General features: G+C 73.0%; 51 protein-coding genes and 1 pseudogene (1 of these 52 running past the window's edge). 29 read left to right on the plus strand and 23 right to left on the minus strand.

From position 1 onward, the window contains the following. The 3 genes from ACZ46W_RS22165 to ACZ46W_RS22175 form a co-directional block, all read left to right on the plus strand. A partial coding sequence (locus ACZ46W_RS22165) for an RICIN domain-containing protein (protein ID WP_468341121.1) occupies positions 1–99 on the plus strand: 99 nt, incomplete at its 5' end. A 22-nt stretch (positions 100–121) separates the two neighbouring features. After that, positions 122–1,855 (plus strand): ThuA domain-containing protein, encoded by a 1,734-nt coding sequence (locus ACZ46W_RS22170; RefSeq protein ID WP_468341124.1) that lies wholly within the window; start codon positions 122–124, stop codon positions 1,853–1,855. 52 nt (positions 1,856–1,907) lie between these two features. Then, positions 1,908–2,264 (plus strand): hypothetical protein, encoded by a 357-nt coding sequence (locus ACZ46W_RS22175; protein WP_468340049.1) that lies wholly within the window; start codon positions 1,908–1,910, stop codon positions 2,262–2,264. A 35-nt stretch (positions 2,265–2,299) separates the two neighbouring features. On the opposite strand, the gene ACZ46W_RS22180 is transcribed toward ACZ46W_RS22175, so the two are convergent. Then, positions 2,300–2,491: a hypothetical protein gene (locus ACZ46W_RS22180; protein ID WP_468340051.1), complete on the minus strand. Its 192-nt coding sequence runs from the start codon at positions 2,489–2,491 to the stop codon at positions 2,300–2,302. A 450-nt stretch (positions 2,492–2,941) separates the two neighbouring features. Here ACZ46W_RS22180 and ACZ46W_RS22185 point away from each other — a divergent pair. Both ACZ46W_RS22185 and ACZ46W_RS22190 read left to right on the plus strand, forming a co-directional pair. Then, positions 2,942–3,706 (plus strand): annotated as a pseudogene (locus ACZ46W_RS22185) (extracellular catalytic domain type 1 short-chain-length polyhydroxyalkanoate depolymerase); the annotation flags it as partial. 456 nt (positions 3,707–4,162) lie between these two features. Then, the gene (locus ACZ46W_RS22190) at positions 4,163–5,503 is read left to right on the plus strand and encodes a 3-hydroxybutyrate oligomer hydrolase family protein (protein WP_468341127.1); all 1,341 of its coding nucleotides are present in this window, start codon (positions 4,163–4,165) and stop codon (positions 5,501–5,503) included. 4 nt (positions 5,504–5,507) lie between these two features. Here ACZ46W_RS22190 and ACZ46W_RS22195 read toward each other — a convergent pair whose 3' ends face one another. After that, on the minus strand, positions 5,508–6,407 hold the full coding sequence (locus ACZ46W_RS22195; protein ID WP_468340053.1) for a DUF2867 domain-containing protein: 900 nt from the start codon (positions 6,405–6,407) through the stop codon (positions 5,508–5,510). 51 nt (positions 6,408–6,458) lie between these two features. Between ACZ46W_RS22195 and ACZ46W_RS22200 the strand changes: the two genes are divergently transcribed. Further along, positions 6,459–7,034: a TetR/AcrR family transcriptional regulator gene (locus tag ACZ46W_RS22200; protein WP_468340055.1), complete on the plus strand. Its 576-nt coding sequence runs from the start codon at positions 6,459–6,461 to the stop codon at positions 7,032–7,034. A gap of 2 nt (positions 7,035–7,036) precedes the next feature. Here the strand turns inward: ACZ46W_RS22200 and ACZ46W_RS22205 are convergent, their stop codons facing one another. Further along, entirely contained in the window at positions 7,037–7,984 is a 948-nt protein-coding gene (locus ACZ46W_RS22205) for a GNAT family N-acetyltransferase (protein WP_468340057.1), read from the minus strand. Between the two features lie 196 nt (positions 7,985–8,180). Here ACZ46W_RS22205 and ACZ46W_RS22210 point away from each other — a divergent pair, with 196 nt between their 5' ends. The 4 genes from ACZ46W_RS22210 to ACZ46W_RS22225 all read left to right on the plus strand — a co-directional run bounded on the left by ACZ46W_RS22210 (position 8,181) and on the right by ACZ46W_RS22225 (position 11,974). Beyond that, a complete protein-coding gene (locus tag ACZ46W_RS22210) occupies positions 8,181–8,843 on the plus strand; it encodes an HAD family acid phosphatase (RefSeq protein ID WP_468340059.1) in 663 nt (220 codons plus the stop codon). A 96-nt stretch (positions 8,844–8,939) separates the two neighbouring features. Further along, positions 8,940–9,821: a ribonuclease BN gene (locus ACZ46W_RS22215; protein ID WP_468340061.1), complete on the plus strand. Its 882-nt coding sequence runs from the start codon at positions 8,940–8,942 to the stop codon at positions 9,819–9,821. Positions 9,822–9,899: 78 nt separating this feature from the next. After that, on the plus strand, positions 9,900–10,706 hold the full coding sequence (locus ACZ46W_RS22220) for a VOC family protein (protein ID WP_468340063.1): 807 nt from the start codon (positions 9,900–9,902) through the stop codon (positions 10,704–10,706). Beyond that, the gene (locus ACZ46W_RS22225) at positions 10,703–11,974 is read left to right on the plus strand and encodes a cation:proton antiporter (RefSeq protein WP_468340065.1); all 1,272 of its coding nucleotides are present in this window, start codon (positions 10,703–10,705) and stop codon (positions 11,972–11,974) included. The genes ACZ46W_RS22220 and ACZ46W_RS22225 overlap by 4 nt, the downstream gene beginning before the upstream one ends. Here the strand turns inward: ACZ46W_RS22225 and ACZ46W_RS22230 are convergent. Together ACZ46W_RS22230 and ACZ46W_RS22235 are read right to left on the minus strand one after the other, a co-directional pair. Further along, the gene (locus ACZ46W_RS22230) at positions 11,919–12,854 is read right to left on the minus strand and encodes a hypothetical protein (protein WP_468340067.1); all 936 of its coding nucleotides are present in this window, start codon (positions 12,852–12,854) and stop codon (positions 11,919–11,921) included. The genes ACZ46W_RS22225 and ACZ46W_RS22230 overlap by 56 nt on opposite strands. A 172-nt stretch (positions 12,855–13,026) precedes the next feature. Then, complete coding sequence (locus ACZ46W_RS22235) at positions 13,027–14,046, minus strand: SDR family oxidoreductase (protein WP_468340069.1); 1,020 nt, start codon at positions 14,044–14,046, stop codon at positions 13,027–13,029. A gap of 176 nt (positions 14,047–14,222) precedes the next feature. On the opposite strand from ACZ46W_RS22235, the gene ACZ46W_RS22240 reads away from it, so the two are divergent. After that, positions 14,223–15,017: an SDR family NAD(P)-dependent oxidoreductase gene (locus ACZ46W_RS22240; protein ID WP_468340071.1), complete on the plus strand. Its 795-nt coding sequence runs from the start codon at positions 14,223–14,225 to the stop codon at positions 15,015–15,017. 161 nt (positions 15,018–15,178) lie between these two features. Beyond that, positions 15,179–16,621, plus strand: a complete 1,443-nt coding sequence (locus tag ACZ46W_RS22245; RefSeq protein ID WP_468340073.1) for a PP2C family protein-serine/threonine phosphatase — start codon at positions 15,179–15,181, stop codon at positions 16,619–16,621. A 455-nt stretch (positions 16,622–17,076) separates the two neighbouring features. On the opposite strand, the gene ACZ46W_RS22250 is transcribed toward ACZ46W_RS22245, so the two are convergent. Then, positions 17,077–18,570: a DNA-binding protein NsdB gene (locus ACZ46W_RS22250; RefSeq protein ID WP_468340075.1), complete on the minus strand. Its 1,494-nt coding sequence runs from the start codon at positions 18,568–18,570 to the stop codon at positions 17,077–17,079. Between the two features lie 234 nt (positions 18,571–18,804). Here ACZ46W_RS22250 and ACZ46W_RS22255 point away from each other — a divergent pair, with 234 nt between their 5' ends. Beyond that, on the plus strand, positions 18,805–19,923 hold the full coding sequence (locus ACZ46W_RS22255) for an aminoglycoside phosphotransferase family protein (protein ID WP_366127105.1): 1,119 nt from the start codon (positions 18,805–18,807) through the stop codon (positions 19,921–19,923). An 89-nt stretch (positions 19,924–20,012) separates the two neighbouring features. Here the strand turns inward: ACZ46W_RS22255 and ACZ46W_RS22260 are convergent, their stop codons facing one another. Together ACZ46W_RS22260 and ACZ46W_RS22265 are read right to left on the minus strand one after the other, a co-directional pair. After that, positions 20,013–20,324, minus strand: a complete 312-nt coding sequence (locus ACZ46W_RS22260; RefSeq protein WP_468340077.1) for an ANTAR domain-containing protein — start codon at positions 20,322–20,324, stop codon at positions 20,013–20,015. 86 nt (positions 20,325–20,410) lie between these two features. Then, positions 20,411–20,794: a hypothetical protein gene (locus ACZ46W_RS22265; RefSeq protein WP_468340079.1), complete on the minus strand. Its 384-nt coding sequence runs from the start codon at positions 20,792–20,794 to the stop codon at positions 20,411–20,413. A 252-nt stretch (positions 20,795–21,046) separates the two neighbouring features. Here ACZ46W_RS22265 and ACZ46W_RS22270 point away from each other — a divergent pair, with 252 nt between their 5' ends. The 5 genes from ACZ46W_RS22270 to ACZ46W_RS22290 all read left to right on the plus strand — a co-directional run bounded on the left by ACZ46W_RS22270 (position 21,047) and on the right by ACZ46W_RS22290 (position 28,535). Then, the gene (locus ACZ46W_RS22270; RefSeq protein WP_468340081.1) at positions 21,047–21,331 is read left to right on the plus strand and encodes a GlsB/YeaQ/YmgE family stress response membrane protein; all 285 of its coding nucleotides are present in this window, start codon (positions 21,047–21,049) and stop codon (positions 21,329–21,331) included. Between the two features lie 210 nt (positions 21,332–21,541). Continuing rightward, positions 21,542–23,317, plus strand: coding sequence for a PP2C family protein-serine/threonine phosphatase (locus tag ACZ46W_RS22275; RefSeq protein WP_468340083.1), 1,776 nt, complete (start codon positions 21,542–21,544; stop codon positions 23,315–23,317). Between the two features lie 179 nt (positions 23,318–23,496). After that, positions 23,497–25,410 (plus strand): N-acetylmuramoyl-L-alanine amidase, encoded by a 1,914-nt coding sequence (locus ACZ46W_RS22280; protein WP_468340085.1) that lies wholly within the window; start codon positions 23,497–23,499, stop codon positions 25,408–25,410. 200 nt (positions 25,411–25,610) lie between these two features. Further along, positions 25,611–26,030: a hypothetical protein gene (locus tag ACZ46W_RS22285; RefSeq protein ID WP_468340087.1), complete on the plus strand. Its 420-nt coding sequence runs from the start codon at positions 25,611–25,613 to the stop codon at positions 26,028–26,030. 117 nt (positions 26,031–26,147) lie between these two features. Beyond that, entirely contained in the window at positions 26,148–28,535 is a 2,388-nt protein-coding gene (locus ACZ46W_RS22290; RefSeq protein ID WP_468340089.1) for a terpene synthase family protein, read from the plus strand. A 199-nt stretch (positions 28,536–28,734) separates the two neighbouring features. Here ACZ46W_RS22290 and ACZ46W_RS22295 read toward each other — a convergent pair whose 3' ends face one another. From ACZ46W_RS22295 to ACZ46W_RS22310, 4 genes are all read right to left on the minus strand, one after another. Then, entirely contained in the window at positions 28,735–29,130 is a 396-nt protein-coding gene (locus ACZ46W_RS22295) for an RNA-binding S4 domain-containing protein (RefSeq protein ID WP_366127097.1), read from the minus strand. 33 nt (positions 29,131–29,163) lie between these two features. Continuing rightward, positions 29,164–29,664, minus strand: a complete 501-nt coding sequence (locus tag ACZ46W_RS22300) for a hypothetical protein (RefSeq protein ID WP_064070633.1) — start codon at positions 29,662–29,664, stop codon at positions 29,164–29,166. Positions 29,665–29,789: 125 nt separating this feature from the next. Beyond that, positions 29,790–30,191 carry an ACT domain-containing protein gene (locus ACZ46W_RS22305; RefSeq protein WP_468340091.1) on the minus strand — a complete coding sequence of 134 codons (402 nt, stop codon included), beginning with the start codon at positions 30,189–30,191 and terminating at the stop codon, positions 29,790–29,792. Positions 30,192–30,291: 100 nt separating this feature from the next. Next, a complete protein-coding gene (locus ACZ46W_RS22310) occupies positions 30,292–30,891 on the minus strand; it encodes a CGNR zinc finger domain-containing protein (RefSeq protein ID WP_468340093.1) in 600 nt (199 codons plus the stop codon). Between the two features lie 135 nt (positions 30,892–31,026). On the opposite strand from ACZ46W_RS22310, the gene ACZ46W_RS22315 reads away from it, so the two are divergent. Together ACZ46W_RS22315 and ACZ46W_RS22320 are read left to right on the plus strand one after the other, a co-directional pair. Then, a complete protein-coding gene (locus ACZ46W_RS22315) occupies positions 31,027–31,404 on the plus strand; it encodes a PadR family transcriptional regulator (RefSeq protein WP_366127094.1) in 378 nt (125 codons plus the stop codon). After that, positions 31,401–31,964: a hypothetical protein gene (locus tag ACZ46W_RS22320; protein WP_468340096.1), complete on the plus strand. Its 564-nt coding sequence runs from the start codon at positions 31,401–31,403 to the stop codon at positions 31,962–31,964. Before ACZ46W_RS22315 ends, ACZ46W_RS22320 begins: the two co-directional genes overlap by 4 nt. A 14-nt stretch (positions 31,965–31,978) precedes the next feature. Here ACZ46W_RS22320 and ACZ46W_RS22325 read toward each other — a convergent pair whose 3' ends face one another. The 5 genes from ACZ46W_RS22325 to ACZ46W_RS22345 all read right to left on the minus strand — a co-directional run bounded on the left by ACZ46W_RS22325 (position 31,979) and on the right by ACZ46W_RS22345 (position 36,772). Continuing rightward, positions 31,979–32,221 (minus strand): DUF397 domain-containing protein, encoded by a 243-nt coding sequence (locus tag ACZ46W_RS22325; protein ID WP_468340098.1) that lies wholly within the window; start codon positions 32,219–32,221, stop codon positions 31,979–31,981. Positions 32,222–32,323: 102 nt separating this feature from the next. Beyond that, positions 32,324–33,493, minus strand: a complete 1,170-nt coding sequence (locus ACZ46W_RS22330) for a thiolase domain-containing protein (protein WP_468340100.1) — start codon at positions 33,491–33,493, stop codon at positions 32,324–32,326. Next, positions 33,483–34,538, minus strand: coding sequence for a thiolase domain-containing protein (locus ACZ46W_RS22335; protein ID WP_468340102.1), 1,056 nt, complete (start codon positions 34,536–34,538; stop codon positions 33,483–33,485). Before ACZ46W_RS22335 ends, ACZ46W_RS22330 begins: the two co-directional genes overlap by 11 nt. Then, complete coding sequence (locus ACZ46W_RS22340) at positions 34,538–35,506, minus strand: Zn-ribbon domain-containing OB-fold protein (RefSeq protein WP_468340104.1); 969 nt, start codon at positions 35,504–35,506, stop codon at positions 34,538–34,540. Before ACZ46W_RS22340 ends, ACZ46W_RS22335 begins: the two co-directional genes overlap by 1 nt. A gap of 465 nt (positions 35,507–35,971) precedes the next feature. Further along, positions 35,972–36,772, minus strand: a complete 801-nt coding sequence (locus tag ACZ46W_RS22345) for a crotonase/enoyl-CoA hydratase family protein (RefSeq protein ID WP_468340106.1) — start codon at positions 36,770–36,772, stop codon at positions 35,972–35,974. A gap of 166 nt (positions 36,773–36,938) precedes the next feature. Here ACZ46W_RS22345 and ACZ46W_RS22350 point away from each other — a divergent pair, with 166 nt between their 5' ends. From ACZ46W_RS22350 to ACZ46W_RS22365, 4 genes are all read left to right on the plus strand, one after another. After that, the gene (locus tag ACZ46W_RS22350) at positions 36,939–38,564 is read left to right on the plus strand and encodes an acyl-CoA synthetase (RefSeq protein ID WP_468340108.1); all 1,626 of its coding nucleotides are present in this window, start codon (positions 36,939–36,941) and stop codon (positions 38,562–38,564) included. A gap of 57 nt (positions 38,565–38,621) precedes the next feature. Beyond that, positions 38,622–39,089: a GNAT family N-acetyltransferase gene (locus tag ACZ46W_RS22355; RefSeq protein WP_468340110.1), complete on the plus strand. Its 468-nt coding sequence runs from the start codon at positions 38,622–38,624 to the stop codon at positions 39,087–39,089. A gap of 143 nt (positions 39,090–39,232) precedes the next feature. Then, positions 39,233–40,540 carry a phenylacetate--CoA ligase PaaK gene (gene paaK, locus ACZ46W_RS22360; RefSeq protein ID WP_468341130.1) on the plus strand — a complete coding sequence of 436 codons (1,308 nt, stop codon included), beginning with the start codon at positions 39,233–39,235 and terminating at the stop codon, positions 40,538–40,540. Between the two features lie 38 nt (positions 40,541–40,578). Next, positions 40,579–41,118, plus strand: coding sequence for a DinB family protein (locus tag ACZ46W_RS22365; RefSeq protein ID WP_468340112.1), 540 nt, complete (start codon positions 40,579–40,581; stop codon positions 41,116–41,118). A gap of 24 nt (positions 41,119–41,142) precedes the next feature. On the opposite strand, the gene ACZ46W_RS22370 is transcribed toward ACZ46W_RS22365, so the two are convergent. Then, positions 41,143–41,835 carry a restriction endonuclease gene (locus ACZ46W_RS22370; RefSeq protein WP_468340114.1) on the minus strand — a complete coding sequence of 231 codons (693 nt, stop codon included), beginning with the start codon at positions 41,833–41,835 and terminating at the stop codon, positions 41,143–41,145. Positions 41,836–41,960: 125 nt separating this feature from the next. Between ACZ46W_RS22370 and ACZ46W_RS22375 the strand changes: the two genes are divergently transcribed. Both ACZ46W_RS22375 and ACZ46W_RS22380 read left to right on the plus strand, forming a co-directional pair. Continuing rightward, positions 41,961–43,067, plus strand: coding sequence for a glutamate--cysteine ligase 2 (locus ACZ46W_RS22375; RefSeq protein ID WP_468340116.1), 1,107 nt, complete (start codon positions 41,961–41,963; stop codon positions 43,065–43,067). A 144-nt stretch (positions 43,068–43,211) separates the two neighbouring features. Further along, positions 43,212–45,560: a penicillin acylase family protein gene (locus tag ACZ46W_RS22380; RefSeq protein WP_468340118.1), complete on the plus strand. Its 2,349-nt coding sequence runs from the start codon at positions 43,212–43,214 to the stop codon at positions 45,558–45,560. Here the strand turns inward: ACZ46W_RS22380 and ACZ46W_RS22385 are convergent. From ACZ46W_RS22385 to ACZ46W_RS22395, 3 genes are all read right to left on the minus strand, one after another. Then, positions 45,550–46,710, minus strand: a complete 1,161-nt coding sequence (locus ACZ46W_RS22385) for a calcium:cation antiporter (protein WP_468340120.1) — start codon at positions 46,708–46,710, stop codon at positions 45,550–45,552. The two genes, ACZ46W_RS22380 and ACZ46W_RS22385, sit on opposite strands and share 11 nt — an antisense overlap. A 69-nt stretch (positions 46,711–46,779) precedes the next feature. After that, positions 46,780–48,330 (minus strand): acyl-CoA synthetase, encoded by a 1,551-nt coding sequence (locus ACZ46W_RS22390; RefSeq protein ID WP_468340122.1) that lies wholly within the window; start codon positions 48,328–48,330, stop codon positions 46,780–46,782. Further along, a complete protein-coding gene (locus ACZ46W_RS22395; RefSeq protein ID WP_468340124.1) occupies positions 48,327–49,436 on the minus strand; it encodes an NAD(P)H-dependent flavin oxidoreductase in 1,110 nt (369 codons plus the stop codon). The genes ACZ46W_RS22390 and ACZ46W_RS22395 overlap by 4 nt, the downstream gene beginning before the upstream one ends. Before the next feature lie 191 nt (positions 49,437–49,627). Between ACZ46W_RS22395 and ACZ46W_RS22400 the strand changes: the two genes are divergently transcribed. The 3 genes from ACZ46W_RS22400 (at position 49,628) to ACZ46W_RS22410 (ending at position 52,111) form a co-directional block, all read left to right on the plus strand. Next, complete coding sequence (locus tag ACZ46W_RS22400; protein WP_468340126.1) at positions 49,628–51,427, plus strand: serine hydrolase domain-containing protein; 1,800 nt, start codon at positions 49,628–49,630, stop codon at positions 51,425–51,427. 84 nt (positions 51,428–51,511) lie between these two features. After that, positions 51,512–51,706: an antitoxin gene (locus ACZ46W_RS22405; RefSeq protein WP_468340128.1), complete on the plus strand. Its 195-nt coding sequence runs from the start codon at positions 51,512–51,514 to the stop codon at positions 51,704–51,706. Positions 51,707–51,934: 228 nt separating this feature from the next. Beyond that, a complete protein-coding gene (locus tag ACZ46W_RS22410) occupies positions 51,935–52,111 on the plus strand; it encodes a hypothetical protein (protein WP_468340130.1) in 177 nt (58 codons plus the stop codon). 82 nt (positions 52,112–52,193) lie between these two features. On the opposite strand, the gene ACZ46W_RS22415 is transcribed toward ACZ46W_RS22410, so the two are convergent. Together ACZ46W_RS22415 and ACZ46W_RS22420 are read right to left on the minus strand one after the other, a co-directional pair. Continuing rightward, positions 52,194–53,747 carry a phytoene desaturase family protein gene (locus ACZ46W_RS22415; protein WP_468340132.1) on the minus strand — a complete coding sequence of 518 codons (1,554 nt, stop codon included), beginning with the start codon at positions 53,745–53,747 and terminating at the stop codon, positions 52,194–52,196. After that, positions 53,744–55,223, minus strand: the 3' portion of a protein-coding gene (locus ACZ46W_RS22420; protein WP_468340134.1) for a serine/threonine-protein kinase. It continues 797 nt past the right edge of the window; only the last 1,480 of its 2,277 coding nucleotides appear in the window; its start codon lies beyond the right edge, outside the window; the stop codon is at positions 53,744–53,746. Before ACZ46W_RS22420 ends, ACZ46W_RS22415 begins: the two co-directional genes overlap by 4 nt.

The following is a 55,223-nucleotide window of genomic DNA, read 5'->3' on the forward strand; positions in this document are numbered from 1 at the left end:
AAATGCCTCGACGCCGAGGGCGCCACCTGGAACGACGGCACCCGCCTGCACCTGTGGACCTGCCACACCGGACCCAACCAGAAATGGACCCTGCCGTAGCAGGAGAGGAGGCGTAACCATGATGCGTACCACTCTCACCAGGGTCGGCTGCTGGCTCGCGGGCGCGCTGCTGTGCGCGTCGGCCGGCCCGGCGGTGGCCCTCACCGAGCAGGGCCGGGCCGCCGCCGACCCGGCGTACCGGATCCTCGCGTTCTCCAAGACGGCGGGCTTCCGCCACTCGTCCATCGACGACGGTCTGGCCGCGCTGCGCGCACTGGGCGGCGGCAACAACTTCACCGTGGACGCCACGGAGGACGCCCAGGCCTTCACGGCCGGCAACCTCGCGCGGTACCGGGCCGTCGTCTTCCTCTCCACCACCGGTGACGTGCTGAACGCGGCGCAGCAGACCGCGTTCGAGCAGTACATCCAGGGCGGTGGCGGCTACGTCGGCATCCACGCGGCCGCCGACACCGAGTACGACTGGCCCTTCTACGCCGGGCTCGCCGGGGCCCTGTTCCACTCCCACCCGCACAACCAGACGGCGACCGTGAAGGTGGAGGACCGCGCGCACGACGCCACGGCGCACCTGGGCGCGACCTGGCAGCGGTTCGACGAGTGGTACAACTACCGCTCCAATCCGCGTGCCACCGCGCACGTCCTCGCCTCGCTCGACGAGTCCACCTACACGGGCGGGAACATGTCCGGCGACCATCCGATCTCCTGGTGCAAGGACTACCGGGGCGGCCGGGCGTTCTACACGGGCGGCGGCCACACGGACGAGTCGTACACGGAGGCCGCCTTCCGGCGGCACCTGCTCGGCGGCATCCGGTGGGCGGCGGGCATGACGGAGGCCGACTGCCGTCCGGAGACGGGGTACGTCCCGCTGTTCGACGGCTCCGGCACGGCGGGCTGGAAGCAGGCCGGCCCGGGTCCGTTCACGCTGAGCGACGGCACCCTCACGTCACAGGGCGGGCTGGGGATGCTGTGGTACTCCGCCAGGGAGCTGACCGGCGACTACTCGGTGAAGCTGGACTGGCGCGTGGAGGGGGACGACAACTCGGGTGTCCTCATCGGTTTCCCCGCCTCCGACGATCCCTGGTCGGCGGTGAACAACGGGTACGAGGTGCAGATCGACGCGACGGACAGCGCGGACCGTACGACGGGCGCGGTGTACGGCTTCAAGGCGGCCGACACGGCGGCCCGTGACGCGGCGCTGAACCCGCCCGGCGAGTGGAACACGTACGAGCTCCGGGTGACCGGTGAGCGGCTGGAGGTCTTCCTCAACGGCCGCAAGATCAACGACTTCACCAACACCGATCCGGCGCGGAGCCTCGCGCAGGGGCACATCGGCCTCCAGAACCACGGTGACGGCGACCGGGTGTCCTTCCGCAACGTCCGCGTCAAGACGTCCGGCGGCACCCAGCCGCCGGGCCCCCGGACGGGGCCGGTCAGGGGCGTGAACGGCAAGTGCGCGGACGTTGCGAACGGCGCGAGCGCCGACGGCACCCAGATCCAGCTCTGGACCTGCAACAACACCGCCGCCCAAACCTGGACCCTCCCCGGCGACGGCACCCTCCGGGCCCTCGGCAAGTGCCTCGACGTCAGCGCCGGAGCCACCACCGACGGCACCAGGATCCAGCTCTGGACCTGCAACAACACCGGCGCCCAGCAATGGCAGCCCCACACCGACGGCACCCTGCGCAACCCACGGTCCGGCAAATGCCTCGACGCCGAGGGCGCCACCTGGAACGACGGCACCCGCCTGCACCTGTGGACCTGCCACACCGGACCCAACCAGAAATGGACCCTGCCCTGAAATTTCGCGATTCGGGGGCATCGCATCGGCCGCTGCGGTGAGACGTACACGTATGGCAGTGGATTCCGAACGCAATCAGGACGCGATGATCGGCACCAGGCCCCGTGCGCAGGTCGAGGCGGCCTACCAGCGGCTGGAGCACAAGACGGCCTCGCCCGGGCTGCGGACGCCGTTCTCGCTGGGCGCCGTGGCGGCCTACGAGTGGGCGCTCGGGCAGGCCGCCGAGGCGCCGGTGACGGGCGCCACCGTGCTCGGTGGCGTTCCGTCCAGCCACCTGCTCACGGCCGAGCTGGACGCGGCCGTGGTGCAGCTCGGCGATCCGACGGAGAGCGCCGAGCGCGCGGCCCAGGTCCGTGGCGTGCACGACGTGCTGGCCTGGGTCTGCGGGCTCGTCGACGAGCAGCCGTGAGACTCATATCGATGACACGTACATCGATATGGGTCTCATATCGATGCCGGGGGCGGGAAACCCATGCCTGGGTAGCCCGATGAGCGGCCCACGGGGCCGAAGTCGAGGGCGCGAGTGAGCTGCCTGAGCGTCTCCTCGGCCACGCGGCGTACGTCGGCGGGAACGTCGCCGCGCTCCTCGATGAGGCTGTCGTAGATCGGCGCGTCGCCTCGCACGGCGGAGTCCATGTCGAAATACCTTTCCGAAGACGTGTGTTGATCGCTCACCGCCGCTGCGGGCAGCGGTGGACGAGTGTACGGGGGATGATCGGGTGCGGTGCGCGCAGCCCGCCCCGGGGCCCGCTTTGGGCGGGTGCGACTAGCAGGTACGGGGACGGGGCGCAATCCCCCGGCCTCCGCCCCCGGCACCGGTGACTGTGGTGCGCCCTGCCATACCGGGCGGTATCCGGGGAGTCCTACGGTGCGGAAAACCACCGAGGAGCCGCCATGCCCCCCTCCTTCGTCCGCCGTAGGCCCACCGGAGGCGACACCCCACGCCGTCCACACGGCGTGCTCGCCGTGCTGACCGTCCTGGTCCTGGCGGCCCTCGCCGCCCTCACCGGCCCCGTTCCGGCCGCCCGTGCCGCCGTGGGCCTGATCCGGGTCACCGCCTTCGGGGCGAACCCCGGCGCCCTGAACATGTACGTCTACCGCCCCGCCTCGCTGCCCGCCGCACCGCCCGTCGTGGTCGCCCTGCACGGGTGCACCCAGAACGCGCAGGTCTACGCGGACAGCTCGGGGCTGGCGCGGTACGCCGACCGGCACGGATTCCTGCTGGTCCTCGCCGAGCAGAACAGCGCGAACAACCTCAACAAGTGCTTCAACTGGTTCCAGACCTCCGACAGCCGCCGGGGCCAGGGCGAGGCGGCGTCGATCCGCCAGATGGTCGCCCACGCCGTGTCGGCGTACGGCGCCGACGCGCGGCGGGCGCATGTGACCGGCCTGTCCGCCGGGGGCGCGATGACCTCGGTGATGCTCGCGGCCTACCCGGACGTCTTCGCCTCCGGTGCGGTCGTCGCGGGGCTGCCCTACGACTGCGCCAGGGACACCGCCGCCGCGTACTCCTGCATGAACCCCGGTGTGGACCTGACCCCTGCCGAGTGGGCCCGGCGTGTGCGCGCCGCCCACCCCTCCTGGACGGGCCCGTGGCCGAGGGTGGCGATCTGGCACGGCGACCGGGACACCACGGTGGTGCCGCGCAACGCCGACGAGCTGCGCGACCAGTGGACCGCGCTGCACGGCCTGTCGCAGACGCCCACCCGCACCGGCCTGATCGGCCCCAACTCCACCCGTCAGGAGCAGTACGTGACGGGGGACGGGACGGTCGCCGTGGAGGTCGACCGGGTGCCGGGCATGGGCCACGGAACCCCGGTCGACCCGGGAACGGGGCCACAGCAGTGTGGTGCCACGGCCCCGTACTTCCTGGACACGATCTGCTCCAGCCACTGGATCGTGGACTTCTTCGGGCTGGACGGCGCCGGTGACCCGCCGGACACGGGGGGCCTGCCCGCGCCGGCGGGTCTGGCCGCCACCGGGGCCACCGAGACGTCGATCACCCTCGACTGGTCGGCCGTGACCGGCGCCGCCGGCTACACGGTCCACCGCGACGGGGCGCCCGTCGCGACGCCCGCCGCTCCCCCGTTCACCGACACGGGCCTCGCGCCCGGTTCCAGCCACACCTACGCGGTGGCCGCCCGCGACCGTGACGGCCGCCCCGGCGCCCTGTCCGGCACGGTCACCGCGCGGACCTCCGGCGGTGCCCCGGCCGCCTGCTGGACCAGCAGCAACTACGAGCACGTGCGGGCCGGCCGGGCGACGACGAGCGGCGGATACACGTACGCCAAAGGCTCGAACCAGGCGATGGGCCTGTACAACACGTTCGTCACGCACACCCTGAAGGAATCTCCCGCCGGCCACTACACGCTCGCGGACGACGGCTGCGCCACCGCCGCCGCCACTACCGCCTGCTCCGGCACGCTCAGGGTCCCGGGCGCGGAGCACCAGCGGGTGGCGTGCCTGGAGGAGCTGACCACCGCCGGGACGGTGGCGTCCGGGCACACCGACCCGGCGGACTGGGCGGGGCTGACGCCCAAGGACCTGCCCACGCCCAGCGGCGTGCCCGGCGTCCAGATCGACGGGTACTTCCCCGACACGTCCACCACCAACACCAACCACGGCTGGAAGCACGACGCGCAGTTCGTCATCCGGCTGCCCGACCGGTGGAACGGCGGCCTGGTCGTCTCCGGGACGCCCGGCAACCGTGAGCAGTACGCCAACGACCGGGCCATCGGCGACTGGGTGCTGTCGCGGGGGTACGCGTTCGCCGCCACCGACAAGGGCAACACGGGGACGTCGTTCCCGCGTGACGGGCGCGTGCCCGGCGACGCCATCGCCGAGTGGAACACCCGCCTGACGCAGCTCACCCGCGCCGCCCGCGCGGTGGTGGCCCAGCGCTACCACCGGCCCGCCGCCCGCACCCTCGTGACCGGGATGTCCAACGGCGGATACCTGGTGCGCTGGCAGTTGGAGAACCATCCGGAGCTGTACGACGGCGGGGTGGACTGGGAGGGCACCCTGTGGCGCGCGGACGGCCCGAACCTGTTCACCTTCCTGCCGCAGGCGCTGCGCCACTACCCGGCGTACGAGGCGGGCGGCCCCGGCGCGGGGGCGGCACGTGACGCGATGCACGCCGCCGGATACCCGGCCGGGTCGGAGTTCCTGTGGCCGTACCACCACGCGTACTACTGGGGTCTGACGCAGCGTCTGTACCGCGAGGAGCTGGACCCGGGCTACGCCGGGGCGGACGCGGACTACGACTACGGCGCCCGTCCCGAGGAGGTCCGTGAGGCCGTCGGCCGCATCGCCCTGACGGGCCGTATCGGCAAGCCGCTGATCACCGTGCACGGCACGCTGGACGTCCTGCTGCCCATCGGCCGGGATTCGGACGTGTACGCCCGCATGGTGCGGGAAGCGGGGCGCGGCGGCCTGCACCGCTACTACCGCATCGAGGGCGGTACCCACACCGACTCCCTGGTCGACGCGTTCCCGGGCCGGCTGCGGCCCCTGGTGCCGTGTCACCGCTCGGCGTTCACGGCGCTGGAGGACTGGGTCGGGCGCGGCCTGCGGCCGCCGGCCGGCCGGACCGTGCCCATGCCGGCCGGGGCCGGTCCGGCGGCCCTGCTGGCCGGTTGCCGGCTCTGACGCCTCAGCGCCGGGTGGTCTCCCGCGTCCAGTGCCGTTCCCCGGCCGTCGGCGCGGCGAGCGCGAGCCTGCGGTAGGTGCGGTGGAGCATCATCCGGGCCATGACCGGGTGGGCGTGGCGGACGACCCCGAAGTACAGCCGCCCGAGCCGGTTGTGCGTCCTGACGACGGTGCTGAGGGTGACGTTCCGGTCCTCCACGAGGAGGGAGGCGCGGAAGTCGAGGTGGGGGGCGTCCTGGCCGAGGAGGATTTCGTTGCCCTCGACCGCCTGGACGGGGAAGGGCAGGACGCCGCGCCAGGCGCGCGGGTCGCGGTCCATGCCGGGGAGGAGCGGCATGGACCAGGCGTCGGCGAAGTGGGGGCGGTCGAACGCGGTGCGGGCGAGCCGCGCGGCGGCGGGTACGGGGGCGGCGACGGGCCGGGCGTGTTCCAGGCGGTGCAGCAGCCGCACCCAGGGCGACCGGGTGACGGGGCGGGCGGCGGTGGTGCCGCCGGTGGCGCGTTCGGCGTTGTCGAAGAGCTCCTCGATCACCGAGTCGTGCAGGGCGCGTATGAACAGGGACCACATCAGCGCCTGGCCCGGTCCCTGCCGCTGCTCCAGGGTGTGCACCAGGCGGCAGCGGCCGGGGCCGAGGGGCTCGACGTCCAGCCGGTGGTAGCCGTGGGAGGGCGGGGAGAAGTCGCACCGGAGGCTGCGGCCCGGGGTGTAGGCGGTGACCCGGTACCGGATGGGGCCGTGGCCGCCGTCGGCGCCGACGCCGAGGGACCGGTCGAACCGGATGGGTACCCAGGCGGGGGTGGGGAAGAGCGGGTCGTCGTCGGCGGCGATCCGGTCGAGCAGGGCGCCCACCCGCTCGGCGGGGGCCTCGATGACGCGTGCGTGGACATTGCGGACCGTGCGCATGCCGCACCTCCATACGGGAGCGTATGTTTCTCCATACGCTAGCGTACGGTCATGACGCGCGAACGACCGGCCGGCGCCCGCAAGCGCCTCACCGCCCAGGACTGGGCCGACGCGGCCCTCGCGGCGATGGCGGAGGGCGGCGGCCTGGCGGCCGTCGCGGTCGAACCGCTGGCCGCGCGGCTGGGCACCACCAAGGGCAGTTTCTACTGGCACTTCACCGGCCGCGACGCCCTCGTCCGGGCGGCGCTGGAGCGGTGGGAGGAGATCTCCACGGAGCGGATCATCGCGGCCACCGAGCGCCAACCGGACGCGGAGACCCGGCTGCGCTCGCTGTTCCGGACGGTCATGGCGGAGGCGGTCGAGGACCCCCTGGAGGTTTCGCTCCTGGCGACCGCCGACCACCCCGACGTGGCCGACGTCCTGCGGCGGGTGACGGAGCGCCGGATCGGCTATGTCGCCCGCCTCTTCGAGGACCTGGGCTTCCCGCCCCCGGCGGCGGCCCGGCGCGGCCTGCTCGCGTACACCGCCTACCTGGGCCACACCCAGCTCGTCCACGCGGTCCCGGAGGCCGTCCCGTCGGACCCGGCGTACCTGGACTCCGTCCTGGAGACGCTCCTGCGCCCCTGAGGTCAGCCCGTCACGGGGAGCGTGACCTCCCAGGTGTCCACGGCGTAGTGCAGCCGCATGCCGTGTGCCTCGTACAGCCTGAGGGCGCCGCTCTCGTTGAGCGTGTCGACCCCGAGCCCGAGCGTGTCGCGGCCCAGGGCGGCGTAGACGCCGAAGGCGTGGCGCAGCAGGTGGCCGCCCAGGCCCCGGCCGCGCACGGCCTTGGTGACGCCGAGGTTGCGTACCCAGCCCATGCCGGCGCGGTCGTTGCGGGAGAGCAGCACGGCGGCGTCGCCGACGCCTTCCACGGTGGCGATCCAGACGAGGGACCAGTCCAGGTGTGCGGCGTCGATGTCGTCGAGCCACTGCTCGTAGGTGCGCGGCTGGTGGTCGAAGTGCTCGGCGAAGGTCTCCTCGACCAGGGCGTGGGCGCGCCGCCGGCCGTCCTCGTCGGTGCAGGCGCGCAGGGTCACCCCGGCCGGGGGCTCGGGAAGCGGTTCCTGGTGGGGTGTCAGGTCGCGGACCATGACCTGGTAGCGGCGTACGGTGTGCCAGCCGCGCCGGGTGAGGATGGCCGTGTCGGTGGTCGGCCGCTGGTTGAGGTGGAGGTGGACCACGGCCCGGGCGGCGCCGTTGTGCCGCGCCTTGGCCCGGCACCGCTCCTCGGCGAGGTCGAGCAGCCGCTCGCCGGCGGCCTGGTGGTCGGGCAGCACGTAGTGGTCGATGTCGACGCGTTCGGCGCCCGAGTCGTTCCACAGCAGTGCGTACGCGACGAGCCGGTCACCTTCGAAGGCCAGCCACGAGTCCTGGCCGAGGTCCACCTCCGGGTGGGTCAGGTCGGCCTCGACGGTGTGCGGATCGGTTTCGGGGGCGCCGATCTCGATCGTGTCGATGGTGTTGAGCAGCTCGCAGATCTGCGGCGCGTCATCGGTCCGGGCGGCCCGGACGGTCGTCATGGGTCCCGTCTGCATCGGGACACTGTCCGCGTCCGACGGCCCACCGCGCAAACGGATTTCGCCCCGGGCTGCTCCCCTGATCCCGCGCCCGGATTTCACGAACCACCAAATGGCTACCGACCAGTAGATGGAAGGCCTCATTCCGTCCATCATTGAGCGCGAGCATGCCAACATCTCCACCGATCCCCACCCCCCTAGGAGTTGACCCCCCATGCATGCAGCTCGATGGAGAGCACGAGCGGCCCTCACCGTCGCCGCCCTCGCCGTCACCACGGCGACCACGGCCACGACCGCCACCCCGGCCACGGCCGCCCCCGCCTCCGCCCCGGCATCCGCCGCCCGGGTCGCGACGCAGAGCACCGGCGCCCAGCTCGCCGGGGTGGACTACGCGACCTGGCAGCGCGACGTGGCCGCCGCGCTCGGCCAGGCACGCCCCTACATCGAGCAGCGCACCGCGTCGCCCTCCGGCCGGCGGCTCGCCCTCGTCCTCGACATCGACAACACTTCGCTGGAGACGGACTTCCACTACTTCTGGGAGTACCCGACACCGGCCGTCCGGCCGGTCCTCGACCTGGTCCGGTACGCGGACTCGCGCGGCGTGGACGTCTTCTTCGTCACCGCCCGGCCGGGCATCCTCCACGCGCCCACCGCGTACAACCTCAGGGCGGTCGGCTACCCCGTCGACGGCCTGTACGTGCGCGACCTCCCGGACCTGTTCGACGAGGTGAGCGCGTACAAGACGGCCAAGCGCGCCGAGATCGAGGCGAAGGGGTACACGATCATCGCCAACATCGGCAACCGGCCCACCGACCTCGTCGGCGGCCACGCCGAGAAGACGTTCAAGCTGCCCGACTACGACGGCCGGCTGTCGTAACGGCGGCCCCTCCGGGAAAGCGGGCGGAGGCGTCCATTCGGGCCCTCCCCCGCTCCCACCCGCACCCCGCGGGCCGCCGCCGGGTATGCGAGGTGCATGTCCGAGAAGTCTCCCGGCGCCGAGGGCGGGGCCCACGCGTGGTGGCCCCGGCGGCTGCACGGCGCCTTCCACCGCACGGCCGCCGGGCGTGGCTGGCGGCGGGGCACCGACCTGGAGCTGATGCACCGCTCGATGGGGTTCGCCGCACTCGGGCTGCTCACGCTCGTCCCGCTGCTGATCGTGATCGCCGCGGCCGACCCGGCCGGCGGCACCGGGTTCGCCCAGTGGCTCTCGGACGGCCTGGGCGTCGCCAAGGGCTCGACGGACGAGGTCGAACGACTGTTCGCGCCGCCGGGCGCGGCGCTGGAGTCCATCACCGGGTTCGGTATCGCCGCCACCGCCGTGTTCGGTCTGACGTTCGGCGGTGTGGTGCAGACGGGCTACGAGAAGGTGTGGGAGCTGTCCGCCGCCCGCTGGCACACGATGTGGCGCCACGCGGTCTGGCTCGCCCTGCTCATCGGTTACCTCCTGCTGTCGGCGGACGTGTTCTCCCGCCCGGCGACCGGCGGTGACCTCGTCTGGCGCGTGACACTCGCCTTCGCCAGCGCGGTGCTGTTCTTCTGGTGGTCCCAGCGGCTGCTGCTCGGCGGCCGGCTGCCCTGGCGCGCCCTGCTGCCCGGCGCCTTGTGCACCGTGATCGGGCTGGCCGGGCTGCGGGTCTTCTCCCGGCTGGTCTTCTCCCCGCTGATCGCCTCCAACGCGGTGGCGTACGGGCCCGTCGGCACGTTCCTGGTCGTCCAGTCCTGGCTCGTGGGCGTCGGCTTCGTGGTCTTCGGCGGCGCACTGGTGGGCCGGCTGCTGTACGAGGAGCGCTGGCACCTGGCCCGGGGGTGGGAGCGCTGGCGCAGCCGCCTGCGCCTGCCGCGAGGGCGCCGCTGAACCAAAAGGGCTATCTCCTACAAACAGTGCAAGTATGGACACCGGGCAAAGGCGGAAGACACCGGGACGGTTGTGGACATGAACAGGAAGCCGACAGCGACCACGGCGTCAGGTGTGACGTCCAGCAGCTCCGTGTTCGGTGCCCCTTGCTGGGTCAGCCTGATGACCCGCGATCTGCACGCCGCACAGGACTTCTACGGCGCGGTGCTGGGCTGGGAGTTCCGGCCGGCGCGGCTCGGCAAGGAGTTCAGCGTCGCCGTGGCGGACGGGAAGCCCGTCGCCGGGATAGGAGCACTGGCCACCGCCCTCCAGGTGGCCGTCGCCTGGACCCCGTACTTCGCCGTCCAGGACGCCGACCAGACGGCGGCCCGCATCAGGGAGCGCAGCGGCACGGTCGCCGTCGGGCCGGTCGGGTTCGTCGTCGGGCGGGGCGCGCTCGCGGCCGACCGGGACGGCGCGGTCTTCGGCATCTGGGAGGGCCAGCTCCTGTCGGGCTGGGAGACCTGGCGCGCGGCCGCGCCCGCCTGGCTGCGGCTCCAGACCCGGGACGCCTTCGAGGCCGCGATCTTCTACGGAGAGGTCTTCGACTGGGCGTCCGGCCGGCCCGGTAGCTGCGACGTGGAGTACGAGGAGGAGGAAGTCGTGCTGCGCAGCGCGGGCCATGTGGTCGCCCGGCTCAGTTCCGGCGCCCTGGAGGCCGCTCCCGACCCGGCGATCCGGCCCCGCTGGGAAGTCCACTTCCCCGTCCGCGACGTCGACGCCTGCGTGTCGGTCGCCCAGCGGCACGGCGGCACCGTGGTCCAGTACGACCCGGGCGTCCAGGCCACCCTCCGCGACCCCGACGGCGGTTTGTTCACGGTCACCACGCGCACTCTGACTGAATGACCTTTTCCGACCTGGTGTACGCCGGTCTCGGCGTCGGCGCCCTGGCGGCCGCCGTCCTGCCGCGGGTGGTCTTCAGCCGCCCGTTCTCCATGCCGATGGTGTTCCTGGCCGCGGGCGTCGCGGTGCAGCTCCTGCCCCTGCCGGTGGCCCCGGTCGACCCGGTCGCGGACCGGATGTGGGTGGAGCACATCACCGAGGTCTGTGTGATCGTGTCGCTGATGGGCGCGGGGCTGGCCATCAACCGGCCGCCCGGACCGCGCTCCTGGGCGGGCACCTGGCGACTGCTGGGCGTCACCATGCCGCTGACGGTCGTGGCGACGGCCGTGCTGGCGTGGGCGCTGCTGGACTGGCCGCCCGCCGTGGCGCTGCTGCTGGGCGCGGTGCTGGCGCCCACCGATCCGGTGCTGGCGGCGGAGGTGCGGGTGGGCGAGCCGACCGACGCCCAGGAGGACGAGGACCAGGTACGCCTCACGCTCACCAGCGAGGCGGGGCTCAATGACGGGCTCGCCTTCCCGTTCGTCCTCGCGGCCGTCGCGCTGGCCGCCTCGGCGGGGACCGGCTGGTCGGCGGGGTGGATCGGCGGCTGGGTGCCGTTCGACGCGCTCGGCAGGGTGGCGATCGGCCTCGCGGCCGGGGTGGTGGTGGGCAAGCTGCTCGGGTGGATGTTCTTCCGCGCCAGTGCGGCCGCGCTGCGGCTCTCGGAGCACATGGAGGGCTTCGTCGCGCTCGGGGCCACGTTCCTGTCCTACGGGGTCGCCGAGCTGCTGCACGGATACGGCTTCCTCGCGGTGTTCGTCGCCGCCTGCACCCTGCGCGCCGCCGAGCGCAGTCACGGGTACCACAAGGTGCTGCACGAGTTCACCGAGCAGATCGAGCGGCTGCTCACCGCGTTCCTGCTGTTCCTGCTCGGCGGGTACGTCGCCGGGGGCGGGCTCGCGGCCCTGACGTGGGAGGCGGCGGCCGTCGCGGTGCTGCTGCTGGTGGTCGTCCGCCCGGCCACCGGCTGGCTGGCGCAGATCGGCTCGGCGGCCGGGCCGCGCGAACGGGCCGTCGCGGCGGTGTTCGGGCTGCGGGGCATCGGATCGCTCTACTACCTGGCGTACGCCCTGGGGCAGGACGACTTCGGCGGGCTGGACCGGCAGTTGTGGGCGGCCGTGGCCTTCACGGTCCTGGCCTCGGTCGTCCTGCACGGGGTGACGGCCACCCCGGTGATCAGCCGCCTGGACCGGCTGCGGGGAAGAAGGGGGCCGGCCGGTCAGCCGCCCTGATCTGCTCGGGAAGGTTCTCCAGCAGGGCGCGCCGCTGGGCCTCCTCGCGCTCCAGGACGTCGCCCAGGACGCCGGTGTCGCGGCTGCCGCTGATCGCGTCCCGCACCAGGGCGGCCAGCGCGTCGGGCGGCAGCGCCTCTGCCTGGGTGGTGGACGTGCCGGGGAAGGAGCGCCGGTCACTGGCCTTCACGGGGGCCGTGGGCAGGCGGTACTCGGCGATCTGACTCTCGGTGACGGCCAGCCGGTCGAAGCGCATGGCCACGTCGGGGGCGTCGAGCGCGGCGAAGGCGGTGACGTCCTCGGCGAGTGCGGTGAACAGGTGCAGCCCGGTGGGGTCCCAGTCACCGATCACCATGATCCGCACGGCGGCGTGGCCACCCACGGCCGCCCGCTGGGCGGCGGCGCGTTTGGCGGACAACCCGGCGGCGGACGCGTACACGGGTACGCCCCAGGGGTCGGTGACCGCGGCGAGCTGCGGCACCAGGCCGGCCGTGTCGCACCAGACCTCCAGCCGGGCCTCCTGGCCGGCCTGGCGGTCGAGCCGGAAGCCGCGGGCGGCGTCCAACTGCGCGCGGTGGAACCCGTCCGGGCCGTCGTAGGCCACGGGTTCCACGGCCGCGTCCGTGCCGTCGCGGATCGCCAGCCAGGAGATCCGGCCGGCGCGGCGGGCCATGCCGAGGAGGTCGACGAGGCGTTTGTACGTGCGCTCCTGCTTCGCGAGGACGCCGTGGGACACGGCCGCGTACCAGATCTGACGTATCGTCAGGGGCAATTGGGCGGCGTATCTGCCGAGGATGAGCTCGACGGCGGCCAGCAGCTCCTGGGTCGCGGGGCGGGGTTGCCAGTCCGGCTGATAGCCGCGAGGACGCCTGTCCGGCACTGTGGGCCCCCTTCACCGAACCGACCGGGTGTGAGTGCGAGCCGGGACGCCCAGGCGTCCCGCTCTTCCTGTCGGTCTGCCCACTGGGGGCGGTCCCGTCACCTGTCACCCGTGTGGGTGGTGACGTATCGGCCACCGTGCGCGGGGGTGCGCCCGGTGCGAACCGGCCGGGTCAGCTCACCTTGCGGCCCGTGAGCGGGGCGGTGTCCATGCCGGCGCCGCTCCGCATGCCCCGCAGCATCTCCTCGATGGCCTCCAGGGAGGTGCGCTCGGGGCGCCAGCCCAGCTCGTCGTGGGCCCGCGCGCAGTCCATCATCGGCAGGCGCAGCACGGCGTCGAAGAGCTGCGGCGAGGCGGGGATGAGGCGCAATCCCCACCCGGCCGCCAGCGCGGCCCGGATGGCCGGGCGCGGCAGGCGTACGACCCGGGCGTCGAGGAGGTCGGCGAGCTGCCGGGCGTCGAGGGCCGGCTCGGCGGCCAGGTTGAAGGCGCCGCTGACGTCCTTGGTGACCGCGAGCCGGTAGGCCCGGGCGGCGTCGTCGGTGTGCAGGGCCTGGAAGCGCAGGCCGGGCATGTCGGGGACGACCGGGATGGTCTTGGGACCGGCGAGCTGTCCCGGCATGAAGCGGCCGGCGAAGATCCGCCGCTGCTCGCTGCCCGACTCCTCCTTGAACAGGAACGCCGGGCGCATCCGCACCACCCGCACACCGGGGTTGCGGGCCTCGAAGGCGTCCAGAACCCGCTCCAGGTAGGCCTTCTCGCGGCAGTACGCGGCCCCCGGCCAGCCGTGCGTGGGCCAGGACTCGTCGACCGCGCCGTCCTTCGGTCCGGGCGAGTAGGCGCCGACCGACGAGGCGTGGACGAGCGCGGGCACTCCGGCGGCCGACACGTCCCGGTACACCTGGAGGCTGCCGAGGACGTTCGTGCGCCAGGTGGCGACGGGGTCGTGCGTGGGCTGGAAGGCCCAGGCCAGGTGGACCACGGCATCGGCGCCCTCGAAGTGCCGCACCAGGTCGTTCTCCTCCCTGAGGTCCACCTCGGCCCATTCGGTCTTCGGCGGCGACCAGCCGGGCAGCCGGCGGGCCAGGCCCAGCACGGACGAGATCTGTGGGTCATCGGCGAGGGCCGCCACCACACTGGTGCCGACATTTCCGGTGGCCCCAGTGACGACGACCCGCTTCCCGGCGTTCATATTCACGGCTCCTGCCCTCCGACGGCTCTCCTCGGTCCCGGGCCGGGCACCCGGCACCGGAAGGTCCGGGTACCCGCTGTACGGACTCCGCATCACTCCCGGACCGGGCATGGGGGGAACGGCGGAAGGGCACCATGGGACGCGGGGGACGGCACACGAGAAGGGAAACCGGGCGGATGCATGTGAACCTCACGGGCAGGACGGCGCTGGTCACCGGCTCGACGCAGGGCATCGGCGCGGCGATCGCCACCGCCCTGGCGCGCTCGGGGGCGACGGTGGCGGTCAACGGGCGCACCTCGGACACCGTCACGGAGGCGGTGAAGCGGCTGCGGGCGGAGGTCCCCGACGCCGAGGTCGTCCCCGTCGCCGCGGACATCGCGACCGAGGAGGGCGCCGAGCTGGCCGTGGAACTGCTGCCCGAGGTGGACATCCTCGTCAACAACCTGGGCGTCTTCGAGCCCCGGCCGGCCCTGGAGATCACGGACGAGGAGTGGCGGCGGTACTTCGAGGTGAACGTGCTCTCGGCGGTGCGGCTGACCCGTGCGTACCTGCCCCGCATGGCGGGCCGTGGCTGGGGGCGGGTGCAGTACATCGCCAGCGACTCGGCCGTCGTGATCCCGGCCGAGATGATCCACTACGGCATGTCGAAGACGGCCCTGCTGGCGGTGAGCCGTGGCTTCGCCAAGGAGGCCGCCGGCACGGGTGTCACCGTCAATGCGGTCATCGCGGGCCCCACCCACACGGGTGGTGTCGAGGACTTCGTGTACGAGCTCGTGGACCGGGACCTCGCCTGGGACGAGGCACAGCGCGTGTTCATGCGCAAGCACCGGCCGCAGTCGCTGCTCCAGCGGTTGATCGAGCCCGAGGAGATCGCACACATGGTGGTCTACCTGAGCTCTCCGCAGGCGTCGGCCACGACCGGCGGGGCACTGCGGGTCGACGGCGGGTACGTGGACTCGATCCTGCCGTGAGCCGCCGGTGGCCGGTTCTCGCCGCGCCTTTGGCATATGCCACAAGCACCACCGTATCGAGTGTTGCCAAACCCCTTACAGGCGGTCTCCGCCTGTGCAACAGTCGTAACCGGTCCTCAACTTCAGACCCTGGCCGCGCCGCGCCCGTATCGGAGTACGACATGCCGTCCCATCTGTTCGCGGACCGTCCCGCCCCACAGCCGCCCGAGCGCGGCACGCTGGACGCCCTGATCTCGCAGACTCGCCGGCTGCGCGGAGACGTCGATGCCGTGCGCCGGGACGCCGTGGCGGACGAGGACGACCCGCAGGGCCGCTGGCAGCGCGCGCTGTGCGACCTCGCCGTCCACCAACTCGACGACCTGGGCGCCCAGTTGGGCCAGCTCAAGCAAGGCGTCCCGGACGGCCTCACGGAGCCGGCCGAGCCGTACGACCTCGTGGAGACCGACGACGGCGCACCGGCCGACCCGCCGCCCACCGGGTCGCTGCTCAGCCGGGTCGGCAGCGCCGAGTGGAACCTCCTCACCGACGAGGTGAGCTGGTCCGACGAGCTGTACGTCATTTTCGGCCGTTCCCCGGAAACCGGGCCGATGACCCTGGACGAGCTGCCCTCCATGGTGTTCGCCGAGGACCAGGCGCTGCTCACGGCGATGGTGACGGGCTGCCTGATCGACGGCAAGCCCATCGACGGCGAGTTCCGGATCGTCCGTACGGACGGCCGGGTACGCACCTTGCACATGATGGGCGAGCCCGTTCTCGACGTCGACGGGTGCACCGCGTCGATGTGGGCGGTTTTACGGGACGTCAGCGAACTGCGCCGCAGCGAGCGGGCCGTGCGCGAATCACGCGACTCGCTCCAGCGCGCCCACCACATCGAGCGCACCGAGCACCGGATGGCCGTGGAGTTGCAGGAGGCGGTCCTGCCACCGTGGCGCGGCTCCTCCGGCTTCCCCCACGGCGGGCCGGCCGGGCTGGACCTGGCGGGGCAGTACCTGCCGTCCGGGACCAGCGCGACCATCGGCGGTGACTGGTACGACGCGCTGGAGCTGCCCGACGGGGACGCCCTGCTGACCGTGGGCGACCTGACCGGGCACGGGGTGTCCGCGACGTCCACGATGGCGATGCTGCTGGGTGCCCTGCGCGGCATGGCGGTCGCCGGAATCCGCCCCGGCGCCCTGATGGGCTACCTCAACCAGGTGCTGGACTCCTCCTCGCAGCCCGCCCTGGGCAGCGCGGTGTGCTGCCGCTTCGACCCGAGGACGCGGACCCTCACCTGGGCGCAGGCGGGCCACCCCGCCCCGCTGCTGTTCCGCGACGGGACGGGGCACGAGCTGTCACGGCCGGAGGGCGCCCTGCTCGGGGCGACGGCCGGCGCGGCGTACGAGCAGTCCGAGGTCCGACTGCTGCCCGGTGACGTGCTGGTGCTGCACACGGACGGGCTGACCCGGGACGCCTCCGGCAGGGACAGGTTGCTGGACCTGGCACCGCGCTTCGCCCGGGCGCGCGATGCGCAGGAGTGCGTACGGTCGGTGGTCGAGGAGTTCGGCCGCTCGTCGCGCGACGGCGACGCGTGCGTCATGGTCGCCCGGGTCAGCGGCCGGTCGTGAGTCCGGGCCCATGCGCCATGGCCCGTACGGTCATGGTGCGTGGGCGCGGGCGCGAAGGGTCGGTGGTGCTGAACGGTCGGTCCGTGAAGGGTCGGTCGTGGTCGTGGGGGGTGCGACGCGCGCTGTCGTGACGGCTTGTCGTGGCCGTCGGTCGTGGCCGTCGGTCGCGTCGCGTGGGCGTGTTGCGTTGAGGGTCGCGGTCGTCGGCGGCGTCGCGTGGGCGTGTTGCGTTGAGGGTCGCGGTCGTCGGTCGCGTCCCGCTGGGCTGACGGCTGGTCAGGGCCGTCGGCGAGGACGCGTGGGGGCGGGTGGTCGAGCCGGCGGCCGGAGCTGGGCGTCCGCCGGGCGAGGTGCGTGAGTCGGTGGTCGGGCCGGGGCGTCCGGCCAGGGCTCGTACGGTGGGACGGGATCAGGTGCGGTCGCACCTGGCCGCCGGTGGGATGCGGTGAGAGCGGTCAGGCCTGGCCGCGCCTGGGCCGCTTCGCCGCCGTCTTGGGCATGGCGAGCTGGATCTCCTCGCGGAGGTCCTCGATCTTCGAGTAGCCCGCGTACTGCCCGGTGAGCCGGTACATCTCCCGCAGCCGGTCCCAGGTGCGCTGGGAGGAGGTCTCGCCCATCGACATCAGCGCGAGCCTGGCGTACCGGTCGGCCTGTTCGGGGTCGTCCGCGATGAAGCAGGCCGAGGCCATGGAGAGGTAGTCGAAGATCTTCGACCGCTGCCTGCCGTCGTTGCGCAGCGCCAGGGCCTTCTGCGCGAAGTACTGCGCCTGCTTGGCCGCCGCGGGTTCGTGCTCGGCGAGCGTCCGGTAGGCGAGCGCCTGCATGCCGTACAGGTCCTCGCTCCTGAAGGTCTGCATCCAGCTCGGCAGGGGCACGTCGGACTTGTCCGAGACGAACAGCTCCTCGGCCTCGCCGAGGGTGCGGCGCATCGCCTGGCCTCGGCCCATGGACGCCTGTGCCCAGGCCTCGATGGTGTGCAGCATGGCCTGCGTACGCGGCAGGATCTCCTCGCCGGAGCCGGACCTCGCGAGCTTCATCAGGTCCAGGGCCTCGTCGGGGCGGCCCAGGTGGACCATCTGGCGGGCGGCGCGGGAGAGTGCCTCGCCGGCGCGGGGCCGGTCGCCGCCCTCCCGGGCCGCGTGGGCGGCGATGACGAAGTACTTCTGGGCGGTGGGTTCCAGGCCCACGTCGTGGGACATCCAGCCGGCCAGCACCGCCAGGTTGGCGGCGACCCCCCAGAGCCGGCGCTGGAGGTGGTCGGGGTGGCGGTAGGCGAGCATGCCGCCCACCTCGTTGAGCTGGCCGACGACGGCCTTGCGCTGGAGCCCGCCGCCACGGGCGGCGTCCCAGGCGCGGAACACTTCGACGGAGCGTTCCAGCGCCTCGATCTCCTGCGACCCGATGGGGGCGGCCTCGTAGCGGTCGAACCCGGCGGGGTCGGCGTGCAGGGGGTCGTCGATGCGGGGGGCGTCGGAGGAGAGAGCGGGGTCGGTGTGGAGCCAGTCGTGCATGGCGCTGGTGAGTGCGGAGCCTGCGGCGAGCGCGGCGCCCGCGCCCACCAAGCCGCGTCGGTTGAGCATGAGGTCCATTCCCGTGAATTCGGTGAGGACCGCAGCCGTACGCTCGGGCGCCCAGGGCAGCCCGTCAGGGTTGTCGGTGTTCCTGACGTCCCGCCGTTTCCCGGCGCGCCCGTGTCGTACGAACCCGAGGTCCTCGATGGTAACGACACGGCCGAGTCGCTCGGTGAACAGGGCTGCCAACACCCGGGGTACGGGATCGCGCGGGGTCTCCCCCATGTCGATCCAGCGCCGGACCCGCGAGGTGTCGGTCGCCAACTGGGGGTGGCCCATGGCCGCCGCCTGCCGGTTCACGAGTCTTGCGAGCTCCCCTTTCGACCAGCCGGCGAGGCCGAACAGATCTGCAAGGCGGGTGTTGGGTTCTCCGGTCACGTCAAGCCCCCAGGTTCTCGGCTGACTTGACACTAACCCGCTGTCATAGGGCTGGCGACTATTCGCCAGGGTTCGCCAGGGTCCGCCAGATGGTGTGCCACCCGCGCCCGGGTGTCAGGTAGGAAAGCGCCACCCCGTCCCGGCAACCGGCCCTCATTCCCCAGGGTGTCGGCCGGTTGCCGGGACGGGGCAGCGTACGTAAATCGTCGGCACACGAAGGGATCTGTCTCGCCCATGTACACAGCATCGTCCTCCGTGTCCGCCCCGCCCCGGCCGCAGCGCACCGTCCCGGCCGGCAGCGGACCGTATCTGGATCCCACCCAGGCGGGTCGGGCCCGGCGCTGGGCGGGGACGGTGGCCGGACCGCTCAGCGGGAGAATCGACTTGTCCGGCACCCAGGGCGCGCAACTGCGGAAGGTGATCGCGTCGGTGCACCGGATCTGCCCGGAGTTCAACCCGGTACAGGTGATGCGGCGCAGCGGACGTTCCGTCCTGCTCGTCGGGACCACCGGGCGCGCCACCGCGGTCGCCAAGTGTTTACTGGACCACTCCCCCGCGTGGGTCGAGCGGTTCCGGCACGAGATCGCCGCCTACCGGGCCTTCGTACGCCACCGGCCGCCGGTGCGCGCGCCGCGGCTGATCGCCGCCGACCCCGACAACTGCACGCTGGTGATCGAGCGGATGCCCGGCCGGGCCGCCGCTCTCACCCGCCACCCGCTGGAGGCGCCGCCCCGGGCGGACCTGCGGGCCGCGCTCGGCGCGATCACCCGGCTCAACACCTGGCGGCCGCCGGCCGGGACGTTCGACGCCCCGCTGGACTACGGTTCGCGGATCTCCCGCTACCACGAGCTGGGGCTGTTCACCGACCGGGACCGGGACGACCTCCAGAAACTGCTGCACGGCCTGGCGCACGCGGGCGGTCGGCAGGGCATGGGGCAGTTCTGCCACGGGGACGCGCTGCTCTCCAACATCCTGCTGTCGCCCGCCGGTCCGGTGCTCGTCGACTGGGAGCACGCGGGCTGGTACCTGCCGGGGTACGACCTGGCGACGCTGTGGGCGGTGCTGGGCGACGCCCCCGCGGCACGCCGTCACATCAGTCAGCTCGCGCAGCGCGAGGGCCCGGCGGCACGGGACGCGTTCCTGGTGAACCTGATGCTGGTGCTGACGCGGGAGATCCGTACGTACGAGACGGCCGTGCAGCGCACGATACGCGAGGCGCCGCCCGCCGGTTCGGTGCCGGCCGCGCCGGGCGCGGTGTCGACCGGGGAGGAACAGCGGCTGCTGCTGCGGCGGCTGCACGATGACTGCGCACTGGCACGGCGGGCCGTGCGCGCGGCGGTCGGCACGCGCTGACCGCGACGAGGGGGAAGTGCGCTGTGTGACCGGTGCCGACACACCGGGCACGCAGCGCGCTGTCGTGTCGCCGTCCTGCTCCGGCCCGGTCACCGTCCGGCGGCCGCCGTGGTGTGCGCCCCCGCGCGGGCCCGGCGGACGGCTCGCTCGAAGGGGACGCGCAGCCCCGGTGGCAGGCCGCGGCCGTGGGCGGCGGCGCCGACCAGGGCCGCGGCGACGTCCCGCAGTTTGGTGTTGCCGTGCTGGGAGGTCTCGACCAGGACCTGCCACGCCTGCTCGGCCGGGCACGGCGTGAGCGCCATGACCATGCCCTGGGCCCGGTCGATGACGGCACGGCTGTCGAGGGCCTGACGGAGCTGGGTCACCTCGGTGGTCAGGCGGAGGAGTTCGTTCTGCTTCACGTGCGGTGCGTCTCCTGGTGCGGGCGGGATCCGTCGGGCGGGATCCGTCGGGCGGGGTCCGTCGGGCGGGACCCGGTGCGGGCGGGTCAGGGGTGGCTGATCAGCAGGGGCGGGCTGCACGCCGCGTCGGGCAGTTCCGGTGAGGTGATGAGGACGCGGTACGGCCCCGAGGGCAGGTCGGGTACGACGACGGAGGTGCCCAGGGCGCGGGGGTCGACGTGCGCGGCGAGGAGCACCGCCGGGGTCCACCCCTGGTCCGTGCGCCGTTCGAGGAGCACATCGCACGGGTGCCACAGGGCGCCGGTGTACTGCCAACTGATCCGGTGCCGTGCCACGCAGGTCCAGCGGGTGCCCTCGGCCGGGCTGCGGACGTGGAGGGACTCGGGGGGAGGCGCGGGCAGGACCCGCGGCGGGCAGAACAGGTCGGTGGCGTGCAGGAGTCGGGCCTTGGTGCGGGCCATCCACTTCATGAGCGGCTTCTTCCTTCGTCGGCTTCGCCGTGACCGGTGCGGTGAGCGGCTGCCGTTGGTGTTGCCGGTGGGGCACGCGGGCAAGCTCGCCGACCGGCCTGTCCGTTCCGGGACTTCGGTCCTTTTCGGGCCGGGACCTTCGCCTCCGAGCCCGGCGGTGAGGGACGCCGGTGTTTACCGCCCCCGGCTCCGGCAACGCGGAGACATGTCCCGCTTGACGCGGGACGTGCGGAAATCCATAGGAGGTCGAGAATGGGAATCATCGCGTGGATACTGATCGGGCTGCTCGCCGGTGCGATCGCCAAGGCGCTGATGCCGGGACGTGACCCGGGCGGCATCCTGGTGACCATGCTGATCGGTATCGTCGGCGGTCTGCTGGGCGGCTGGCTGGGCAAGGTCATCTTCGGCGTCGACTCGATCGACGGTTTCTTCGACCTGTCGACCTGGATCGCCGCGATCATCGGTTCGGTCATCGTTCTCGCCCTCTACCGGCTGTTCACCGGGCGGGGGCACGGGGGTCGCCGGGTGCACGCCTGACCCGGACGGAGTATCCGGCCGGGGGTGTGGACCCCGGGCGGGGTACATCCCCGGCAAAGCACCTGCCCCGCGTCATACGCGCGGTACGCGTAGTGCGCGTACCGCGCGTATGACGCGCAGCACGAGAGGCACGACAGGAAAGGCCGTCACCATGAGCGTTCCGGGCACGAGACACGCTCCGGCTGCCGACGCCGGGGCCGTGACGCCCTCATGACCCGGTCGCACACCGCCGACGTGGCGTCGCTGAAGGCGTTCATCGAGCGCGAGATCGCGACGCTCCGTTCCGAGGTACGACGCAAGGCGGAGACGGCCGGGGTCGCCGAGCCCTCGGCCGACCGCGTCCCCGGCGCCACCGGCGCACCCGGGCAGGGAGCCGCGCCGTCCGGGGAGGCCGGCGGCGGTGGCCGGACGGCCCAGTGCCCGTGCGGCCAGGGCTACGGCGCCCCGCACACGTGCGTGGACGCGGGCGAGGGGCACGACCCCTGGAGGTGCCTGTGCGCGACGCTGCCGGCCATTCCGGTGTCGGCGGCCCTGCTGAGTCCGGTGCGGGACGACTCCGGCCGGATCACGGACTTCGTCATCCGCGCCGGGAACCACATCCGCTCGGCCGAATGGCTGCTCTCGCCGGATCAGCAGGTGGGCCAGCGCTTCTTCGGGGAGGCCCGCCCGGGCGCGGCCGCCGGGGGGCTGCTGGCCGCGCTGCGGGAGGTGCTGGCCACGGGCCGCGCCCTGAACGGCCTGGTCGTGGACTACACCGAGGAGCGGTACGGCAGCCTCAGGCGCGTACAGCTCGTGCATTACGCGTCGTCGTGCGGCGACCAGGTGCTGACGACGTGGCGCCCGGTGCGCAGCCAGGCGGAGCTCCTCACCATCGACGCGCAGCACCTGGCGTCCATGGGGTGGGGGCGCTGGGACCTGCTGTCCGGGTCGGTGACGTGGTCGGAGGGGTTGCAGCGGGTCTTCCGCACCGACCCCGCGCTGCCGTGGTCGCTGCTGGAGCTGTGCGACGCGCTGGTGCCGGCCGACGTGGGGCCGTTCGGCGAGTTCATCGCATCGGTGCTGGCGGGTGAGGAGCCCGCCTGGACCCGCATCCGTTTCCTGGTCCTGGGCGAGATCCGTACGGTCGACCTGCTGGGCCGGCCGGTGGCGGGCACGGACGGCCGTCCGTGGGCGTTGCAGATCGTGGCCCGTGACCTGACTCCCCAGATGCGCAGCCGCCGCAGGCTGGTGGAGAAGCAGGTGGAGACGGAGCAGTTGCGGCAGCAGGCCGCGGCGGAGCGGCATGTCGCGTCGGCGCTGCGCGAGGCGCTGCTGCCGACGTACTCGGAAGGCCTGGCGGAGCTGGGCCTGACCGTGGCGGCGGCGTACCTGCCCGCCGAGCCGGACGCCGCGGTGGGCGGGGACTGGTACAAGTGCCGGCCGCTGCCGGACGGCCGGGCGCTGATCGCCATCGGGGACGCGAGCGGGCACGGGCTGGAGGCGGTCGCCCGGATGGCACAGCAGCGTCACGCGATGGCGGGCCTCGCCCAGACGGGGGCGTGCGCCGGTGAGGTGACCACCTGGCTGAACGAGCTGGTGTGCAGCGACCCCACGTCGGCGACGGCCACCATGGCGGTCGGGCACATCAGTGACGACCGGGTCCTCCGGTGGACGTGTGCGGGACACCCGGCGCCGCTGCTGCTGCGTGAGGGCCGCGCCTACGCGCTGCCGACGGATCACCGGGGTCCGCTGCTGGGTGTGCTGCCGGGGCACGAATACGAGACGGCGGAATTCCGGTTGGAGCGGGGCGATGTGCTGCTGCTGTACACCGACGGGGTGGTCGAGCGGCGCGGCCAGGACATCACCGAGGGCATCAGCGCGCTGACGGGGCTGCTGGCGGCGAGCAGCGGTCTGCCGCCCCGGCGGATCGTCGACCGGCTGACCGAGGAGTACGAGCGCGGCGTCCACGACGACGACGCCTGTCTACTCGCGGTGCGGGTCGACTGAGGCGTTGGCGACGGGCCGATTTCCCGCGCTGCGCCCCTGATTGACGGGTGGTCCGGCAGGCGCTACGCCTGTACGGTCCTGCCGCACACCACCCGTCCCAGGAGGCCGCCTTGTCCGCTCCCGCTCGTCGACGGTTACGGCACGTTGGGCAGTCACTGCGGGTACGGAGGGCGGGCGCGGTGGTGGCGTCCGCCGCGTTGCTGCTGCCGCTGGTGTCCGCGGCGCCGTCCGCGACGGCCGGGCGGCCACCCGGCTCCGGGGCGTTGCAGCGCGACTTCGCGGCGGCCGCCGCCGAGTACGGGGTGCCGCAGAGCGTGCTGCTGGCCGTCTCGTACCTCCAGTCCCGCTGGGACGGGCACGGTGGCGCGCCGAGCGTCACCGGCGGCTACGGGCCCATGCACCTCACGGACGCCCGCACCGCGCTGGCCTCGGCACCGCACCACTCGCACGGCGCGGAGGACGCGCGCGGTGACGCCTCCCGCAGCGCCAAGCACGTGACGGAAGCCGAGTCGCCCGAGCCGTCCGCGCTGCCGCCCCGGCTGCGGACGCTGGAACGGGCGGCCGAGCTGTCCGGGCTCTCCCCCGAGCGGCTGCGCACCGGCACGTCCGCCAACATCCGGGGCGGCGCGGCCCTCCTGGCGGCCGCGCAGCGGGAGCTCGGTCACCCGGCGAGCGGCGACCCGGGCGACTGGTACGGCGCGGTGGCGCGCTACTCGGGCGCCGATGACACGGCGACCGCCACGACGTACGCCAATGACGTGTATGACATCATCCGTTCGGGTGAGCGTCGTACGACGGACAGCGGGCAGGTGGTGTCCCTGGCCGCCGCCCCGGATGTCGCTCCTCAGACAGCGCAGGCCGCCGGGCTCGGCCTGCGGACGGCGCGGACGAGCGGGACCGAGTGTCCGCGGACGGTGGCGTGCGAGTGGGTCCCGGCGCCGTACGAGGAGTTCGGCGAGGGCGACTACGGCAACCACGACAAGGCGGACCGGCCCGCCTCCCAGTCGGTGGACTACATCGTCGTCCACGACACCGAGGCGACCTGGGACGTGACGCTGCGGTTGGTGCAGGACCCGGAGTATGTGTCGTGGCACTACTCGTTGCGGTCGTCCGATGGTCATATCGCCCAGCACGTACCGCTGAAGGACGTCGGCTGGCACGCGGGCAACTGGTACGTGAACGCCAAGTCGGTGGGCCTGGAGCACGAGGGCTTCCTGGTGTCGCCGGACGCCTGGTACACGGAGGCGATGTACCGCACGTCGGCGCGGCTGGTGCGGTACCTGGCGAAGAGGTACGGCGTTCCGCTGGACCGGCAGCACATCCTGGGCCACGACAATGTGCCCGGTCCGACGGCGGCGGCGGTCCGGGGCATGCACACGGACCCCGGCCCGTACTGGGACTGGGCGCACTACTTCGAGCTGCTGGGCCGGCCCTTCACGCCGACCGCGGGCCCGCACAGCGAGGTCGTGACGATCCGCCCTCGGTACGCCGCCCACCAGCCGCTCTACACGGGGTGCGTGAAGCCCGGTGAGGCCTGTCCGCCGCACGGCAGCGGCGCGGTCCGGCTGCACACGGAGCCCAGCGAGAGCGCTCCCCTCGTCAAGGACATCGGGCTGCGGCCGGGGGGCCAGGACTCGACCACCGGCGTCAACGACACGGGCGCGCGGGCCTCGACGGGCCAGAGTTACGCGGTGGCGGAGCGGCGCGGGGAGTGGACGGCGGTCTGGTACCTGGGCCAGAAGGCCTGGTTCCACGACCCCCGTACGCGGCCGGTGGCCGTGGCGGCGCGCGGCTGGGTCCTGACACCGAGGGAGGGCCGCGTGGACATCCCCGTCTACGGGCGGGCCTACCCCGAGGCGTCCGCCTACCCGGCCGGTGTGCCGGTCCAGTCGGTGTCGCCGCTGCCGTACCGGCTCCTCGCGGGCCAGCGGTACGTGGTGGGCGACCGGGTGCCGGGCGAGTACTACTACGCCCCGTCCTTCGACACGTCCGGGCACCGGGTGGTGCGGGGCGAGGAGGCGTACTACGAGATCCAGTTCGGTCACCGGGTGGCCTTCGTCAAGGCGTCGGACGTCACCGTGTCCCGCGTCTGAGGGGGGCGACACGGAGGTGCGCGGCGGGTGGCCGGATGTGGCCGCCCACCGCCGCGCCGGGCATATCAGATTCCCGGTATGGGCAGGACGAATAGGCAGTTGGTGTCACCCGTGCGATTCGAGGGGGAACGGTGGCGGACTGCCCGAACGGAGAGATGGACACCTGCTTCCGCAGGAAGGGGCTCCATCCCGGGTCTCCCATGGTGAATCTCCCCCAGCCGCTGGGCGTGGCGCAGCTCGACCCGCGCCGCCATCACCGGACGTACCTCCTGGCGGGTCTCGCCGTGCTGTTCGTGCTCGCCGCCTTCAACGGGGGCATCGCGTGGAGTGCCCTGCTCGCCGGTGTCGTGCTGGGCTTCGCCGCCCACCGCAGCCGGGCCGCCGTACGCGCCGGTGACACGAGGGCCGAGCGGGCACGGAAGCAGTACACGGACCACACCAAGTACTGCGGCGCGTGCGACCAGATACTCCTGCGCGACCGGGCGAAGGACGGCTCGTTCTCGTTCAGCGGTATCCCCCGGCAGGATTTCCGGGCCGAGTTCCTCCGCAGAGGGGCGCGGTTCCCCGGGACGGAGAAGGCCGCCGGCAAGGGCTCAGAGGGCTCAGGAGACACCATCTGACACACGAGTCACTCCAGTTGGCGTTCATATGACTAACCCGGTCTGCGGCGTGGGCCCTGCCGGCGTCGGGTAGGGGGTGGCGCGGTATGTCCACCTCCCGTGAAAGGCCCCGTACGCATGGCACAGCCCTTCGTTCTGCCGGATTTCTACATGCCGTATCCGGCGCGCCTCAATCCCCATGTGGAGACGGCACGTTCCCACACCAAACAATGGGCGCGCCGGATGGGGATGCTGGAGGGGTCGGGGATCTGGGAGGAACACGATCTTGACTCCCACGACTACGCCCTGCTGTGCGCGTACACGCACCCCGACTGTGACGCCGAGGCGCTGTCCCTGGTCACCGACTGGTACGTCTGGGTGTTCTTCTTCGACGACCACTTCCTGGAGGTGTTCAAGCGCACCCAGGACCTGGCGGGCGGCACGGCGTACCTGGACCGGATGCCGGCCTTCATGCCGCTGGACCTCTCCGCTCCGATGCCCGAGCCGACGAACCCGGTCGAAGCAGGGCTCGCCGACCTGTGGACGCGGACCGTGCCGAGCATGTCGTCCGCCTGGCGTTCCCGGTTCGCCGAGGCGACCGAGCACCTGCTCAACGAGTCCCTGTGGGAACTGGCGAACATCAACGAGGGGCGGATCGCCAACCCCGTCGAGTACATCGAGATGCGCCGCAAGGTCGGCGGCGCGCCCTGGTCCGCCGGCCTGGTGGAGTACGCGGCCGGCGCCGAGGTGCCGGAGGCGGTGGCGGACGCCCGGCCGCTGCGGGTGCTGCGGGACGCGTTCGCCGACGCCGTCCACCTGCGCAACGACCTCTTCTCGTACCAGCGCGAGGTCGAGGACGAGGGCGAGAACAGCAACGGCGTCCTGGTGCTGGAGAAGTTCCTGGACTGCACGACCCAGGAGGCCGCCGAGGCGGTCAACGACCTGCTGACCTCGCGGCTCCAGCAGTTCGAGAACACCGCGCTGACCGAGGTCCCCGAACTGTGCGTGGAGAAGGGCCTGAGCCCGGAGGAGTGCGCCGCGGTCGCCGCGTACGCCAAGGGCCTCCAGGACTGGCAGTCCGGCGGCCACGAGTGGCACATGCGCTCCAGCCGCTACATGAACGAGGGCGCGCAGAGCGGGCCTTCGCTCTTCCGCGGGGTGCTGGGCACCTCGGCGCTCGACATCACGACGCTCTTCGGCAGGCCGGCGGAGGCACGGCGGCGTTCCCTCACGCATGTGCCGCACCAGCACGTCGGCCCCTCGCTGCTGCCGGAGTTCGACCTGCCCTACCCGCTGGCCCTCAGCCCGCACCTGGACGACGCACGCGCCAAGTCCCTGGAGTGGGCCGGCCGGATGGGTCTGCTCGACGACATCTGGGACGAGCGGCTGATGGCCGGCTTCGACCTCGCCCTGTGCGCGGCCGGGCTCGACCCGGACGCCACCGTCGAGGAACTGGAGCTGAGCGCCGAGTGGCTGACCTGGGGGACGTACGGCGACGACTACTACCCGATCGTCTTCGGGCGGCCGCGTGACCTCGCCGGGGCGAAGCTGTGCACCGAGCGGCTCAAGGGCTGCATGCCGGTCGACGACCCGGAGGCGGCCGCGGCCGGGGCACAGAGCCCGATGGAGCGGTCGCTGGCCGACCTGTGGGGGCGCACCACGGGGCCCATGGGCCCGGACGCCCGCGCCTCGCTGCGCCGGGCGATGGACGACATGCTGGACAGTTGGCTGTGGGAGCTGCACAACCAGGCCCAGCACCGGGTGCCCGATCCGGTCGACTACATCGAGATGCGGCGCCTGACCTTCGGCTCCGACCTCACCATGAGCCTGTCGCGGCTGCGGCACCAGCACGCCCTGCCGGCGGACCTGCTGCGAAGCGGGACGATCCGGAGCCTGGAGAACTCCGTGTCCGACTACGCGACCATGCTCAACGACCTCTTCTCGTACCAGAAGGAGATCGAGGTCGAGGGCGAGGTGCACAACGGGGTCCTGGTGGTGCAGACCTTCTTCGACTGCGACTACCCGACGGGCGTGAAGATCATCGACGACCTGATGCGGGGCCGGCTGCGCCAGTTCGAGCATGTGAAGGAGCATGAGCTCCCGGTGCTGAGCGACCGGTTCGAGCTGGACCAGGCGGGCCGGGCCGCGCTCGACACGTACGTCCGGGAGCTGGAGGACTGGCTCGCCGGCATCCTCAACTGGCACCGGAACGTCCGCCGCTACCGGGACGAGGACGTCCGCTCGGGCGCGGGTACGGCCCGGCTGCTGACCGGACCCCCGGCGGGTGCGCCCGCGCCGGGCGTGGGCGCGGCGGCGGGCGTGGGCGCGGCGGCGGGCGAGATGGCGGGTGTGGCGGCGCCGGGCGTACCGGCGCCGGGCGCGGGCCTCCCGGGCGCGGGGCTGCCGGGTGCGGGCCTGCCGGGTGGGGACCTGCCGGGCGCGGGGCTGCCGGGCGGGCCGACGGGGCTGGGAACCTCGGCGGCCCGGCTGGGCGGCGCTCTTCACGCCGTAGCGGTCACGCCGTAGCGGTCACGCCGTGGGGGGGGCGCCGTGGCGGTGACGCCGTGCGGGGGCGCCGTGGGGGGCGCCGTGCCGGTGACGCCCCGGAGTCTGCGCCGTGGCGGTCACACGGTGGGGCTCGCACCGGGGCGGTCACGCCGCGAGGGTCGGCCGTGGCGGTCACGCCGCGGAGTATGCGCGCCGCGGGGGTCGGCCGTGGCGGTCGTCAGGACGGGCGGATGCCGCGCAACTGGTCCAGTTCGCGGCGTTCCCGCTTGGTGGGGCGGCCGGCGCCACGGTCGCGGACGCCCGCCAGGGCCACGTGCTCGCGGGGCGGCGGGGGCGGGCTGTTGTCGACGTACGCCTCGGCGGCCACGGGCGCACCAACCCGCTTGGTGAGCACCTGCTTCACCTCGACGATGCGCTCGCGGCCGGCGTGGAACAGCCGCACCTCGTCGCCGGGCTTCACGGTCTGGGCGGGCTTGGCGCGCTCGCCGTTGACGCGTACGTGACCGGCCCGGCAGGCCGTGGCCGCCTGCGAGCGCGTCTTGGTGAGCCGTACCGCCCAGATCCAGCTATCGACCCGGGCGGTGCCGGTCGTCTTCCCCTCGTTCGCTGCCATGCCGCCGACTCTAATCCGCGTCGGAGGGCCGGGTCAGCCCTGCTGGAAGAGCTCCGCGGGCAGCGGCTTGAGCAGCGCGTACAGGTCGTCGGTGATGGGGCGGTCCCAGCTCGCGATGGTCACCAGCACGTTGTCGCTGCGGTCGAACTGCACGCAGGAGATCCGGCTCTCGGAGAGCTTCAGACGGCGCACGATCAGCAGGTTGTCGCCCTGCATCACGGGTACGTCCTCGGTCTCGACGACCTCGACCGGCTCGTCGTTCTCCAGCGCCGCCAGGAGCTGCGCGACCTCGAAGGGGATCTGGCCCTCCGCGAGCTCACGGGCCGGGGAGCCCTCGGGGAGGTTGCCGATGATCATCGCGGGGCCGCGGCCGCCGAACAGGTCGTACCGCAGGAACACGCCCTGGCAGGTGCCGTCGGGGGCGGGGAGGAGACCGGCGCCGAGATTGCCGGGCCAGTCGCCCGGGTCCATGGCCAGGACGTCGAAGTCCGGGCCCGCGGGTGTGGCGGCGCTGCGGCGGCGGAGGAAGGACATGTCGCCATGGTACGTGCCCGGACCCGCCGAGCGGCGCCCGGCCCCGCGCTCCCCGCCCGTCGGCACGGCCCCGGCACAAGGGCCACGGGAGCCGCCGTGATTCACCGTTTCGGGGGACCGGCCGGTCAGGCGGAGCGTTCCGCCAGGCGGCGCAGGGCGGTGAGGGCCTCGCCCGCCCGGGTGTACTCGACGAAGAGGTGGTCGTGGTGGTAGCCCGCCACGACATTGCAGCTCAGCCCGGCGTCGGCGAGCTCCCGGGAGACGGCGGCGGTCAGCCCGACGGCGTCGAGGGCGGAGTGGACCCGCAGCGTGATCCAGCCGGCCACGTAGTGGTACGGGAGCGAGGCGGCGTCCGCCTCGTCCTGCGGGACGACCAGGGTCAGGCCCTCCGACTCGGCGACCGTGACGACCGGGTGCAGCCCGGGCGGGACGGCGGGGCCGTCGACGGTGACGAAGACGAAGTGCCCCGGGTTGAGCTCGGGTCGCATGCCGGCGAGCAGCCGCTTCAGGTCGCGTTCTCCACTCATGCTCCTCACCCTAGGACGGACAGCCGCCGCCGGGCGTGGTGGCGCTGCGGGGTGCGGTGGCGGTCCGGGGTGCGCGGGCTCGGTCGGGCCTGGTGGCGGGTCAGGCGTGGTGGCGTTCGTGGTGGCGGGCGACACGGGCGCGGTTCCCGCACGCGGGTTTGCACCACTCCTGGCGGGGGTGCTCCTTGAGGAAGTACCGCACACAGCGTGGCGCGTGGCAGGCCCGCAGCCGGGAGCGGTCCGGTCCGGCGAGGAAGGCGATGGCGTCCTGGGCGAGGGCGGCGCACAGCGCCTCACGGGCGGAGGCGGACGCCGGGTCGACGCGGCGCCACCCGGCCGTCGGGTCGGCTCCGTCGGGCCAGGCCAGGTGAGGTACGGCGGGGGCGGCCGCCGCGGCCGCGTTCAGGCGCTGGAGGGCGGTGTCCACCGGCAGCAGGCGCCGGGCGTCGGCGGGGCTGGGGTCGCCGGGCACGGCGCGGGCGAACAGGGCGCGGACGGCGGCGCGCAGTTCGCGGACGGCCGCGAGGGTGTCCCCGTCCGCGGCGAAGCGGGCGGCGCCGGGTACGGCGTCGAGGGCGTCCGCGTGCTCACGGATCCAGGTGGTGAGGCCGTCGGGGTGCTGGAGGTCGTCGGCGACGCCGCCCCGGCCGTCATGACGGATGGTGAGGGCGAGGTCCAGCGCGAGCGGGTGTGCGGCCATGCGGCTCACGGTATCGCGGTCCGCGACCATTACCGTTCGCCACAAGAGTCTTGCACGGTATCATTCTTGCCCCGCATGAGACTTGTGCCGCATGAGTCTTGCGCCGCATGACAGAGCGTGACTATCATGTGTCGCATGACAAAGGAGCTGCCGGCGACCGGTGACCAGCGGCGCAGTCAGCTTCTGCGCGGAGTGCTCGACCTGTGCCTGCTGTCGCTGATCGGCGAAAGGCCCCGCTACGGCTACGAGTTCGTGGAGGCGCTGACGGAAAGCGGGCTGGAGCTCGTCAGTGAGGGCAGCATCTATCCGCTGCTCGCGCGGATGGAGCGGGGCGGGCTCGTGGAGTCGTACCGCGCCCCGTCGTCGAGCGGCGGAGCACCGCGCAAGTACTACCGGCTGACGGCAGCCGGCGAAGCGGAACTGACCCGCGGCCGGGCTGTCTGGCGGGAGTTCACCGCCCAGGCCGGCCGGGTCCTGGCGGACAGGAAGAAGACGGGGGAATCCACACCATGACCAACGAACGGGTACTGGCGGTCTGCCGTGCCAACTGGGCGTACCGAGGCATCGACCACGCCTCCGTGCGGGAGATGCTCGCCGAGCTGTCCGCCCACCTGGAGGACGCGGCGGCGGCCGGGCGGGGGCCGGAGGACGTGGTCGGCGGCGACGTCAAGGCGTTCGCCGCGTCCTGGGCGCGGGCGCGGCAGCCACTGCACCTGAGGGCGGCACGGCTCGCGGCCATAGTGCCGTCCGTGGTGGGCGTGCTGATGCTCCTGTCCCACCTGCTGTGGCGAACCACCACGCTCCCCGTCACCGCCGGCCGGCTCGCCCTGCTGGTGGCCGTCGCTGCGGTCACGGTGACCATGGAGCTGCGGCAGGGTTCCCTGGGGATGGCCAAGAGCTGGCTGGTAGCGGCCGTCGTCGGCCTGCCGGCCGCCTTGGTGGCGGACAGACTGGCCGGCGACGAGCCGCTGTTCCCCATGCCGCTGTGGGTCACGGTCCTGCTGATACTGCCGGGGGTTGCGCTCGCCGTCGCCGACGCGCGTGCCCGGAAGCGGGCGGACCGGAGTGACTGACCCGGCGACCACCGTCAGGTGAGGTCGAACTCCCCTTCCCTGGCGTTGAGCACGAAGGCGCGCCACTCGGCGGGGGTGAAGATCAGTGACGGGCTCTCCGGACGGCCGCCGTTGCGCATGGCGATGAATCCCTCGACGAAGGCGATCTGGACGTCGCCCGTTCCCTGACTGCCCGATTGCCAGTCCGCGTTGCTGAGGTCGAGGTCCGGCTTCTCCCATCCTGCGAGCTGCTGCTGGGTGGTGATGGTCTCCGCCACGTGCCTGCTCCTCCCGGTTCGTCGTCCGCGCTCAGACTAGCCATCGGGTCCGGTCACGGACAGGGCGCGGCACGCGGCCGTCCTGCGGCGGTGACGCGGCACTCAGGTGGCGGGCGGTTCGGCACCGACCAGCCACATGGAGAAGAACTGGGCCCCGCCGCCGTACGCGTGCCCCAGGGCACGGCGGGCTCCGGGCACCTGGTGCTCCCCCGCCTGCCCGCGCACCTGGAGCGCCGCCTCGGCGAAGCGGATCATGCCGGAAGCACCGATGGGATTGGTGGACAGGACGCCGCCCGAGGGGTTCACGGGCAGGTCGCCGTCGAGCTCGGTGACGCCCGACTCGGTGAGCTTCCAGCCCTCGCCCTCGGCGGCGAAGCCCAGGTTTTCCAGCCACATCGGCTCGTACCAGGAGAACGGCACGTACATCTCCACGGCGTCGATCTCCCGGCGTGGGTCGGCGATCCCGGCCTGCCGGTAGACGTCGGCCGCGCAGTCCTTGCCGGCCTGCGGTGAGACGAAGTCCTTGCCGGCGAACATGGTCGGCTCACTGCGCATGGCACCACCGTGCACCCAGGCCGGTGGCCTCGGTGAACGGGAGGCACCGGCCCGGTCGGTGAGGACGAGGGCGCAGGCGCCGTCGGAGGACGGGCAGGTCTCCGAGTAGCGGATGGGGTCCCAGAGCATCGGGGACGCCTGGACCTTCTCCAGGGTGATGTCGTGCTCGTGGAGATGCGCGTACGGGTTCTTCAGCGCGTTGCGCCGGTCCTTGTACGCGACGAGGGAGCCGACCGTGTCCGGTGCGCCGGTGCGCCGCATGTACGCGCGCACGTGCGGGGCGAAGAAGCCGCCCGCGCCGGCCAGCAGCGGCTGCTGGAACGGGATGGGCAGCGAGAGGCCCCACATGGCGTTGGACTCGGACTGCTTTTCGAAAGCGAGGGTGAGGACGGTGGAATGGACCCGGGCCGCGACGAGGTTCGCGGCGACGAGGGCGGTGGAGCCGCCGACCGAGCCGGCGGTGTGGACGCGCAGCATCGGCTTGCCGGCCGCGCCCAGGGCGTCGGCCAGATACAGCTCCGGCATCATCACGCCCTCGAAGAAGTCGGGGGCCTTGCCGATGACGACGGCGTCGATGTCCGCCCAGGTGAGTTCGGCGTCGAGCAGGGCGCGCTGGGCGGCCTCCCTGACGAGTCCGGCGAGGGAGACGTCACGGCGGGCGGCGACGTGCTTGGTCTGGCCCACCCCGACGACGGCCACGGGTTCCTTATGCGGCACGGGGCTCTCCTTCCAGGACGGCGACCAGGTTCTGCTGGAGGCAGGGGCCGGACGTGGCGTGGGCGAGGGCACGGTCGGAGGCGCCCCGGTGGATACGGGCGGCGGCTTCGCCGAGCCGGATGAGGCCCGCCGCCATGACCGGGTTGGCGGCCAGGGCGCCGCCGGAGGGGTTGACCCGGACGCTGTCGTCGAGGCGCAGCGCCTTGCGCAGCACGACCTCCTGGGAGGTGAACGGGGCATGCAGCTCGGCGGTGTCGACGGGCCGGTCGAAGGCGCCGGCGCGCTGCGCGGCGAGGCGGGTGGAGGGCGAGTCGGTGAGGTCGCGCACGCCGAGGCCGTGCGGTTCGATCCGGTGGTCGATGCCACGGATCCAGGCGGGCCGGTCGCACAGCTCGCGCGCCCGGTCCCCGGCGGCGAGGACGACGGCGGCCGCGCCGTCGCCGATGGGCGGGCAGTCGCCGGTGCGCAGCGGGCGGACCAGGTAGTCGCCGTGCGGGCGGGGGCCGCGGAGCTGGGCGTGCGGGTTGGTGTCGGCGGCCGAGGCCCGGCTGCGGGCGGCGATGGCGGCGAGCTGCGGCTCGTCGGTGTCGCCGGCGTCGATCAGGGCCTGCGCCTGGAGGGCGGCGAGGGAGACGGAGTCGGGCCAGAGGGGGGCGAGGTAGTAGGGGTCGAGCTGGCGGGTGAGCACGTCCCGGAGCGGGCCGGGCGACGACTTGCCGTAGGAGTAGACGAGGGCGGTGTCGGCCTCACCGGTCAGCAGCTTCACCCACGCCTCGTACAGCGCCCAGGCGCCGTCCATCTCCACGTGCGACTCGGAGATGGGCGGCCAGGCGCCGACGCCGTCCAGGGCCATGGTGAAGGAGAAGGCCCGGCCCGCGAGATAGTCGGAGGAGCCGGAGCAGGTGAAGCCGATGTCGCCGGTCTTCAGGCCGGTGTGGTCCAGGACCTGGTGGAGCACCGGCATGAGCATCTCGACCTCGGAGAGGTCGTCCGTGCGCCGCCGGTGGTCGGCCTGGGCGAAGGCGACGATCGCGACCTCGCGCATCACAGCAACTCCTTGTAGGTGTCGTAGTCGGCGTCGGGCTCGCCGGTCGGCCGGTAGTGGTCGGGGTAGCGGCTGTCGTCGGTCCAGACCGGTTCGACCCGCAGCCCCATGCGCACCTGGTCGTAGGCGATGCCGCCGATACGTCCGTGGAGGGCGAGGTCGGCGCCGTCGAGGGCGATATGGGCGTAGACGTAGGGGACTTCGATGTCGAGGTTCTTCGCCTTGATGTTGACGATGCAGTACGTGGTGACCGTGCCGCGCGGGCCGACCTCGACCTGCTCGGTGGTGGCGACGCCGCACGTCGGGCAGGCGCCACGGGGTGGGACGTATACCTTGCGGCAGGACGGGCAGCGTTCGCCGACGGTCCGGCGGCCGGCCAGGGCGCTGAGGTAGGCGCTCTGGGCGCGGCCGGGCGAGTAGGTGTAGTCGAGCCGGGCGGGCGCGACGATGCCGGTGACGGAGTCGGCGAACCGGCCGGTGTGGGGGCGGGGCCGGAGCCCGGGCTCGCTCCCGCCCTCGTACGGTTCGAAGCAGGCGATGTCGGTGATGGCACCGGTGCGGTGCTCCGCCCAGCGGACCCGGACGCGCATTCCGGTGCGTACGGTCTCGGGGCCGCCGGGTGCGTCGAGGGCGTGCAGGAGCGCGGTGTCGGCGCCGTCGAGCCGCACCAGCGCCCAGGCGAAGGGGCGGTCCAGGGGCTGGTCGCGGCGGGGCGCCGGGTTCCAGGCCCAGGTGGTGACGGTGCCGGTGGGGGCGACCTCGACGAGGTCGCGTATCTCCTCAGCGGTGACGGGGTCGTACTCGACGGGCGGGACGAGGACCCTGCCGTCGGTGGCCCGGACGCCGAGGACGGTGCGTTCGCGCAGGCCGGTGAGGAAGGCGGACTGGACGGGTCCGAGGGAGCGGGTGAACGGGAACTCCACGACGAGGGGCGCGCGGAGAGTCTCCGGCGCGGGGGCGGCTGTCATGTGCGGTGCTCCGATCTCCGCGCACGCGGCGGGCGCGGCTCGCTGGGGCGGGCGGGGGCGGGCGGGGGCGGTACCGGCGGCGGGGCGGCTGGCGGGCGGTGCCGGGCAACGGGGGCGGTGGGCGGCTTCTGGGGCGGGCGCGGGGTGGCGGGGTGGCTTCTGGTGCGGCTGCGGTTGGGGCGGCCGGCGAGCGGTGCCGGGCGGGCGGTGGGCGGCGGGGTTCCGGCGGTGGGCAGCCGGTGGGCGGTGCCGGGCAGGGGGCCGAGGGCGGCGGGTGGGCCCGGGCGGGTCCTGTCGGTGGGTGGGGCGGGGCCCCTCCACGCTCGGCTCTTCCCCAGAGGGGGCACCCCCACGGGGCGGCGGCCTTGGGGGCCTCTCGGGGCCCCATTGCCGCCGCCCCCCCCCTCCGGGGCCCTGCACGGCCGCGCCCCGGCCGGCTGCCGGCTGCCGACGGCCGGCCGTGGATCAGGCGCGGCGGTAGACGGGGGGGCGTTTCTCGGCGAAGGCGCGGGCGCCTTCCTTGGCGTCGGCGGTGTCGAAGATGGGCCAGCCGCGCTTGAGTTCGGCGGCGAGGGCCTCGGTTTCGGGGAGGTCGGCCGCCTCGTACACGGAGGCCTTGACGGCCTCGACGGCGAGCGGGCCGCAGGCGTTGACCTGCTCGGCGATGGCCAAGGCCTTGTCGAGGGCCGTGCCGTCGGGCACGACGTGGCCGACCAGGCCGATCCGCTCGGCTTCCGCCGCGGTGTAGGGGCGGCCGGTGAGCAGCATTTCCAGGGCGTGGGTGCGCGGGATCTGGCGCGGCAGGCGGACGGTGGAGCCGCCGATGGGGAAGAGGCCGCGCCGCACCTCGAAGAGCCCGAAGGTGGCGGATTCGGCGGCCACGCGGATGTCGGTGCCCTGGAGGATCTCGGTACCGCCGGCCACGCAGTGGCCCTCGACGGCGGCGATCACCGGTTTGCGGGGGCGGTGGTGGCGCAGCATCGCCTTCCAGTGCAGGTCGGGGTCGGCCTTCAGGCGCTCGCGGTGCTCCTGGCCGGCCATGCCGTTGCCGGCCAGCGCCTTGAGGTCCATGCCCGCGCAGAAGGCGCCGCCGGCTCCGGTGAGCACGATGGAGCGGATGGCGTCGTCCTCGTCGGCCTCGATCCAACTGTCGTACAGCCCGACCAGCATGGACAGGGACAGGGCGTTCTTCGCCTCGGGCCTGTTCAGGGTGAGTATCAGTGTGGCGCCCTCGCGCCGCACGGTGAGGTGTTCCGTACCGCTCATGGCCGTCCTCCCGGTTCCGGATCCAGAACAGGTTGCAGGAGTGGGGGTGTCAGTTCAATAGGTTTCTGACACTCAGTCAGATTCTTTGGTGCGGTCCCTTCCCACTTGCGGGCGGCGGCGCTCTAATGACCGCGAGCCAGTGATGGGCCGGGGTGGAGGAGGAGCGGTGGAGTACAACCTTGCCGACCTGTTCGAGTCGGTCGTGGACGTGGTCCCGGACCGCGAGGCGCTCGTCCACCTCGACCATCCGGGGACGGGCGCGGAGCGCCGCCTGACGTACGCGGAGCTGGACGCCGCCGCCAACCGGATCGCCCACCATCTGCTGGACGCGGGGCTGCGAGCCGGTGAGCACGTCGGGCTGCACCTGTACAACGGGGTCGAGTACGTGCAGACGGTGCTCGGGTGCCTGAAGGCACGGCTCGTGCCGGTGAACGTCAACTACCGGTACGTGGAGGAGGAGCTGGTCTACCTCTACCGGGACGCCGATCTGGCGGGGCTCGTGTTCGACGCCGAGTTCACCGGGCGGGTCGCGGCCGCGTTGCCGAAGACCGAGCGGCTCCGGCATCTGGTGCGGGTGGGGGCGGCGCCCGAGGACGCACCGGAGCTCGTGTGCGCCGCGTTTAGGGAGGCGGAGTCGGGCGGGTCGCCGGAACGTGGCTTCGGGCCACGGTCGGGGGACGACCTGTTCATCATCTACACGGGCGGCACGACCGGTATGCCCAAGGGCGTGATGTGGCGCCAGGAGGACCTGTTCTTCTCCGGCCTCGGCGGTGGCGCGCCGACCGGAGAGCCGGTGAAGTGCCCCGAGGAGCTGGCCGAGCGGGTCGCGGCGGGCGGCGAGGGGATCACCTTCTTCCCCACTCCTCCGCTGATGCACGGCACCTCGACGCTCACCGCGTTCATCGGCTTCAACTTCGGCCAGCGGGTCGTGCTGCACCGCAAGTTCGTGCCGCACGAGGTGCTGCGGACGATAGAGAAGGAGAAGGTCACCAGCGTGTCGCTGGTGGGCGACGCGATGCTGCGGCCGTTGATCGACGCGCTGAGCGGGCCGCTGACGGGGGTCGACCTGTCGTCGCTGTTCAGCGTGTCGTCGTCGGGGGCGATCATGTCGGAGACGGTGCGCGAGCAGTTCCTGGCGCTGGTCCCGCACGTGATGCTGCTGAACAACTTCGGGTCCTCCGAGTCGGGTTTCAACGGCACGGCGACGGACGACTCGGGTGCGGGCAAGGGGTTCCGGGTGCGGGTCAACGGCCGTACGCAGGTGGTCGACCCGGCGACGCACGAACCGGTGGCGCCGGGAGAGGTCGGACGCGTCGCCCAGCGCGGCCACGTGCCGCTCGGCTACTACAACGACCCCGTCAAGACCGCCGAGACGTTCTTCCTGCGGGGCGGGGAGCGGTGGGTCCTGCTGGGTGACATGGCGACGGTCGACGAGGAGGGGATCGTCACCGTCCTCGGGCGCGGGTCGCAGTGCATCAACACGGGCGGCGAGAAGGTCTACCCCGAGGAGGTCGAGCAGGCACTCAAGTCGCATCCGGATGTGTACGACGCGCTGGTCGCGGGCGTCCCCGACTCCCGGTGGGGCCACCACGTGGCGGCCGTGGTGCAACTGCGCCCGGGCGCGGAGCGACCCTCCCTGGACGACATCCAGGGCCACTGCCGCACCAGGCTGGCCGGGTACAAGGTGCCACGGCAGCTCGTGATCACCGACCGGATCCAGCGCTCCCCCAGCGGCAAGGCGGACTACCGCTGGGCCAGGTCCGTGGCGGAGGCCGCGGCAGCAGGGCTTTGACCTGCCCGTTTCCCAACGAGCGGGCAGGAGAGTAATACTCTCCACATGACTTCGGGTATGACAGGGGCCGACACCGCACCGCTGCGGATCAGGCGGGCGACGGCCCGCGACGCGAAGCGGCTGACCTCCCTGGTGCGCAATTCACGCGCCTACGAAGGCCCCTACGCGCCCATGGTGGCCGGCTACCGGGTGGGGCCGGACTACATCGACGCCCACGAGGTGTACGTCGCCGCCGGGCAGGACGACCGCGTGCTCGGCTTCTACGCGCTCATCCTGTCCCCGCCGGAGCTGGACCTCATGTTCGTCGCCGACGCCGCCCAGGGGCTCGGTGTCGGCCGCCGGCTCATCGCCCACATGACGGAGCGGGCGCGGGCGGCCGGGGTGAACGCCGTGCGGGTCGTCTCGCACCCGCCCTCCGAGGGCTTCTACCGCAGCGTGGGCGCGCGGCGGGTCGGCACGGTCACCGCCAATCCGCCGGCCGTGATGTGGGACCGTCCGGAGCTGGTCATCCCCGTCACCCCGTAGTCGCCGGGGCGGCCCCCGCGACGAGAAAAGTGCCGCCCACCCCTTGCCTTCGGGCCGCCGACTTGGATTACTGATCCGGAATGGATCGACCGAATGATCGGTCGTCCGGTGTGGTTCGGCCGGAAGGACGGAGCGTGCGACGGATGACGGACCTGCTCGACGCCGGGGAGGAGCTCGACCGCGCGGCGCTGGAGGCGCTCCAACTGGAGCGGCTCCGGGCCACGTTGCGCCACGCTTACGAGAACGTGGGCTTCTACCGGCAGGCCTTCGACAAGGCGGGGCTGCGCCCGGAGGACTGCCGTACGCTCGGCGATCTGGCGCGTTTCCCGTTCACCACCAAGGCCGATCTGCGCGACAACTACCCCTTCGGGATGTTCGCGGTCGAACGGTCCAGGGTACGACGGGTCCACGCGTCCAGCGGAACGACCGGCCGGCCCACCGTCGTGGGGTACACCGACCGCGACCTGGACACCTGGGCGGACGTGGTGGCCCGGTCGATCCGGGCGGCCGGGGGGCAGCCGGGCCAGACCGTCCATGTGGCATACGGGTACGGGCTGTTCACGGGCGGTCTCGGCGCGCACTACGGCGCCGAGCGGCTCGGCTGCACGGTGGTTCCCGCCTCCGGGGGCATGACGGCACGCCAGGTGCAGCTCATCCAGGACTTCCGGCCCGAGATCATCATGGTGACGCCGTCGTACATGCTGACGCTGCTGGACGAGTTCGAGCGGCAGGGGGTCGACCCGCGCTCCACGTCCCTGAAGGTGGGCATCTTCGGGGCCGAGCCGTGGACCGAGGAGATGCGGCGGGAGATCGAGGAGCGGTTCGCGATCGACGCGGTGGACATCTACGGCCTGTCGGAGGTGATCGGCCCCGGGGTCGCCCAGGAGTGCGTGGAGACCAAGGACGGCCTCCACGTCTGGGAGGACCACTTCTACCCGGAGGTCGTCGACCCGCTGACCGGCGAGGTGCTGCCGGACGGCGAGCGGGGCGAGCTGGTGTTCACCTCGCTCACCAAGGAGGCCATGCCGGTCGTGCGCTACCGCACCCGTGACCTGACGCGGCTGCTGCCGGGGACGGCGCGTCCGGCGTTCCGGCGGATGGAGAAGGTCACGGGGCGCAGCGACGACATGGTGATCCTGCGCGGCGTGAACCTCTTCCCCACCCAGATCGAGGAGATCGTGCTGCGTACGCCGGGCCTCGCCCCGCACTTCCAGTTGCGGCTGACGCGCCAGGGCCGACTGGACGCGCTGACCGTGCGCGCCGAGGCACGGGCGGACGCGAGCCGCGAGGTGCGCGCCGAGGCGGCGCGGGCGGTGGCGGCGGCCGTGAAGGACGGGATCGGGGTGTCGGTGGAGGTGGAAGTGGTCGACCCGGAGACGCTGGAGCGGTCGGTGGGGAAGATCAAGCGGATCGTGGACCTCCGCCCGGCCTCGCCGACCGCCGCGCAGTGAGGACATGATCCGACCTATATGCGGCCTACTGTCGTTCCATGACCGCTTCTTCGGCGCACCAGCCCTTCCACCTCACCGACGAGCACCCCGACGAGCACGGCGAACTGCTGCGAGCGCTCGCCGAGCAGCGCGAGTTGTTGCTCATCACCGTCCGCGGCATCACCGACGCGCAGGCCGCGCAGCGCACGACGGTGAGCGAACTCACCCTGGGCGGGATCATGAAGCACATGGCCCGAGGTGAGCAGGTGTGGACGCGCGTCCTGGTCAAGGGGGACGGGGAACTGCCGGACGGCATGCTCGACATGGAGCAGTACCGCATGGCCCGGGCAGACACCCTCCCCGCGTTGCTGGAGGAGTACGCAGCCGCGGCGCGGGCGACCGAGGAGGCCGTGCGCGCCCTGCCGGACATGTCGAGGAGCGTGCCCCTTCCCAGGACTCCGTGGTCCCCGCCCGAAACGGTCCACTGGCCGGTGCGCCGGATCCTGCTGCACCTGATCAGGGAGACCGCCCAGCACGCCGGGCACGCGGACATCATCCGGGAAGCACTGGACGGGGCGAGCACGACCGCCCAGCGGTGAGAGCCCGCGTCCCCGGTCGGCGGCTCAGCACCCGGCACCCGGGGCGGGCACCCCGAGCCAGGGTGCCGGGCCGGTGCCGTCGGTCCAGGCGTCCAGACCCTGCCGGTCGACGCAGAGGATGCCGCACCGGGCGGCGTAGTCGGTGGCCGGTTCGGTGAACTCGCTCGTGGTCACGACGGCCGCGACGTGGGCGGCGTGCACGGCGAAGCAGGTGCCGCCGAAGCGCTGCACGTCCTGGGAGCCCACCTTGTGGTCGGGGCCGTACGCCTTGCACTGGATGACGACGCGCCGCCCGTCGGGCGCGGTGGCCACCACGTCGGCGCCCAGGTCACCCGCACCGCCGACGACCTCGACGTCCAGGCAGCCGTCCCGTACGCAGAGGTCGGCGACCGCCTGTTCGAAGGCGTCCGCGTCCATGGCCGCGTAGTCCACGTCCACGTACACGGGCGACTCCACTGGTGGGGCGGCCGGGGCGGGGCGCCGGCGGGCCGCGCGTACCAGGGCCAGGGCGATCGCCAGGGTGCCCACCACGGCCAGGGCGGCGGCGGGCACGTCGGCGGTGTCACCGACCGCCGCCCGCGCCATCGCTCCCGCACCGCACAGGGCGATGGCCACCAGACCGAATCCCAGCGCGGTGTCGCGGAGGCTGAAGCGCGGGCGGGGCGCGCCCGGGCGGGTGGCTCGGTCCGTGCCCGGCCTGCGGACGGGTATCGCCATGTGCGGGCTCCCTTCTCACCTCACCGGTGAATGATCTTGTGGTGCCCGTATGCCCCGGCAGGTGGGCGTGACGCACCGGATCGGGGGCAAACGACGCTCATCGTCGTCGGAGAGGCAGGTGCGTCATGCGCAGTGTGGGTGTCGAGGAGGAATTGCTGCTGGTGGACAGCGCGAGCGGGGAGCCGAGGGCCTTGTCGGCGGCCGTGCTGGCGGCCGCGTCCCGGGATCCGCACGGCGACGAGGAGGTGTTCGAGAGTGAACTCCAGCGGCAGCAACTGGAGTTCGCCACGCGCCCGCAGACCGTGATGGGTGACCTGGGCGAGGAGATCCGGCGGTGCCGGGCCGAGGCGGCGCGGCACGCCGAGGGGCTGGACGCGTCCATCGCCGCGCTGGCGACCTCACCGCTGCCGGTCTCTCCGGCGATCGGCACCGGCGAGCGCCACCAGTGGCTGAAGGAGCACTTCGGCCTCACCGCCCAGGAGCAGTTGACGTGCGGCTGCCACGTACACGTGTCGGTGGGGTCGGACGAGGAGGGCGTGGCGGTCCTGGACCGCATCCGGCCGTGGCTGCCGGTGCTGCTGGCGATGAGCGCGAACTCACCGTTCTGGCAGGGTGAGGAGAGCGGGTACGCCAGTTACCGCAACCGGGTGTGGGGGCGCTGGCCTTCGGCCGGTCCGGTGGAGATCTTCGGTTCCGCCGACCGGTACCACGAGCAGGTCGCCGACATGGTCGCGAGCGGGGTGCTGCGGGACGAGGGGATGGTGTACTTCGACGCCCGGCTGTCCCACGCGTACCCGACCGTGGAGGTCCGGGTGGCGGACGTCTGTCTGGACCCGTCCACCACGGTGCTGCTGGCCACGCTGGTGCGCGGCCTCGTGGAAACGGCGGCGCGGCAGTGGCGCGACGGTGAGCCGCCGGCCCGGCACGGTGTGGCGCTGCTGCGGCTGGCCTCCTGGCGGGCGGCGCGGTCGGGGCTGGAGGACGAGCTGATCCACCCGGTGACGATGCGGCCCGCGCCGGCGGAGGCGGTGGTGCGGGCGCTGTTCGACCACGTCAGGGACGCGCTGGAGGACAGTGGTGACGTGGTGCCCGCGCAGGAGGCGCTGGCCGTTCTGCTGAAGACCGGCAACGGCGCCCGGATCCAGCGGGACCTGCTGCGGCGGACCGGCGACCTGCGCGAGGTGGTCACCGAGTGCGTCCGCCTCACCAACGGATACCGAACGGGATGTTGACAGGCCGGTCCGACGGGTGGGTGCATGGCCCAGCGCGCTTTCATCCCCGTCCCGTTGGGAGGAACGTTGCCCCTCCGCACCCGCTTGAGAAGGCCTCTCCTGAGAAGGCCTCTCCTGAGAAGGCCTCTCCTGAGAAGACGCCTGGTGCCGGCCGTCGTCGCGCTCGCGACCGTGGCCGGTACGGCGAATCCCGCCGTACCGGGTGAACGTCACAACGGCGGCGGCCTGTCGGCCGTCATCCGGTACACCGAGTACGGCATCCCGCACATCCTGGCCAAGGACTACGCCAACCTCGGCTTCGGCACCGGCTGGGCGCAGGCCGCCGACCAGGTGTGCGTTCTCGCCGACGGTTTCGTGACCGTACGCGGCGAACGCTCGCGCCACTTCGGGCCGGACGCCGCGTCCGACGGCTCCCTGTCGTCCGCGAGGACGAACCTCTCCAGTGACCTGTACTTCCGTGGTGTACGGGACGCGGGGACGGTGGAGCGGCTGCTGGCCGCGCCCGCTCCGGCCGGCCCGAGCCGCGAGGCGAAGGAGCTGATGCGCGGCTGGGCGGCCGGCTACAACGCCTGGCTGCGGCAGAACCGCGTCACCGACCCGGCCTGCGCGGGCGCCGCCTGGGTCCGCCCGGTGACGGCGCTGGACGTGGCCCGGCGCGGCTTCGCCCTCGCCGTGCTGGGCGGACAGGGGCGCGCCGTGGACGGCATCACGGCCGCGCGGCCGCCGGGCAGCGCTCCGGTGGCACCCGTCGACCCGGCCCGTGCGGCGCGGGCGGCCCGCGCCCTGTTCGCCGCCGGCAGCGGTGACGGCGCCCGCGGCGCCGGCATGGGTTCCAACGCGGTGGCGTTCAGCGGGGCCACCACCGCGAACGGCCGCGGCCTGCTGCTGGGCAACCCGCACTACCCCTGGCACGGCGGCCGGCGGTTCTGGCAGTCGCAGCAGACCATCCCGGGCGAGCTGAACGTCTCGGGCGGCTCCCTGCTCGGCACGGTGGCCGTCAACATCGGTTTCACCGACAAGGTGGCGTGGAGCCACACGGTCGCGACGGGCGTCACGCTCAATCTGCACCAGCTCGCCCTGGACCCGGCCGACCCGACCGTGTACCTGGTCGACGGCAGGCCGGAGCGGATGAGGAAGCGGACGGTCACCGTGCCCGTCAAGGGTGGCGCCCCCGTCACCCGTACCCAGTGGTGGACCCGGTACGGGCCGGTCGTCACCTCGCTGGGCGCGTCGTTGCCGCTGCCGTGGTCGGCGACGAGGGCGTACGCGCTGAACGACCCCAACGCCGCCAACCTGCGCGGCACGGACTCCGCGCTCGGGTTCGCCAGGGCCGGTTCGGCGCGCGGGGTGCTGGACGCGCTGCGGCGTACGCAGGGCCTGCCGTGGGTGAACACGATCGCGGCGGACGCGGGCGGCCACACACTGTTCACCCAGTCGCAGGTGCTGCCGCGCATCACCGACGAGCTGGCACGGCGCTGTTCGACGCCGCTGGGCACGGTGACGTACCCGGCGTCGGGTGTGGCGGTGCTGGACGGTTCGCGCGCCGAGTGCGCGCCGGGCTCGGACCCGGACGCGGTGCAGCCGGGGATCTTCGGGCCGTCGCGGGTGCCGGTGCTCCAGGACGCGCCGTACGCCGTGAACTCCAACGACAGCGCGTGGCTGACCAACGCCGAGCGGCCGCTGACCGGCTACGAGCGGGTGTTCGGGACGATCGCGACGCCGCGTTCGCTGCGCACCCGGGGCGGTGTCGAGGACGTGGCGGCGATGGCCGCGCAGGGCCGGCTGACCGTGGCGGATCTGCAACGGCAGCAGTTCGCGAACCGGGTGCCGGCCGGGGACCTGGCGGCGGCCGACGTGGCGAAGGCGTGCCCGGCCGTACTCCCGGACGACCCCCGGGCGTGCGAGGTGCTCGGGCGGTGGGACCGCACGATGGACACCGGCAGCCGGGGCGCGCTGCTCTTCGACCGCTTCTGGCGCCGGCTCACGGCGTCCGTTCCGGCGGCCGAGCTGTGGAAGGTGCCGTTCTCGGCGGCCGACCCGGTCCGTACGCCGCACACCCTGAACACCGGTGCGCCCGCCTTCGCGAAGGCGCTGACGGACGCGGTCGCCGAGCTGCGGGCGGCCGGGATCCCGCTGGACGCTCCGCTGGGCGACCACCAGTTCGTGGTACGGGGCGGCAAGCGCGTGCCCGTGCACGGCGGTACGGAGATGCTGGGCGTCTGGAACAAGATCGAGCCGGTGTGGAACGCGGCGGGCGGAGGCTATACGGAGGTGGCGCACGGGACGAGCCACGTGCAGGCGGTCGGCTGGGGTGGCGGCCGGTGCCCGGTGGCGCGGACCCTGCTGACGTACGCGCAGTCGTCGAACCCCCTCTCTCCGCGCTTCGGGGACCAGACGGCGCTGTTCTCGGGCGAGCGGTGGGTGACGGCCCGGTTCTGCGAGAGGGACATCCTGACCGATCCGGAGCTGAGGGTCGTCCGCGTCAGGGGCTGAACGACAGGAACACGAAGGCGGCGAACAGCACCAGGTGCACGCCGCCCTGGAGGAGAGTGGCTCGTCCGGGCACCACGGTCAGGGCGCTCACCACGGCGGTGAGCGTGAGCAGGGCCAGGTGGAGCGGGCCCAGCCCGAGGACCAGGGGCCCGGACAGCCAGACGGTGGCCAGGGCGATCGCGGGGATCGTCAGGCCGATGCTGGCGATGGCGGAGCCGTACGCCAGGTTGAGGCTGGTCTGCACGCGGTCGCGGCGGGCGGCGCGCACGGCGGCCAGCGTCTCGGGGAGCAGCACCATCAGGGCGATGACGACACCGACGACCGCTTTGGGCAGGCCGGCGGATTCGACGGCGTCCTCGATGGTGGGTGAGACGAGCTTGGCGTTTCCGACGACGGCGACCAGGGCCACCAGGAGCAGGCCGAGGCTCCACCAGGTCTGACGGAGGGTGGGCGGCGGGGCGTGCTCGTCGCCGCCGGTCGTGTCGCCGTCGCGGGCGACGGGGAGGAAGTAGTCGCGGTGGCGGACGGTCTGTACGGCGACGAAGATCCCGTACAGGCAGAGTGAGGCGACGGCGGCGAAGGCCAACTGCGCCCCGGTGAACTCGGGGCCCGGCTGGCTGGTGGTGAAGCTGGGCAGCACCAGGGTCATGGCGGCGAGCGTGAGGACGGTGGCGAGCGCGCCGCCGGAGCCCTCGGCGTTGAAGACGGCGACGCGCCGCTTGTGCAGGGCGGCGACGAGGAGGGCCAGGCCGACGATGCCGTTGCAGGTGATCATGACGGCGGCGAAGACGGTGTCCCGGGCGTAGGTGGACGCCTTGTCGCCGCCGCCCGCCATCAGCATGACGATCAGCCCTACCTCGATGACGGTCACCGCGACGGCGAGGACCAGTGACCCGAACGGCTCACCGACGCGGTGGGCGACGACCTCGGCGTGGTGCACGGCCGACAGGACGGAGCCGATCAGGCACAGCCCGACGACCGCGACGACCGGCCCCGGCAGGTCGCGCCCCCAGCCGATGGCCAGCACGAGCACGGCGACGACCGGCACCCACGTGGTCCACTGGTGCGATAGCCCCGCCGTGCCGGTGTCCGTGGCCGTGTCCGTGCCCGTGCCGCCCGTGCCGCCCGTGCCGCCCGTGCCGGTACTCATGGCCGCCACGCTGCCAGAGCGGGCGGCGCACCGCGCGGTATGGGCGCCGAAACGGGTGCGGTGGCGCGGCTACACGGCGCGCTCGTGGCCCTCCCAGTACGGGTCGCGGAGGCGGCGCTTGTAGAGCTTGCCGTTGGGGTCGCGGGGCATCGACGCGATGAAGTCGACGCTCTTGGGGCGTTTGTAGCCGGCGAGGCGCTCGGCGCAGTGGGCGAGGATCGCGGAGGCCAGGGTGGCGTCAGGCGCGTGGCCCTCGGCGGGTTCGACGACCGCCTTGACCTCCTCGCCCCAGTCGGGGTGCGGGATGCCGAAGGCGGCCGCGTCGGCGACGGCGGGGTGGGTGAGGAGGACGGCTTCGATCTCGGCGGGGTAGATGTTGACCCCGCCCGAGATGATCATGTCGATCTTGCGGTCACGGAGGAAGAGGTAGCCGTCCTCGTCGAGGTAGCCGAGGTCACCGACGGTGAAGTAGTCGCCGACGCGGTTCTTGCGGGTCTTGTCCTCGTCCTTGTGGTAGCTGAAGCCGCCGGTGGTCATCTTCATGTACACGGTGCCCAGTTCGCCGGGCGGGAGGGGGCGGCCGTCGTCGTCGAGGACGGCGAGTTCGCTGATGGGCCACGCCTTGCCCACCGTGCCGGGCTTCTTCAGCCAGTCCTCGGCGGTGGCGAAGGCGCCGCCGCCCTCGCTGGCCGCGTAGTACTCCTCGACGCAGGTGCCCCACCAGTCGATCATCGCCCGTTTGACGTGGTCGGGGCAGGGGGCGGCCCCGTGGATGGCGTGGCGCATGGAGGAGACGTCGTACCGCGACTTGACCTCCTCCGGGAGGGCGAGCAGGCGGTGGAACTGGGTGGGGACCATATGGGTGTGGGTGCACCGGTGGGCGTCGATGAGGCGCAGCATCTCCTCGGGCGTCCACTTGTCCATGACGACGAGGGGGTGCCCGATGTGCAGTGCGGCGCCCGCGAATTGCAGCACGGCGGTGTGGTAGAGCGGCGAGCAGACCAGGTGGACGTTCCCGTCGTACGGCTTGATGCCGAAGATGCCGAGGAAGCCTCCGAGGTACGCCTCCTCCGGGGGCTTCGCGGGCAGGGGGCGGCGGATGCCGCGCGGGCGGCCGGTGGTGCCGGAGGTGTAGTTCATCACCCAGCCGAGGGTGCGGCCGCCGGGGGGTGAGCCGGGCTGCCCGTCGAGGAGTTCGGCGTACGGACGGAAGCCGTCGGCGGAGCCGATGGCGTACCGGTGGCTCGCCGGGAGCCTCGCCTCGTCGGCGGCGGCCCGGGCTGCGTCGGCGAACCGTTCGTGGGCGATGAGCACCTTGGCGCCGGAGTCGGCGACGATCCAGGCGATCTCCGGTCCGACCAGGTGGTGGTTGACGGGGACCAGGTAGAACCCCGCCTGGGACGCGGCGAGGTAGGCGGTGAGGAACTCCGCGCCGTTGGGCAGGACGACGGCGAAGGCGTCGCCGGTCTCCAGGCCGGCCGCTCGCAGTCCGTGGACGAGCCGGTTGGCGGCGGCGTGCAGCTCGCCGGCGGTCCACTGCTCGCCGTCGGGCGCGGTCAGGACCGTGCGGGTGGGGTCGGCGGTGGCCTGGGCCCAGAAGCCGTTGGGCTGCTCGGTCATGAGCGGCTCCCCTTCGCGATGCGGTGGAGGCGGGCGACGGCCCGCTCGAAGCCCCGGGTCAGGTCGTCGAAGACTTCCTGGACGCCCCGCTCGGAGGTCATCCGGCCGACGATCTGGCCGACGGGCGTGCCGAGCAGCGGCTCGACCTCGTACTTCTGGATGCGGGAGACGGCTTCGGCGACCAGCAGGCCCTGGAGCGGCATGGGCAGGGGCCCGGGGCCGTCCGGGCCGTCCCAGGCGTCGGTCCACTCGGTGCGCAGTTGGCGGGCGGGTTTGCCGGTCAGGGCGCGGGAGCGGACGGTGTCACCGGAGCCGGCGGCCAGCAGTTTGGCGGTGAGGGCCGGCGAGTGCAGGTCGGCCTCGGTGGTGGTGAGCCAGATCGAGCCGAGCCAGACGCCCTGGGCGCCGAGGGCGAGCCCGGCGGCGATCTGCTCGCCACTGCCGATGCCCCCGGCGGCGAGGACGGGCAGGGGACTGACCGCCTCGACGACCTCGGGGGTGAGGACCATGGACGCGATCTCGCCGGTGTGGCCGCCCGCCTCGTATCCCTGGGCGACGACGATGTCGATGCCCGCCTCGGCGTGGCGCCGGGCGTGCTTGGCGCTGCCGGCGAGGGCGGCGACGAGGATGCCGCGGTCGTGGGCGCGCCGGACGACGTCGGGGGGCGGGGAGCCGAGTGCGTTGGCGAGGAGGGCGATGGGGTAGTCGAAGGCGACGTCGAGCTGGCCGCGGGCGACCTGTTCCATCCAGCCGGTGATGCGCCAGCCGGAGGCCTCGCCGTCGGCGAGCTCGGGGACGCCGTGCTTGGCGAGGGTCTCGGCGACGAACCGCCGGTGTCCTTCGGGAATCATCGCCTCGACGTCGGCCTCGGTCACCCCCTCCACCTTCTTGGCGGGCATGACGACGTCCAGGCCGTAGGGCAGGCCGTCGGTGTGGGCCTGCATCCAGTCGAGGTCGCGGGCGAGGTCGTCGGGGGCGGTGTAGCGGACGGCGCCCAGGACGCCGAATCCCCCCGCCCGGGTGATGGCGGCCGCCACGGCGGGGAAGGGCGTGAAGCCGAAGATGGCGTGCTCGACACCCAGTCTCTTGCTCAGCTCCGTCTCCATGGGCGGCAGGATGCCGCAGCGGGGCGGTCGAGGGAAGAGATTTTCTGATGCAGCGTCAGATTCTTTCCGCGTGGCCGGTTCTTGACGGAGTCGGGTCGGCGGTAAGAAAGTTTCACGTGGTGCGGGTGGTTACGAAGGATTCTTTCAGCGGGTTTCTCCGGGCGTTTTCGGCAAGGGGGATCGTGGTGGGGATGACGGAGGGGATCAGCCGTCGCCGGTTCGGCGGCGGGGTGCTGACCCTGGGAGGTGGGCTGGTGATCGGTACGATTCCGGGGGCCGCGACGGCGGCGGGTTCCGGTGGCTCACCGGGCGGCCGGCCGACACTGCGGCTGGGCTCCGCCGAGCGCGCCGGGCTGCTGCCCGAGCACCTGGACCGGCTGGTCGCCGATGCCGAGCGGTTCCTGGAGCCCTCCCCCAAACACCCGTGGTACGCGGGGGCGGTGCTGCTGGCGGGGCGCGGCGGCACGGTGGCGCTGCACCGGGCGATCGGGCACGCGGTGCGCTACGCCGCGTACGACGAGAAGACCGACACCGGCGTGCAGTTGCCGCCGGAGCGGCGGATCGCGATGGCCGAGGACACGGTCTTCGACCTGGCGTCGGTCTCGAAGCTGTTCACGTCCGTCCTGGCCGTGCAGCAGATCGAGCGCGGGGCGCTGGAACTGGAGGAGCGGGTCACGGCGTACCTGCCGGAGTTCGGCGGCGGCGGCAAACAGGACATCACGGTGCGTCAGCTCCTCACGCACACCTCCGGGTTCCGCGCCTGGATCCCGCTGTACAAGGAGCCCACGCGGGAGGGGAAACTGCGGCTGCTGTGGCAGGAGGTCCCGGCGCACCCACCGGGTACGCGGTACCTCTACTCCGATCTCAACCTGATCTCCCTGCAACTGATCCTGGAGGAGATCACCGGTCACTCGCTGGACGCCCTGCTCCGCAACGAGATCACCGGCCCGCTCGGGATGCACCGCACCCGGTTCAACCCGCCCGCGTCCTGGAGACCGAAGATCGCGGCCACCGAGGACGCCCGGGCACCCTGGTCGGGCCTGGAGCGCGGCATGGTGTGGGGCGAGGTCCACGACGAGAACGCCCACAGCCTCGGCGGCGTGGCCGGTCACGCGGGCGTCTTCTCCTGCGCGTGGGACCTGGCGGTGCTGGCCCGTACGCTGCTGAACGGCGGCGTGTACGGGCACGCCCGCGTCCTGGAACCGAAGTCGGTGGAGCTGATGTTCACCGACTTCAACACCGCCTTCCCCGGCGATGAGCACGGCCTCGGCTTCGAGCTCTACCAGCACTGGTACATGGGGGCCATGGCCACCCCGTACACCGCGGGCCACACCGGGTTCACCGGCACCAGCCTGGTCGTCGACCCGACCACCGACTCCTTCCTGGTGGTCCTCGGCAACTCGGTCCACCCTGTGCGGGGTTGGCGTTCCGGCTCCGCGCCGCGCGTGGCCGCCGCGAACAACCTGGCACGCGCCGTTCCGGTACGCCCCGCCCGCGGCCGCACCGCCTGGTACGCGGGCATGGCGTCGGGCACGGCGGCGACGCTCACGCTGCCCGAGCTGACGCCCGCCTCGCCGCGCCCCCGGCTGCGCTGCGCGGTGTGGTGGGACACCGAGCCGGGCTCGGACGCCCTGTTCCTGGAGGCGTCCGGGGACGGGGGCGCGACCTGGCGGCCGGTACCGTTCGTGACCGTACGGCACGGGAAAAGGCGTGGGGACGGGCACGGGCAGGAGCCGGCGCCGCACCCGGCCGGGTCGGTGAGCGGCTGGTCGGGCCGGGTCTGGCACCGGCTGGAGGCGGACCTCTCCGGGTGGCGGGGCACGCCGGTGCGGCTTCGCTGGCGGTACGCGACCGACCGGCTCTACGTCGGGCGGGGGGCGTACGTGGACGCCCTCCGCGTCCAGGACGGCTCCCGGACCCTGTTCGACGAGACGCGGCCGGGGGACAGGTCCCGTATCGAGGCGCAGGGGTGGGTCGCCTCGGCGAACTGACTGGTCAGGGTGGTGCGGATGCGGGTTTCGTACGGGCGAGCGAAACTGAGGGGCGGGGGGCACTCTGCGAGGAGAGGATGACCCATGTCCGTGATGGACAAGCTCAAGCAGATGCTCAAGGGCCACGAGGACAAGGCCGGCCAAGGCATCGACAAGGCCGGCGACTACGTCGACAAGAGGACCCAGGGCAAGTACAGCGGTCAGGTGGACACCGGCCAGGAGCGGCTCAAGAACGAGTTCGGCGGCGACCCGAACCAGGAGCCGCCGACCCGGACCTGACGTCCCTGACCGGACGTGACCCGGCCTGTCAGGACCAGCGACAAGCCTTCCCGTCCCCGGCCGCCGTGTTCCCACGGCCGCCGGGGACGGGCGTTTCTCCCTCCCCCGCCGGACGCGGCGCGGGCGGTGGCACCACCCGCCCGCACCACCCGCCCGCGCGACTCGGCGTGCGCCGGAGCGGCGGCTGATTAACAGTCGTCTCGAGTCCCCAACTCGAAGGAGAAACTCATGCTTCGGCGCATCTCGCTCGTTCTGGCCGGCCTGCTGGCCGTCGGCTTCATGGCTGCGGCCCCCGCCGCCGCCCACGACAAGGACGTTGAAGGCTGCTGGGGGTCCGGCGGCCACGTGAAGGCGGGCCACGTCAAGGTCAAGCACCACGACGCCACCTGCTGGGACGTCGGCTGATCACGAGCGGTACCGAGCGGTACACGGATGGGCGCCCCGGTGGCGCCCATCCGCGTGTCGTCCACCGTCCGGCCGCGGCGGCTCAGTGGCCCAGCACCGCCATGGCGGCGTTGTGGCCCGGAATGCCGCTGACGCCGCCGCCGCGCACCGCGCCCGCCCCGCAGAGCAGCACGTTGGCGTGCGCGGTCTCCACGCCCCACCGGCCGGTGCCGTCGGTGCCGTCGCCGGCGTACGGGAAGGCGAGGTCGCCGTGGAAGATGTGGCCGCCGGGCAGTCGCAGGTCCCGTTCCAGGTCGAGCGGGGTCTTGGCCTCGATACAGGGGCGGCCTTCGGCGTCGGTGGCCAGACAGTCGGCGAGCGGTTCGTCCAGATGGGCGTCCAGTTCGGCGAGGGTGGCCTTGAGGAGGGCGGCGCGGGCGGTGTCGTTGTCGGCGGCGAAGAGCCGTGCCGGGGCGTGCAGGCCGAAGAGCGTCAGCGTCTGGTACCCCCGGGCGGCGAGGTCCGGGCCCAGGATCGACGGGTCGCTCACGGAGTGGCAGTAGATCTCCGAGGGCGGGGCGCTCGGCAGCCGGCCGGCCGCCGCCTCCCGGTACGCGGCGGCGAGCTGCCCGTACCCCTCGGACACGTGGAACGTCCCGGCGAACGCGTCACGCGGGTCGACGGACCGGTCGCGCAGCCGGGGCAGCCGCTTCAGCAGCATGTTGACCTTGAGCTGGGCGCCCTCGGCGGGCGGCGGGGCGTCCTCGCCCAGCAGGGCGGCCAGCGTGTGCGGCGACGCCCCGACCAGGACGTGCCGGGCGGCGACGGTGCCCTCCCCGTCGGCCGTGCGGAAGGTGACCTCGGCGTGGTGGCCGTCGGTCCCGATCCGGGTCGCCTCGTGACCGGTGCGGATCTCGGCGCCGGCCGAGCGGGCGGCGTCCGCGAGGGCGCCGGTGAGGGCGCCCATGCCGCCGACGGGCACGTTCCACTCCCCCGTCCCGCCACCGATCACGTGGTAGAGGAAGCAGCGGTTCTGGACCAGTGACGGGTCGTGGGCGTCGGCGAACGTGCCGATCAGCGCGTCGGTGAGCACCACGCCGCGCACGAGGTCGTCGGCGAAGTACTCCTCGATGGCGACGCCGACGGGCTCCTCGAACAGCATCCGCCACGCCTCGTCGTCCGCGATCCGGGCGCGCAGGGCCTCGCGGGTGGGCAGGGGCTCGGTGAGGGTGGGGAAGACACGTTCGGCGACGTGTCCGGTCTTCGCGTAGAACCGCCGCCAGGCCGCGTACTCGGCGTCCGAGCCGGTGAGCCCGGCGAACGACTCGCGGGTCCGCTCCCCGCCGACCAGCAGGCCGGCGGCACGTCCGCCGCGCTCGACCGGGGTGTACGAGGAGATGGTGCGCCTGGCGACGGCGAACCGCAGGCCCAGGTCCCGCACGATCTTCGGCGGGAGCAGGGACACCAGGTAGGAGTAGCGCGAGAGCCGGGCTTCCACGCCGGGGAAGGGACGGGTGGAGACGGCGGCCCCGCCGGTGCCGGGCAGGCGTTCCAGGACGAGGACGGAGCGCCCGGCGCGGGCGAGGTAGGCGGCGGCGACCAGTCCGTTGTGGCCGCCGCCGACGATGACGGCGTCGTACGAGCGGGGTGCGGTCATGGCCCTTCGTAACACGCGCCCCTACGGGTGTTCCAGTGCCCGCCGCGTTGCCGGCGCAGTTCGGCCACCCGCCGGTACAGCTCGGCGGCCTCGGTCCGGCGGCCGAGCTGCTGGAGGCACTGCGCCTCGTCGTCACGGCTGGCCAGGGCGTCCGGGTGGGTGGTGCCGAGCACCCGGTCCCGGGCCTCGGCGACCCGCTGGTAGACGGAGAGCGCCTCCACCCAGCGGCCGAGCCAGCCGAGCCCCACGGCGACCTCCCGGCGGCTGACCAGCGTGTCGGGGTGGTCGGGGCCGAGCACCCGCTCGCGGATCGCGCACACCTCGCGGGCCTGGGCGAGCGCCTCCTGCCAGCGGCCGAGCCGGCCGAGGTTGACGCCCAGGCCGTGCCGGGCGCGCAGCGTCTCGGGGTCGTCCGGCCCGTGCGCGCGGGTGCGGGCGTCGACCAGGTCGCGGAACAGCTCCAGCGCCTCGGGGCCGCGGCCGAGTCTGCCGAGGCTTATCCCCACCTCGTAGCGGGCGGCGAGGGTGTCGGGGTGGTCGGGGCCGAGGACGTGGGCGCGCGCGGCGGCGACGTCCCGGTAGGTGCGCAGCGCCTCGGTCCACCGCCCGAGCCGGCCGAGCGCGTACGCCACCTCGTACCGGGTGACCAGGGTGTCGGGGTGGTCGGGCCCCAGCAGCCGGGCGCGGGCGGCGGCCACCTCGCACGCCATGCGGTGGGCCTCCTCCAGGCGCCCGAGCCGGCCGAGGTTGAACGCCAGGTTGTGGCGGCACCGCAGGGTGTCGGGGTGGTCGGCGCCCAGGGTGCGGGTGCGGGCCTCCAGGACCGAGGTGTACACCTGGTGGGCCTCGTCGTGGCGCCCGAGCCGGCCCAGGACGAACGCCATCTCCTGGCGGGCCGTCAGGGTGTCGGGGTGGTCGGGGCCGAGCACCCGGGCCCGGCCCTCGACGGCGCGGCCGAACTCGCGCACCGCGTCGGCGTCGCGGCCGCTCCTGCTAAGCGCGAAGCCGGCCTCGTAACGGCTGGTGAGCGTGTCGGGGTGGTCGGCGCCCAAGGTGCGCTCCCGTTCGGCGGCGACCGCGCGGTGCACCTCCCCCGCCTCCTCCCAGCGGCCCAGGCTGCCGAGGCGCAGGCCGGTGCTGTGCCGGCCCGCGAGGTCGGCGAGGTGGGAGAGGTGGGCGGGGACGCCGGCCGGGGGTGGCGGGAGGGAGGGTGTGGGTACGGCGGCGCGGCGCGGGTTGGTGGAGGTGGTCCACTCGCCGGTGAGGCCGGCCGACGGGTCGGGCAGCGGGGTGGCGTGCAGCAGGCTGGTGCCGACCGCCTTGTGACCGGTGGTCATGCCGCGGGTCCAGGACGGGAGACGGTGGTGGGCGCGCGGGTGGGCGGGGGCGAGGGGGTAAGGGGCGTGGAGCACCGTGGCCGGGGCGGGGCGCGCTGCGGTGATGCGGCGGACGAGGTCGGCGGCATCGTCGGGGCGG

The organism is Streptomyces sp. NPDC031064, assembly GCF_055570965.1.

Coding starts and splice junctions, on each gene's coding strand:
- ACZ46W_RS22170 (WP_468341124.1), top strand. CDS start 122: ATGCGTACCACTCTCACCAGGGTCGGCTGCTGGCTCGCGGGCGCGCTG.
- ACZ46W_RS22175 (WP_468340049.1), top strand. CDS start 1,908: ATGGCAGTGGATTCCGAACGCAATCAGGACGCGATGATCGGCACCAGG.
- ACZ46W_RS22180 (WP_468340051.1), bottom strand. CDS start 2,491: ATGGACTCCGCCGTGCGAGGCGACGCGCCGATCTACGACAGCCTCATC.
- ACZ46W_RS22190 (WP_468341127.1), top strand. CDS start 4,163: ATGGGCCTGTACAACACGTTCGTCACGCACACCCTGAAGGAATCTCCC.
- ACZ46W_RS22195 (WP_468340053.1), bottom strand. CDS start 6,407: ATGCGCACGGTCCGCAATGTCCACGCACGCGTCATCGAGGCCCCCGCC.
- ACZ46W_RS22200 (WP_468340055.1), top strand. CDS start 6,459: ATGACGCGCGAACGACCGGCCGGCGCCCGCAAGCGCCTCACCGCCCAG.
- ACZ46W_RS22205 (WP_468340057.1), bottom strand. CDS start 7,984: ATGCAGACGGGACCCATGACGACCGTCCGGGCCGCCCGGACCGATGAC.
- ACZ46W_RS22210 (WP_468340059.1), top strand. CDS start 8,181: ATGCATGCAGCTCGATGGAGAGCACGAGCGGCCCTCACCGTCGCCGCC.
- ACZ46W_RS22215 (WP_468340061.1), top strand. CDS start 8,940: ATGTCCGAGAAGTCTCCCGGCGCCGAGGGCGGGGCCCACGCGTGGTGG.
- ACZ46W_RS22220 (WP_468340063.1), top strand. CDS start 9,900: ATGAACAGGAAGCCGACAGCGACCACGGCGTCAGGTGTGACGTCCAGC.
- ACZ46W_RS22225 (WP_468340065.1), top strand. CDS start 10,703: ATGACCTTTTCCGACCTGGTGTACGCCGGTCTCGGCGTCGGCGCCCTG.
- ACZ46W_RS22235 (WP_468340069.1), bottom strand. CDS start 14,046: ATGAACGCCGGGAAGCGGGTCGTCGTCACTGGGGCCACCGGAAATGTC.
- ACZ46W_RS22240 (WP_468340071.1), top strand. CDS start 14,223: ATGCATGTGAACCTCACGGGCAGGACGGCGCTGGTCACCGGCTCGACG.
- ACZ46W_RS22245 (WP_468340073.1), top strand. CDS start 15,179: ATGCCGTCCCATCTGTTCGCGGACCGTCCCGCCCCACAGCCGCCCGAG.
- ACZ46W_RS22255 (WP_366127105.1), top strand. CDS start 18,805: ATGTACACAGCATCGTCCTCCGTGTCCGCCCCGCCCCGGCCGCAGCGC.
- ACZ46W_RS22265 (WP_468340079.1), bottom strand. CDS start 20,794: ATGAAGTGGATGGCCCGCACCAAGGCCCGACTCCTGCACGCCACCGAC.
- ACZ46W_RS22270 (WP_468340081.1), top strand. CDS start 21,047: ATGGGAATCATCGCGTGGATACTGATCGGGCTGCTCGCCGGTGCGATC.
- ACZ46W_RS22275 (WP_468340083.1), top strand. CDS start 21,542: ATGACCCGGTCGCACACCGCCGACGTGGCGTCGCTGAAGGCGTTCATC.
- ACZ46W_RS22285 (WP_468340087.1), top strand. CDS start 25,611: ATGGTGAATCTCCCCCAGCCGCTGGGCGTGGCGCAGCTCGACCCGCGC.
- ACZ46W_RS22290 (WP_468340089.1), top strand. CDS start 26,148: ATGGCACAGCCCTTCGTTCTGCCGGATTTCTACATGCCGTATCCGGCG.
- ACZ46W_RS22295 (WP_366127097.1), bottom strand. CDS start 29,130: ATGGCAGCGAACGAGGGGAAGACGACCGGCACCGCCCGGGTCGATAGC.
- ACZ46W_RS22300 (WP_064070633.1), bottom strand. CDS start 29,664: ATGTCCTTCCTCCGCCGCCGCAGCGCCGCCACACCCGCGGGCCCGGAC.
- ACZ46W_RS22305 (WP_468340091.1), bottom strand. CDS start 30,191: ATGAGTGGAGAACGCGACCTGAAGCGGCTGCTCGCCGGCATGCGACCC.
- ACZ46W_RS22310 (WP_468340093.1), bottom strand. CDS start 30,891: ATGGCCGCACACCCGCTCGCGCTGGACCTCGCCCTCACCATCCGTCAT.
- ACZ46W_RS22315 (WP_366127094.1), top strand. CDS start 31,027: ATGACAAAGGAGCTGCCGGCGACCGGTGACCAGCGGCGCAGTCAGCTT.
- ACZ46W_RS22320 (WP_468340096.1), top strand. CDS start 31,401: ATGACCAACGAACGGGTACTGGCGGTCTGCCGTGCCAACTGGGCGTAC.
- ACZ46W_RS22335 (WP_468340102.1), bottom strand. CDS start 34,538: ATGCGCGAGGTCGCGATCGTCGCCTTCGCCCAGGCCGACCACCGGCGG.
- ACZ46W_RS22340 (WP_468340104.1), bottom strand. CDS start 35,506: ATGACAGCCGCCCCCGCGCCGGAGACTCTCCGCGCGCCCCTCGTCGTG.
- ACZ46W_RS22345 (WP_468340106.1), bottom strand. CDS start 36,772: ATGAGCGGTACGGAACACCTCACCGTGCGGCGCGAGGGCGCCACACTG.
- ACZ46W_RS22355 (WP_468340110.1), top strand. CDS start 38,622: ATGACAGGGGCCGACACCGCACCGCTGCGGATCAGGCGGGCGACGGCC.
- paaK (WP_468341130.1), top strand. CDS start 39,233: ATGACGGACCTGCTCGACGCCGGGGAGGAGCTCGACCGCGCGGCGCTG.
- ACZ46W_RS22365 (WP_468340112.1), top strand. CDS start 40,579: ATGACCGCTTCTTCGGCGCACCAGCCCTTCCACCTCACCGACGAGCAC.
- ACZ46W_RS22370 (WP_468340114.1), bottom strand. CDS start 41,835: ATGGCGATACCCGTCCGCAGGCCGGGCACGGACCGAGCCACCCGCCCG.
- ACZ46W_RS22375 (WP_468340116.1), top strand. CDS start 41,961: ATGCGCAGTGTGGGTGTCGAGGAGGAATTGCTGCTGGTGGACAGCGCG.
- ACZ46W_RS22385 (WP_468340120.1), bottom strand. CDS start 46,710: ATGAGTACCGGCACGGGCGGCACGGGCGGCACGGGCGGCACGGGCACG.
- ACZ46W_RS22390 (WP_468340122.1), bottom strand. CDS start 48,330: ATGACCGAGCAGCCCAACGGCTTCTGGGCCCAGGCCACCGCCGACCCC.
- ACZ46W_RS22395 (WP_468340124.1), bottom strand. CDS start 49,436: ATGGAGACGGAGCTGAGCAAGAGACTGGGTGTCGAGCACGCCATCTTC.
- ACZ46W_RS22400 (WP_468340126.1), top strand. CDS start 49,628: ATGACGGAGGGGATCAGCCGTCGCCGGTTCGGCGGCGGGGTGCTGACC.
- ACZ46W_RS22405 (WP_468340128.1), top strand. CDS start 51,512: ATGTCCGTGATGGACAAGCTCAAGCAGATGCTCAAGGGCCACGAGGAC.
- ACZ46W_RS22410 (WP_468340130.1), top strand. CDS start 51,935: ATGCTTCGGCGCATCTCGCTCGTTCTGGCCGGCCTGCTGGCCGTCGGC.
- ACZ46W_RS22415 (WP_468340132.1), bottom strand. CDS start 53,747: ATGACCGCACCCCGCTCGTACGACGCCGTCATCGTCGGCGGCGGCCAC.